This window comes from Pseudomonas sp. GV071, from assembly GCF_003050835.1.
Lineage (GTDB): Bacteria > Pseudomonadota > Gammaproteobacteria > Pseudomonadales > Pseudomonadaceae > Aquipseudomonas.
The window spans coordinates 114,520-171,515 of sequence record NZ_QAOJ01000002.1 but is presented as its reverse complement, the minus strand read 5'-3'; the positions used below and the strand labels follow the sequence as shown (position 1 = coordinate 171,515).

The 56,996-nt window shown below is 58.9% G+C and carries 52 protein-coding genes (2 of these 52 only partly in view); 27 read left to right on the top strand and 25 right to left on the bottom strand.

The annotated features are described in order from the left end of the window. A protein-coding gene (locus tag C8K61_RS04680) for a phosphorylcholine phosphatase (RefSeq protein WP_108095040.1) crosses the window boundary here: on the top strand, positions 1-181 show its 3' end. It extends 878 nt beyond the left edge of the window; only the last 181 of its 1,059 coding nucleotides appear in the window; its start codon lies beyond the left edge, outside the window; its stop codon occupies positions 179-181. 141 nt (positions 182-322) lie between these two features. Here C8K61_RS04680 and ilvD read toward each other — a convergent pair whose 3' ends face one another. The 3 genes from ilvD to C8K61_RS04665 all read right to left on the bottom strand — a co-directional run bounded on the left by ilvD (position 323) and on the right by C8K61_RS04665 (position 4,373). Then, positions 323-2,164, bottom strand: a complete 1,842-nt coding sequence (ilvD, locus tag C8K61_RS04675; RefSeq protein ID WP_108095039.1) for a dihydroxy-acid dehydratase — start codon at positions 2,162-2,164, stop codon at positions 323-325. 306 nt (positions 2,165-2,470) lie between these two features. Further along, positions 2,471-3,667 (bottom strand): class I SAM-dependent rRNA methyltransferase, encoded by a 1,197-nt coding sequence (locus C8K61_RS04670; protein ID WP_108095038.1) that lies wholly within the window; start codon positions 3,665-3,667, stop codon positions 2,471-2,473. A gap of 166 nt (positions 3,668-3,833) precedes the next feature. Then, positions 3,834-4,373 carry a type 1 glutamine amidotransferase domain-containing protein gene (locus C8K61_RS04665; protein ID WP_108095037.1) on the bottom strand — a complete coding sequence of 180 codons (540 nt, stop codon included), beginning with the start codon at positions 4,371-4,373 and terminating at the stop codon, positions 3,834-3,836. 306 nt (positions 4,374-4,679) lie between these two features. Here C8K61_RS04665 and C8K61_RS04660 point away from each other — a divergent pair, with 306 nt between their 5' ends. The 3 genes from C8K61_RS04660 to C8K61_RS04650 all read left to right on the top strand — a co-directional run bounded on the left by C8K61_RS04660 (position 4,680) and on the right by C8K61_RS04650 (position 6,935). Then, entirely contained in the window at positions 4,680-5,492 is an 813-nt protein-coding gene (locus C8K61_RS04660) for an HDOD domain-containing protein (RefSeq protein WP_178086429.1), read from the top strand. Between the two features lie 62 nt (positions 5,493-5,554). Beyond that, entirely contained in the window at positions 5,555-6,367 is an 813-nt protein-coding gene (gene mutM, locus C8K61_RS04655) for a bifunctional DNA-formamidopyrimidine glycosylase/DNA-(apurinic or apyrimidinic site) lyase (protein WP_108095035.1), read from the top strand. A gap of 205 nt (positions 6,368-6,572) precedes the next feature. Then, positions 6,573-6,935 carry a multidrug transporter gene (locus tag C8K61_RS04650; protein WP_108095034.1) on the top strand — a complete coding sequence of 121 codons (363 nt, stop codon included), beginning with the start codon at positions 6,573-6,575 and terminating at the stop codon, positions 6,933-6,935. A gap of 90 nt (positions 6,936-7,025) precedes the next feature. Here C8K61_RS04650 and ggt read toward each other — a convergent pair whose 3' ends face one another. From ggt to C8K61_RS04620, 6 genes are all read right to left on the bottom strand, one after another. Next, positions 7,026-8,720: a gamma-glutamyltransferase gene (ggt, locus tag C8K61_RS04645; RefSeq protein WP_108095033.1), complete on the bottom strand. Its 1,695-nt coding sequence runs from the start codon at positions 8,718-8,720 to the stop codon at positions 7,026-7,028. Positions 8,721-8,736: 16 nt separating this feature from the next. Beyond that, a complete protein-coding gene (locus C8K61_RS04640) occupies positions 8,737-8,988 on the bottom strand; it encodes a YfhL family 4Fe-4S dicluster ferredoxin (protein ID WP_108095032.1) in 252 nt (83 codons plus the stop codon). A gap of 163 nt (positions 8,989-9,151) precedes the next feature. Further along, a complete protein-coding gene (gene coaD, locus C8K61_RS04635; RefSeq protein WP_108095031.1) occupies positions 9,152-9,631 on the bottom strand; it encodes a pantetheine-phosphate adenylyltransferase in 480 nt (159 codons plus the stop codon). Between the two features lie 109 nt (positions 9,632-9,740). Next, positions 9,741-11,336 (bottom strand): GMC family oxidoreductase, encoded by a 1,596-nt coding sequence (locus C8K61_RS04630; protein WP_108095030.1) that lies wholly within the window; start codon positions 11,334-11,336, stop codon positions 9,741-9,743. Positions 11,337-11,391: 55 nt separating this feature from the next. Then, positions 11,392-11,937, bottom strand: coding sequence for a twin-arginine translocation pathway signal protein (locus C8K61_RS04625; protein ID WP_108095029.1), 546 nt, complete (start codon positions 11,935-11,937; stop codon positions 11,392-11,394). Between the two features lie 85 nt (positions 11,938-12,022). Next, positions 12,023-13,453, bottom strand: coding sequence for a coniferyl aldehyde dehydrogenase (locus C8K61_RS04620; protein WP_108095028.1), 1,431 nt, complete (start codon positions 13,451-13,453; stop codon positions 12,023-12,025). A 320-nt stretch (positions 13,454-13,773) separates the two neighbouring features. Here C8K61_RS04620 and C8K61_RS04615 point away from each other — a divergent pair, with 320 nt between their 5' ends. Then, positions 13,774-14,433: a TetR/AcrR family transcriptional regulator gene (locus tag C8K61_RS04615; protein WP_108095027.1), complete on the top strand. Its 660-nt coding sequence runs from the start codon at positions 13,774-13,776 to the stop codon at positions 14,431-14,433. Between the two features lie 3 nt (positions 14,434-14,436). On the opposite strand, the gene C8K61_RS04610 is transcribed toward C8K61_RS04615, so the two are convergent. Continuing rightward, positions 14,437-15,417 carry a hydrolase gene (locus C8K61_RS04610; protein WP_108095026.1) on the bottom strand — a complete coding sequence of 327 codons (981 nt, stop codon included), beginning with the start codon at positions 15,415-15,417 and terminating at the stop codon, positions 14,437-14,439. Positions 15,418-15,603: 186 nt separating this feature from the next. On the opposite strand from C8K61_RS04610, the gene C8K61_RS26925 reads away from it, so the two are divergent. The 3 genes from C8K61_RS26925 (at position 15,604) to C8K61_RS04595 (ending at position 17,201) form a co-directional block, all read left to right on the top strand. After that, positions 15,604-15,735 carry a hypothetical protein gene (locus tag C8K61_RS26925; RefSeq protein WP_256589364.1) on the top strand — a complete coding sequence of 44 codons (132 nt, stop codon included), beginning with the start codon at positions 15,604-15,606 and terminating at the stop codon, positions 15,733-15,735. 349 nt (positions 15,736-16,084) lie between these two features. Further along, positions 16,085-16,498 carry a GNAT family N-acetyltransferase gene (locus C8K61_RS04600; RefSeq protein WP_108095024.1) on the top strand — a complete coding sequence of 138 codons (414 nt, stop codon included), beginning with the start codon at positions 16,085-16,087 and terminating at the stop codon, positions 16,496-16,498. A 79-nt stretch (positions 16,499-16,577) separates the two neighbouring features. Further along, positions 16,578-17,201 carry a DUF4135 domain-containing protein gene (locus tag C8K61_RS04595; RefSeq protein ID WP_108095023.1) on the top strand — a complete coding sequence of 208 codons (624 nt, stop codon included), beginning with the start codon at positions 16,578-16,580 and terminating at the stop codon, positions 17,199-17,201. 13 nt (positions 17,202-17,214) lie between these two features. Here C8K61_RS04595 and rsmD read toward each other — a convergent pair whose 3' ends face one another. Genes rsmD through C8K61_RS04580 form a run of 3 tightly spaced genes read right to left on the bottom strand, consistent with a single transcriptional unit; the run spans position 17,215 to position 20,661 of the window. Then, positions 17,215-17,814 carry a 16S rRNA (guanine(966)-N(2))-methyltransferase RsmD gene (gene rsmD / locus C8K61_RS04590; protein ID WP_108095022.1) on the bottom strand — a complete coding sequence of 200 codons (600 nt, stop codon included), beginning with the start codon at positions 17,812-17,814 and terminating at the stop codon, positions 17,215-17,217. Further along, on the bottom strand, positions 17,814-19,313 hold the full coding sequence (locus tag C8K61_RS04585) for a pitrilysin family protein (protein ID WP_108095021.1): 1,500 nt from the start codon (positions 19,311-19,313) through the stop codon (positions 17,814-17,816). Before C8K61_RS04585 ends, rsmD begins: the two co-directional genes overlap by 1 nt. Beyond that, positions 19,306-20,661, bottom strand: coding sequence for a pitrilysin family protein (locus C8K61_RS04580; protein ID WP_108095020.1), 1,356 nt, complete (start codon positions 20,659-20,661; stop codon positions 19,306-19,308). Before C8K61_RS04580 ends, C8K61_RS04585 begins: the two co-directional genes overlap by 8 nt. A gap of 146 nt (positions 20,662-20,807) precedes the next feature. Between C8K61_RS04580 and ftsY the strand changes: the two genes are divergently transcribed. From ftsY to C8K61_RS04555, 5 genes are all read left to right on the top strand, one after another. Continuing rightward, positions 20,808-22,130, top strand: a complete 1,323-nt coding sequence (gene ftsY, locus C8K61_RS04575) for a signal recognition particle-docking protein FtsY (RefSeq protein WP_108095019.1) — start codon at positions 20,808-20,810, stop codon at positions 22,128-22,130. Then, entirely contained in the window at positions 22,127-22,795 is a 669-nt protein-coding gene (ftsE, locus tag C8K61_RS04570) for a cell division ATP-binding protein FtsE (RefSeq protein WP_108095018.1), read from the top strand. Before ftsY ends, ftsE begins: the two co-directional genes overlap by 4 nt. Further along, positions 22,795-23,817, top strand: coding sequence for a permease-like cell division protein FtsX (gene ftsX, locus C8K61_RS04565; RefSeq protein ID WP_108095017.1), 1,023 nt, complete (start codon positions 22,795-22,797; stop codon positions 23,815-23,817). Before ftsE ends, ftsX begins: the two co-directional genes overlap by 1 nt. Before the next feature lie 109 nt (positions 23,818-23,926). Continuing rightward, positions 23,927-24,781: an RNA polymerase sigma factor RpoH gene (gene rpoH / locus C8K61_RS04560; RefSeq protein WP_108095016.1), complete on the top strand. Its 855-nt coding sequence runs from the start codon at positions 23,927-23,929 to the stop codon at positions 24,779-24,781. A gap of 79 nt (positions 24,782-24,860) precedes the next feature. After that, a complete protein-coding gene (locus C8K61_RS04555) occupies positions 24,861-25,469 on the top strand; it encodes a hypothetical protein (RefSeq protein WP_108095015.1) in 609 nt (202 codons plus the stop codon). 3 nt (positions 25,470-25,472) lie between these two features. On the opposite strand, the gene mtgA is transcribed toward C8K61_RS04555, so the two are convergent. Next, positions 25,473-26,186: a monofunctional biosynthetic peptidoglycan transglycosylase gene (mtgA, locus tag C8K61_RS04550; protein WP_108095014.1), complete on the bottom strand. Its 714-nt coding sequence runs from the start codon at positions 26,184-26,186 to the stop codon at positions 25,473-25,475. A gap of 402 nt (positions 26,187-26,588) precedes the next feature. On the opposite strand from mtgA, the gene C8K61_RS04545 reads away from it, so the two are divergent. From C8K61_RS04545 to C8K61_RS04490, 12 genes are all read left to right on the top strand, one after another. Then, positions 26,589-28,385 (top strand): ShlB/FhaC/HecB family hemolysin secretion/activation protein, encoded by a 1,797-nt coding sequence (locus tag C8K61_RS04545; RefSeq protein ID WP_108095013.1) that lies wholly within the window; start codon positions 26,589-26,591, stop codon positions 28,383-28,385. Between the two features lie 46 nt (positions 28,386-28,431). Next, positions 28,432-37,017 carry a hemagglutinin repeat-containing protein gene (locus C8K61_RS04540; RefSeq protein ID WP_108095012.1) on the top strand — a complete coding sequence of 2,862 codons (8,586 nt, stop codon included), beginning with the start codon at positions 28,432-28,434 and terminating at the stop codon, positions 37,015-37,017. 287 nt (positions 37,018-37,304) lie between these two features. Next, the gene (locus C8K61_RS04535) at positions 37,305-37,898 is read left to right on the top strand and encodes a fimbrial protein (RefSeq protein ID WP_158272501.1); all 594 of its coding nucleotides are present in this window, start codon (positions 37,305-37,307) and stop codon (positions 37,896-37,898) included. Between the two features lie 49 nt (positions 37,899-37,947). Beyond that, positions 37,948-38,472 carry a fimbrial protein gene (locus tag C8K61_RS04530; protein ID WP_158272500.1) on the top strand — a complete coding sequence of 175 codons (525 nt, stop codon included), beginning with the start codon at positions 37,948-37,950 and terminating at the stop codon, positions 38,470-38,472. Positions 38,473-38,504: 32 nt separating this feature from the next. Next, entirely contained in the window at positions 38,505-38,918 is a 414-nt protein-coding gene (locus tag C8K61_RS04525) for a fimbria/pilus periplasmic chaperone (RefSeq protein ID WP_108095009.1), read from the top strand. Next, positions 38,863-40,815, top strand: coding sequence for a fimbria/pilus outer membrane usher protein (locus C8K61_RS04520; RefSeq protein ID WP_108095008.1), 1,953 nt, complete (start codon positions 38,863-38,865; stop codon positions 40,813-40,815). Before C8K61_RS04525 ends, C8K61_RS04520 begins: the two co-directional genes overlap by 56 nt. Positions 40,816-40,881: 66 nt before the next feature. Next, complete coding sequence (locus C8K61_RS04515; RefSeq protein ID WP_146174269.1) at positions 40,882-42,102, top strand: hypothetical protein; 1,221 nt, start codon at positions 40,882-40,884, stop codon at positions 42,100-42,102. Between the two features lie 178 nt (positions 42,103-42,280). Continuing rightward, entirely contained in the window at positions 42,281-42,655 is a 375-nt protein-coding gene (locus tag C8K61_RS04510; protein ID WP_108095389.1) for a DUF423 domain-containing protein, read from the top strand. 118 nt (positions 42,656-42,773) lie between these two features. Further along, positions 42,774-42,974 carry a sulfur carrier protein ThiS gene (thiS, locus tag C8K61_RS04505; RefSeq protein WP_108095006.1) on the top strand — a complete coding sequence of 67 codons (201 nt, stop codon included), beginning with the start codon at positions 42,774-42,776 and terminating at the stop codon, positions 42,972-42,974. A gap of 53 nt (positions 42,975-43,027) precedes the next feature. Next, complete coding sequence (locus C8K61_RS04500; RefSeq protein ID WP_108095005.1) at positions 43,028-43,822, top strand: thiazole synthase; 795 nt, start codon at positions 43,028-43,030, stop codon at positions 43,820-43,822. Positions 43,823-43,926: 104 nt separating this feature from the next. Then, complete coding sequence (gene trmB / locus C8K61_RS04495) at positions 43,927-44,574, top strand: tRNA (guanosine(46)-N7)-methyltransferase TrmB (protein ID WP_256589370.1); 648 nt, start codon at positions 43,927-43,929, stop codon at positions 44,572-44,574. A gap of 195 nt (positions 44,575-44,769) precedes the next feature. After that, positions 44,770-46,113, top strand: coding sequence for a DUF1329 domain-containing protein (locus C8K61_RS04490; protein WP_108095003.1), 1,344 nt, complete (start codon positions 44,770-44,772; stop codon positions 46,111-46,113). 89 nt (positions 46,114-46,202) lie between these two features. Here the strand turns inward: C8K61_RS04490 and C8K61_RS04485 are convergent, their stop codons facing one another. The 11 genes from C8K61_RS04485 to C8K61_RS04435 form a co-directional block, all read right to left on the bottom strand. Beyond that, positions 46,203-46,463, bottom strand: coding sequence for a hypothetical protein (locus tag C8K61_RS04485; RefSeq protein WP_108095002.1), 261 nt, complete (start codon positions 46,461-46,463; stop codon positions 46,203-46,205). A gap of 53 nt (positions 46,464-46,516) precedes the next feature. Continuing rightward, entirely contained in the window at positions 46,517-46,840 is a 324-nt protein-coding gene (locus C8K61_RS04480) for a DUF3392 domain-containing protein (protein WP_108095001.1), read from the bottom strand. 42 nt (positions 46,841-46,882) lie between these two features. After that, positions 46,883-48,076, bottom strand: coding sequence for a radical SAM family heme chaperone HemW (hemW, locus tag C8K61_RS04475; RefSeq protein ID WP_108095000.1), 1,194 nt, complete (start codon positions 48,074-48,076; stop codon positions 46,883-46,885). Further along, complete coding sequence (gene rdgB, locus C8K61_RS04470) at positions 48,073-48,669, bottom strand: RdgB/HAM1 family non-canonical purine NTP pyrophosphatase (protein ID WP_178086421.1); 597 nt, start codon at positions 48,667-48,669, stop codon at positions 48,073-48,075. Before rdgB ends, hemW begins: the two co-directional genes overlap by 4 nt. After that, a complete protein-coding gene (locus C8K61_RS04465; RefSeq protein ID WP_108094999.1) occupies positions 48,666-49,088 on the bottom strand; it encodes a DUF4426 domain-containing protein in 423 nt (140 codons plus the stop codon). Before C8K61_RS04465 ends, rdgB begins: the two co-directional genes overlap by 4 nt. A gap of 26 nt (positions 49,089-49,114) precedes the next feature. Continuing rightward, entirely contained in the window at positions 49,115-49,735 is a 621-nt protein-coding gene (gene metW / locus C8K61_RS04460; RefSeq protein ID WP_108094998.1) for a methionine biosynthesis protein MetW, read from the bottom strand. Between the two features lie 8 nt (positions 49,736-49,743). Next, entirely contained in the window at positions 49,744-50,883 is a 1,140-nt protein-coding gene (locus C8K61_RS04455) for a homoserine O-acetyltransferase (RefSeq protein ID WP_108094997.1), read from the bottom strand. A 202-nt stretch (positions 50,884-51,085) separates the two neighbouring features. After that, a complete protein-coding gene (locus C8K61_RS04450) occupies positions 51,086-53,068 on the bottom strand; it encodes a dynamin-like GTPase family protein (RefSeq protein WP_108094996.1) in 1,983 nt (660 codons plus the stop codon). Positions 53,069-53,305: 237 nt separating this feature from the next. Further along, positions 53,306-53,896 (bottom strand): YggT family protein, encoded by a 591-nt coding sequence (locus C8K61_RS04445; protein WP_108094995.1) that lies wholly within the window; start codon positions 53,894-53,896, stop codon positions 53,306-53,308. A gap of 10 nt (positions 53,897-53,906) precedes the next feature. Then, positions 53,907-54,740, bottom strand: coding sequence for a pyrroline-5-carboxylate reductase (proC, locus tag C8K61_RS04440; protein ID WP_108094994.1), 834 nt, complete (start codon positions 54,738-54,740; stop codon positions 53,907-53,909). A 37-nt stretch (positions 54,741-54,777) separates the two neighbouring features. Further along, complete coding sequence (locus tag C8K61_RS04435) at positions 54,778-55,488, bottom strand: YggS family pyridoxal phosphate-dependent enzyme (RefSeq protein ID WP_108094993.1); 711 nt, start codon at positions 55,486-55,488, stop codon at positions 54,778-54,780. Between the two features lie 77 nt (positions 55,489-55,565). Between C8K61_RS04435 and C8K61_RS04430 the strand changes: the two genes are divergently transcribed. Both C8K61_RS04430 and C8K61_RS04425 read left to right on the top strand, forming a co-directional pair. Then, positions 55,566-56,600 (top strand): type IV pilus twitching motility protein PilT, encoded by a 1,035-nt coding sequence (locus tag C8K61_RS04430; protein WP_108094992.1) that lies wholly within the window; start codon positions 55,566-55,568, stop codon positions 56,598-56,600. Between the two features lie 185 nt (positions 56,601-56,785). Then, positions 56,786-56,996, top strand: partial view of a PilT/PilU family type 4a pilus ATPase gene (locus C8K61_RS04425; protein WP_108094991.1) — the 5' end (the start) only. Its footprint extends 935 nt past the window's final position; 211 of the gene's 1,146 nt are visible here — the first part of the coding sequence; its start codon is at positions 56,786-56,788; its stop codon lies beyond the right edge, outside the window.

The following is a 56,996-nucleotide window of genomic DNA, read 5'->3' as shown; positions in this document are numbered from 1 at the left end:
GCTGTTTCACAGTGTGGATGTAGCCAAGGGTGGGATTCACCTGTGGGTGAACCGCAAAGACAAGTACATGGGCCAGATCACTGCGATGCAGGCCAAGCATGCAGCGGCGCAGGCCAAGGAAGGGTTGCCGGTGACGGCGGACAAGAATTGGGTGGTGGTGAAGCCGGAGGAGATTCAGTAGGGCGATGAATTTAAAAGCATCGCGGCTGAAGCCCCTCCCACAGGGATCGCGTTTTCTTGTGGGAGGGGCTTTAGCCGCGAGTTTTTGATCTATAAAAAAGCCCCGCACTAGGCGGGGCTTTTTTATTTCAGCTGCAAGCCATCAAAGCCCGTCAAGCATCGCCTTGTTGCGCACTGCGCCCTTGTCGGCGCTGGTGGCCAGCAGGGCGTAAGCCTTCAACGCGGTGGTCACTTTACGTGGGCGTTTTTCCACCGGCTTCCAGCCTTTCTTGTCCTGCTCGTGACGGCGATGGGCGATCTCTTCATCGGTCACCAGCAGGTTGATGCTGCGGTTGGGGATGTCGATCAGCACTTTGTCGCCGTCGCGCACCAGGCCAATGGCACCGCCCGCTGCCGCTTCCGGCGAGGCGTGGCCGATGGACAGGCCCGAAGTGCCGCCGGAGAAGCGGCCGTCGGTCAGCAGGGCGCAGGCTTTGCCCAGGCCTTTGGATTTCAGGTACGAAGTCGGGTAGAGCATTTCCTGCATGCCCGGGCCGCCTTTCGGACCTTCGTAGCGAATGATGACGATGTCGCCTTCTTTCACTTCGTCAGCGAGGATGCCGCGAACCGCGCTGTCCTGGCTTTCGAAGATCTTGGCGTTGCCTTCGAACACATGGATCGACTCATCGACGCCGGCGGTTTTCACCACGCAGCCGTCCAGGGCGATGTTGCCGTACAGCACGGCCAGGCCGCCTTCTTTCGAATAGGCGTGCTCGAAACTGCGGATGCAGCCGTTTTCACGGTCGTCGTCCAGGGTTTCCCAACGGGTCGACTGGCTGAACGCCGTCTGGGTCGGGATACCGGCCGGGCCGGCTTTGAAGAAGTGGTGCACGGCTTCGTCGTCAGTCTGGGTGATGTCCCATTTGGCGATGGCGTCGCCCATGGATTTACTGTGCACAGTCGGCAGGTCGGTGTGCAGCAAGCCGCCACGGGCCAGCGAACCGAGGATGCCAAATACGCCGCCAGCGCGGTGCACGTCTTCCATGTGGTACTTCTGGATGTTCGGCGCCACTTTGCACAGCTGCGGTACCAGGCGGGAAAGGCGGTCGATATCGCGCAGGTCGAAATCGATCTCGGCTTCCTGGGCGGCGGCCAGCAGGTGCAGGATGGTGTTGGTGGAACCGCCCATGGCGATGTCCAGCATCATGGCGTTTTCGAAGGCTTTGAAGTTGGCGATATTGCGCGGCAATACCGACTCGTCATTTTCGCCGTAGTAGCGCTTGCACAGTTCCACGATGGTGCGGCCAGCTTGCAGGAACAGCTCTTCGCGGTCGCTGTGGGTGGCCAAGGTGGAGCCGTTACCCGGCAGGGCCAGGCCCAGGGCTTCGGTCAGGCAGTTCATCGAGTTGGCGGTGAACATGCCGGAGCACGAGCCACACGTTGGGCAGGCGCTGCGCTCGTACTCGGCGACTTTCTCGTCCGAGGCGCTTTCGTCAGCGGCGATCACCATGGCGTCGACCAGGTCCAGGCCGTGGCTGGCCAGTTTGGTCTTGCCGGCTTCCATCGGGCCGCCGGAAACGAAGATCACCGGAACGTTCAGGCGCAGGGCGGCCATCAGCATGCCGGGGGTGATCTTGTCGCAGTTGGAGATGCACACGATGGCGTCGGCGCAGTGGGCGTTGACCATGTATTCCACGGAGTCGGCGATGATCTCGCGGCTTGGCAGCGAATAGAGCATGCCGTCGTGGCCCATGGCGATGCCGTCATCGACCGCGATGGTGTTGAACTCTTTGGCCACGCCGCCGGCTTTTTCGATCTCGCGGGCGACCAGCTGGCCGAGGTCCTTCAGGTGCACGTGGCCGGGCACGAACTGGGTGAAGGAGTTGGCGATGGCGATGATCGGCTTCTTGAAGTCTTCGTCCTTCATCCCGGTGGCGCGCCACAAGGCACGGGCGCCGGCCATGTTGCGGCCGTGGGTGGACGTTTTTGAACGGTAATCAGGCATGACGGTTTCCTGCGGCTAATCAGGTGTCTGTTTATGTACGTGTCTGAGCAGGGCCGGAGGCAACGGCAGATGGCCGTGCGTTCGGGGCAGGTCGCAAATTCGAAACGGGGTCACCGCTCGTGCGGCCGGGGCTCACAAGCCCGCCGGGGATGGTTGGCGAGGAATGGACCGATTCTACGCCCCCCAGGCTGGCCTAGGAAAGGTTGGCGGACTGGGATGGTTGTTTCCAGGAATCGCGGTTGAAGCCGCTCCTACGGGAACGCACAATCCGTAGGAGCGGCTTCAGCCGCGATGCTGTTCAAACAATCAAGCGTTCGGCAGCAACCGGCAGGTCAGGCTCTTGATGTAGCGGGTTTCGGCAATCGCCATGTGCACCGGGTGGTCCGGGCCCTGGGCGCCGCGCTCAAGCATGATGATGTTGCGGTCCAGGTGACGGGCGCTTTGCAGCAGGATGTTCTGCAGGTTGTCCTCCTCCAGGTGCATGGAGCACGAGGCGCTGACCAGGATGCCGTCCTTGCTCAGCAGGCGCATGGCCATTTCGTTCAGGCGGCGGTAGCCGGCTTCACCGTTCTTGATGTCTTTTTTGCGTTTGATGAAGGCGGGCGGGTCGCAGACCACCACGTCGAAACGCTCTTCCGAGGACTTCAATTCCTTCAGCGCGGCGAACACATCGCCTTCGATGCAGGTAACTTTCTCGGCCACGCCGTTGAGGGTGGCGTTGCGCTCTACACCGTCGAGGGCGAACGCTGAGGCGTCGACGCAGAACACTTCGCTGGCGCCGAACGCTGCCGCTTGCACGCCCCAGCCGCCGATGTAGCTGAACAGGTCGAGCACGCGTTTGCCTTTGACGTAGGGCGCCAGGCGCGCGCGGTTCATGCGGTGGTCGTAGAACCAGCCGGTTTTCTGCCCTTCGATGACCGGGGCTTCGAACTTCACCCCGTTCTCTTCCAGCGCCACCCACTCCGGCACTACGCCGAACGGGGTTTCCACATAACGGGGCAGGCCTTCGGCGTCACGCGCCGCGGAGTCGTTCTTGAGCAGCACGCCGCGCGGTTGCAGCACTTGCACGAGTGCGGCAAGCACGTCGTCCTTGTGGCGCTCCATGGTCGGCGAGGTGATTTGCACCACGAGAATGTCGAAGAAGCGATCGACCACCAGGCCCGGGAGCAAGTCGGAATCGCCATACACCAGGCGGTAGCACGGCTGGTCGAACAAGCGCTCACGCAGCGACAGCGCTACGTTGATGCGGTGCACCAGCAGGGATTTGTCCAGCTCGTGCTTGGTGTCGCGTGACAGCAAGCGCGCGCAGATCAGGTTGTTGGGGCTGATGCCGACCACGCCCAACGGCTTGCCGCCAGCTGCTTCGAGAATGGCCTGATCGCCGGCCTGGAAACCCGACAGCGGGGTGGCGGCGACGTCGATTTCGTTGCTGTACACCCACAGATGTCCGGCGCGCAGACGGCGATCGGCATTGGCTTTAAGGCGCAGGCTGGGCAGGGACATGGGGGGCGGTCTCCGAAAAAAGAGCGGGAGTATAGCGTAGGTTGGGTTGAGCCGGAGGCGAAGCCCAACAGCCCAGACCCGGTACGCAAAACGCCTTGTTGTTGGGCTTCGCTGCGCTCACCGAACGCGGACCGACCCAACCTACGTCCAACATTGCCCATGACCGTTAAGCCGCCAGCGTCTCGATCAGCTTCTTGTTAAACGCTGGAATGTCATCCGGGTTGCGGCTGCTGATAAAAGCGCCATCGGTCACCACTTCCTCATCCACCCACTTGCCGCCAGCATTGGTGATGTCGTCTTTCAACGAACTCCAACTGGTGATGGTGCGGCCCTTGACCAGGCCGGACGAGACCAGCAGCCAGGCGCCGTGGCAAATCACCGCAATCGGCGTTTGCTTCTGGGCCGCTTGCACCACCAGGCTTTGCGCCTCGGGAATGCTGCGGATGGTGTCGGAGTTCATCACCCCGCCCGGCAGCACGAGGGCGTCGTAATCTTCGATATTGGCAGCAGCGAAGGTTTTGCTCACGGTGAAGCTATCGCCCAGCTTGTCGTGGTGCCAGCCATTTACCTGGCCGGTTTTGCTCGAAAGGATATCGACGGCCGCGCCGAGTTTTTCCAGGGCGTCTTTCGGGCCGGTCAACTCGACTTGTTCAAAACCGTCGGTTACCAGCAGGGCGATGCGCTTGCCTTTCAGCGAAGTGGTCATGTCAGCTCCTTATTCCGTGGGGGGGTGTAAGGTTCCGAAAGTGCCGCACCCGGGAAAGTTCAGGCTGTTCGACAGCGCGCCTGTCACGCTGATCGGCTCGGTTCTGCTCCAGACGAGTGGTGGTCGCCGCATACCCGCGCCGTTGTTGAACTCTTTCCGTCTGTCGGTGAATTCCTGCGTTACCGAGGGTTACGTCTGTTAACCAGGCGGTTAGACTGTGGCATTCGTCACACCACCTTTGCTTGTGCAGTCATGGCCCCAGAACTTACCGCGGAACAAATTCAGAAAGTCCTGCAAGGCATCAGTGTGCCGCCGCAGCCTCAGATCATGGTCGACCTGCAGATGGAGCAGGTGATGCCGTTTCCGGATCTGAAGGCGATCGCCAAGCTGATCAGCCAGGACCCCGGCCTGTCAGGCGCGTTGTTGAAAATCGTCAACTCGCCGTTCTTTGGCTTGTCGAATCGCATCGCCTCGATTCAGCAGGCGGTCAATCTGCTGGGCTGCAATACGGTGATCAACCTGATCAACGCGCAGTCGATTAAGGGCGAGATGACCGATGAGGCTATCGTCACCCTCAACCGTTTCTGGGACACCGCGCAAGACGTCGCCATGACGTGTCTGACCCTGGCCAAGCGTATCGGCTATCAGTCGGCGGACGAAGCCTACACGCTGGGCCTGTTCCATAACTGCGGCATTCCGCTGATGATCAAGCGCTTCCCGGACTACATGACCGTGCTCGAGGAGGCCTATGCCAGCGCCACCGCCGAGCGGCGCGTGGTCGACACCGAGAACCGCGTGCTCAACACCAACCATGCAGTGGTGGGGTACTTCACCGCCAAGTCGTGGAACCTGCCGTTGCACCTGTGCGAGGCGATTGCCAACCACCACAACGCCTTGTCGATCTTTACCGATGACTCGGTACGTGATGCGCAGCTGAAAACCCTGCTGGCGATTCTGAAGATGTCCGAGCACATCTGCGAAAGCCACCGGGTGCTGGGCAACCAGACCGACGACTTCGAATGGCAGAGCATCGAGCAGCTGGTGCTGGAATATGTCGGGCTGTCGGAGTACGACTTCCAGACCCTGAAAGAAAGCATTCGCGACCTGAGCATGCACTGAGTCACCCCGGCCGCGGTTTCTGCCCGGGGCCGGGCGCCACCCCTCCTGTTGCGGGTCCTTTGATGCCTGAATTACCTGAAGTCGAAACCACGCGCCGCGGCATTGCGCCGTACCTCGAAGGCCAGCGGGTCAGCCGCGTGATCGTACGGGAACGCCGCCTGCGCTGGCCGATTCCGGAAGACCTTGATGTGCGCCTGTCCGGGCAGCGCATCGAAAGCGTCACCCGCCGCGCCAAGTACCTGCTGCTGACCGCCGAGGCGGGCACGTTGATCAGCCACCTCGGCATGTCCGGCAACCTGCGCCTGGTGCCTATCGATACGCCGGTGGCCAAGCATGAGCATGTCGACATCGAGCTGGAGTCCGGCCTGGCCTTGCGCTACACCGACCCACGGCGGTTCGGCGCCATGCTCTGGAGTACTGAGCCGCTGCTGCACGAGTTGCTGGTAAAGCTGGGGCCGGAGCCGCTGACTGAGCTGTTCGATGGTGACCGGCTGTTCAAACTGTCACGCGGCAAGAGCATTGCGGTGAAGCCCTTCATCATGGACAACGCGGTAGTGGTCGGGGTGGGTAACATCTACGCCACCGAAGCGCTGTTCGCCGCCGGCATCGATCCGCGCCGCGAAGCCGGGTCGATTTCACGGGCGCGTTATCTGGAGCTGTCGCTGCAGATCAAACGCATCCTCGCCCATGCCATCGAACGCGGCGGTACCACCTTGCGCGACTTCGTCGGTGGCGATGGCCAGCCCGGTTATTTCCAGCAGGAGCTGTTCGTCTACGGCCGCGGTGGCGAATTCTGCAAAACCTGCGGCAGCACCTTGCGTGAAGTGAAACTGGGGCAGCGTGCGAGCGTGTATTGCCCCACGTGTCAGCGCTGATACAGGGGCAAAAACCGCCGCGTAAAACCGCGCTGTTTTCAGGGCGTGTGTAAGCGCACAGTTACAGGCGGTTTTTTCCTCGCCAATCGCCCTGCAAAACCCGCAGAATGCGTTCTCCAGCGATTGACGGCCGTCACGCTGACAATTTCCGGAGCGCTGTTATAGTTACAGCCACCGCACTTTGAATCGATGAAGGACCGCACTCATGAACCTGTTTCGCTCAACCGCTGTTGTCCTGGCGCTGACCACTGGCCTCCTGGCGCTGCCGGTAATGGCGGATGGGTCGGTTAGCACCACCACCACCAACCAGAGCGGCGACCCAGCCTATGACGTTCAGGCTCCTGCTGCCTGGGCCATGATGGGTGATTTGATCGTTGCTCGCCCGCTGCTGATCGCCGCCACCATCATCGGTGCTGGTGCTTTCGTGATCAGCCTGCCGTTCACCGCCGCTGGCGGTAACGTCGGCGAAGCCGGCAAGGCGCTGGTGGTCGATCCGGGCCGTGAAGCCTTCGTACGTTGCCTGGGCTGCACCGAAAGCGGCTATCAACGTCCGCAGAATCAGCAGTAATTTTTCGCCTTCGGGCGAGTACAAAAAAGCCGGTCCATGTGACCGGCTTTTTTGTGCCTGCGAGGTAGGGGCAATACCTGCCTTACGGTTTTACGGTGGCGGCGGGAGCAACTTGGCCTGGCCGATGCCACGTGGATCGCTGGCCGCTTCGACGCTGTTGCTGTCCTTGTTCCACAGCAGCACCTGCTGATTGCCGTACGGCCGCGCCACTGGCTTCAGCGAGTAACCCCGTTGTTTCAGGGCATCGCGTTCGCTGGCAGTGAAGGTAGTCGGCTCGTACTCGACCACGTCGGGCAGGTACTGATGGTGATAGCGCGGCGCTGCCGGCCAACTCGCCACTGGCTGGCCGTCGAGGTACTGCAGCATCGCCAGCAACACCATGCTCGGAATGCGGCTGCCACCCGGCGTACCGAAGGCACTGAACTGGGTCGGGCTTTCGATAAAGCTCGGGCTCATGCTCGATAGGGGGCGTTTGCCGGCAGCAATGGCGTTGGCCTGGCTGCCGGTTAGCCCATAGGCATTGGCGCCCTGAACATTGGCGGCGAAGTCGTCCATCTCATCATTGAGCAGCACGCCGGTGCCCGGCGGGGTGAACGCGGCGCCGAAGGGCAGGTTCACCGAGAGGGTCGCCGACACCGCGTTGCCGGCCCCATCCAACACCACAAAATGGGTGGTGTGGTTGCCTTCTTTCCAGGCGGGCGAGGGCGGCAGGCTGCTGCTGGGTGTGGCTTTCTGTGGGTCGATGCCGGCTGCCAGTTGCTTCAGGTAACCGCCATCGAGCAGTTGGGCCACCGGGTTGGCAATGAAGTCCGGATCGCCGAGCAGGCCGCGATCACGGTAGGCGCGGCGCAGCACTTCGATCACATAGTGGGCGCGCTGCAGTTTGTCCGCTTCGCGCCACGGCAGCTGTTGCAGCATGGCCAGGCTTTGCGCCAGGGCGATGCCGCCAGCCGAGGGCGGCGGCGCGCTGATCAGTTCACGGCCATCGGCCAGTGGGTAGCGCAGCGGCTGGCGCTCCACCACCTGGTATTGCTCAAGGTCGGCGAGGGTCCAGATGCCGCCAGCGCGTTTGACTCCATCAACTAACAGCTTCGCCGTCTCACCGCTGTAGAAGCCCGGTTTGCCATAGCGGCCGAGGCGCTCGAGGGTGTTGGCCAGTTCCGGTTGGCGCATCAGGCTGAATTCGTCGGGAATCGCGCCTTTGTCAGCAAGAAAGATTCGTGCGGTTTCCGGGTCGTCGCGTAGCGATGCCAGGCGCCACTGCGCGCGTTCACGGTACACGTGGTCGATGGACACCCCGTCGCGGGCCAGGCGAATCGCCGGCCCGAGGGAATCAATCAGCGGCAGGCGACCGTACTTGCGCGCCAGTTCCACCAGCGCGGCCGGCAAGCCAGGAATGGCTGCGGCCAAGGCGCCGTCCAGGGAAAGCTGCGCCTGCACCTTGCCGCCCTGCTTGTACAGGTCGGCATGGGCGGCCAGCGGCGCGCGTTCACGGGCGTCGAGGAAGCGGTATTGCGGTTGCCCGCCGGCTTGGCGCAGCAGGAAAAAGCCGCCGCCACCGAGCCCGGAGCTGTAAGGCTCGACCACCGCCAGCGCAGCGCTGACAGCAATTGCTGCATCGAAGGCATTGCCGCCGGCAGCCAGGGTTTCCAGGCCGGCGATGGTGGCCGCCGGATGGGCACTGGAAATCGCTGCCTGTTTGGGCAGGGGGGCGGCCGTGGCGCTGAGTGCAACAAGGAGCAGCAAGGCACCGAACAGTGCCTTGCCAGGGTGGCTGCCACGCATCCGGCAGCCCACGTTTTTACGCTTTCCCAGTGATGATCAGGTACTTGTTCATCAGCTCATCCTTGCTTTCGACGTTGTTCTCGTCGAGGGGGATGCAATCGACCGGGCATACCTGTTGGCACTGCGGCTCGTTGTAGTGGCCGACACATTCGGTGCACAGGTTGGGATCGATAACGTAGATTTCTTCACCCTGCGAAATAGCGGCGTTCGGGCACTCAGGCTCGCAGACGTCACAGTTGATGCAGTCGTCGGTGATGATTAAAGACATGAAACACAACTCCTGCCGCAGCGCATCGCCACGGCATGTTCGGACAGCGGAGCGCAAATTGTGCCGGATTGTCGGGGGAGGCGCCAATCGGAGTGCGGCGCACGAATGGATTTGTGCGGCGTAGGGCGAATATCCGTTGCACGGATATTCGCCCTACACGGGCTTACTTCTTGAATCGCTCACGCAGCGCATCGGCTACTGCCGGGTGCACGAACTTGCTGATGTCACCGCCCAGGTTGGCGATTTCGCGCACCAGGGTGGAGGAGATGAACGAGTACTTTTCGGATGGGGTGAGGAACAGGCTTTCCACATCCGGCACCAGAATGCGGTTCATGTTCGCCAGTTGGAACTCGTATTCGAAGTCGGAGACCGCGCGCAGGCCGCGCAGGAAAATGTTGGCGCCCTGCTCCTTGGCGAAATGCGCCAGCAGGGTGGAAAAACCCACCACTTCCACATTGGGCAAGTGCTTGGTCACTTCGCGGGCCAGCTCGACGCGCTGCTCCAGCGGGAACAAGGGGTTTTTCTTCGGGCTGGCCGCGACGGCAATGACCACTTGATCGAACAGGCGCGAGGCGCGTTCAACGAGGTCACCGTGACCCTTGGTAATGGGGTCAAAGGTACCTGGGTACAACACTCGATTCATCGTGACGTCCTGGCGTGTGCCATCGGGGAACCGGATGGTAGCGCAGCATCCCCTGCGGGCCAAGTCATGGCGGCCGCCGAACCCCGCATGAGTCCGGCGGCGCCCAGTGTCACGCGGTTTTCAGTCGCTCTGCCAACTGGCTCGCCAACTGCGCGGTGAGGCCATACACCGACAACTGTGGGTTAGCGCCGATGCTGGTGGGGAACAGCGATCCGTCGTGGATCGACAGGTTGCTGAGCTGGTGATGACGACCGAGGCTATCGGTGACCGCCTGAGTTGGGTCCTCACCCATGGCGCAACCACCCATCACGTGGGCGCTGCCCAGCCGGGTGCGATAGATCTCCAGGCTCAGGCCATCGATCAGGCTTTTTGCTTCGCTCAAGGTCTTCACGTAGTCGGCATCGGCGTGCAGCGGCAACACGCTTTTCGCCCCGGCGGCGAACTGGATTTCGGCCATGGTGTGGAACGAGCGGCGAATGCCATCCCAGGTGTAATCGGTCATCTGGTAGTCGAGCACCGGGCTGCCGTCGCCGCGCAGTTCCACCGTGCCTTCGGCGCTGTCCGGGTGAAAACCGTCGCGCAGTAGGGCGAGCATCGCGTTGGTGTGCGGCAGCTGCTCCATGCGCATGGCGTTGTCGATGCCAAAACGGCCGAGCAGGGTGGCTGTCAGCGCCGGTTGCATGGGCGGCACTTCGAGCTTGAACGACATGCGCCCGGTGGTGCCGTCGTCCCACTGGAAGTGGTCGGAGTAGATCGACTGCGGCGCGCCATAAAACGGGTTCACCACCTGCTCGAACTGCGCTGCCGAGAAGTTCACCACGTGGATAAAGGTGCGCTTGCCGGCGCGCTGGTGCGGGTCCGGCGCTTTGGAGCGCATCAGGATAGCCGGGGTGTTGATGCCGCCGCCGGACAACACGTAATGCTTGGCCTTGACCGTGATGGTGCGGCCAGTAGGCGCCACGCAGCGCTCGTCCAGGGCCTGACACTGAATACCGGTGACCTTGTCGCCGTCGATCAGCAGCTTGTCGGCGCGCGCCAGGTACAAGAGCTCACCGCCCTTTTCCAGGGTGGCGGGAATGGTGGTGACCAGCATCGATTGTTTGGCGTTGGTCGGGCAGCCCATGCCGCAGTAGCCAAGGTTCCAGCAGCCACGGACGTTACGCGGGATGACTTTCCAGTGGTAACCCAGCTTGTCGCAGCCGACCCGGATCACGTCGTTGTTGAAGTTCGGCGGCATGATCCACGGCGCCACGCCCAGGCGCTGTTCCATCTTCTCGAACCAGGGCGCCATCTCGGCCACGCTGTGGCCTTTCACGTTGTGCTCTTTGGCCCAGTGCTCGAGGGTTGGCTCTGGCGTGCGAAAGCTCGAGGTCCAGTTCACCAGCGTGGTGCCGCCCACGGCGCGGCCCTGCATGATGGTGATGGCGCCGTCTTTGCTCATCCGCCCGATGCCTTCCTGGTACAGGCTGGGGTAGGCCTCGGCTTCCTGCATCTTGAAGTCGCTGCTGGTTTTCAGCGGGCCTTCCTCGATCAGCAGCACCTTGTAACCGGCGGCGCTGAGGATTTCCGCCGTGGTACCGCCGCCAGCGCCGGTGCCGACAATGGCCACGTCGGCTTCCAGGGTCAGGTCCTGTTCCAGGCGTGAGCCGTTATAGGTTTTCCAGCCGCGGCCAAGGCCTTCGGCAAACAGATCGGGTACGGGCATTCAGGCTGCTCTCGGTAAATTCTTATTAGGGGTGACGCAACGGCAACGCGGGTTCTCAGACCTTGGGCGGCCCGGGGTAACCGCAATGGGCCCAGGACTCCGGCCGGCCATACCAGGCCATCATCACCAGTTGCAGCAGCGAGGCATGGCCCATGCGCAGCAGGCTGAGCGAGCTGTTCTGCCAGCGGTCGAGGAAGTGCGTGACGTCTTCACTGCTGGCGTTTTCCCAGCTGCCCCAGATGCCGGTGAGCGGGCCACGGGTGACCGCCATTGCCAGCACGTCGAACAGCTGCACGGTGAGCTTGAGCATTTCCGGCGACAGGCGATTGAGGCTGTAGTCGAGACTTTGCAAGGTGCCGTCGATGGCCTGCGGCATCTGCTCAGGTTTCACCGCACCGGCCAGCATCACCGGGATCAGCGCTTTGAGAAATGGCAGGTCGGAGTCGCGCAGAATGGCGAAGCCGTTGGCTGGAGAGCTGGCCGAGCAACCGCTCAAGCTGGCGGTGAGCCCGGCGGTGGCGAGAAAGGCGGAGCCCATCAGGCCGACTTTGAGCAGGCCGCGTCGGGACAGGCCGGGGGCGTTGAGTACGGAGTCATTCATTATTGTTTTTAGACCTCGCTCTAGGGCGATTCAAAGGCGGCGCGCCAGCAGGCTAAGACCGGGCGCCGCAAGGTTCAGCTTGGGTTTAGCGGATGAACAGTTTCAGCACCAGTTTCTGCAGCGCTTTGCCATACGGCGGATAAATCACTTTCGAGGCGTTGAAGCGCTGTTTGATGAACACGCCCTTGGCCTTGGAGAAGGTCAGGAACCCTTCATGTCCGTGGTAGTGGCCCATGCCCGAGGGGCCGACGCCGCCGAAGGGCATGTCGTCCTGGGCCACGTGCAGCAAGGTGTCGTTCAGGCAAACGCCGCCGGCGTGGGTTTCATGCAACACGCGCTTTTGCTCGGCCTTGTTGTAGCCGAAGTAGTAGAGCGCCAGAGGACGGGGGCGGTCGTTGATGTAATTGAACGCATCTTCCAGGCGCTCATACGGCACGATTGGCAGCAGCGGGCCGAAGATTTCGTCCTGCATCAGCTTCATGTCGTCGTTCACGTTCAGCACCACGGTCTGCGCCATGCGCCGGCCCTGGCCCTCGGGGAACAGCGGAATCAGCGTGGCGCCTTTGCTCTCGGCATCGGTCAGCAAGCCTTTGAGGCGGTTCAGCTGACGGTCGTTGATTACGGCGGTGTAGTCGGGGTTATCTTTCAGGGTCGGGTAGAAGGTCTGCACGGTCTTGCGGTAGGCCTCGACAAACCCTTCGACGCGATCCTTGGGCACCAGCACATAGTCGGGAGCCACGCAGGTCTGCCCGGCGTTCATGGTTTTACCGAAGGCGATGCGTTCGGCGGCGTCGCTCAATGGCACGTCGGCAGAGACGATGGCCGGCGACTTGCCGCCCAGCTCCAGGGTCACCGGCACCAGGTTCTCGGCCGCGGCGCGCATCACGTGTTTGCCGATGCTGGTGGCACCGGTGAACAGCAGGTGGTCGAACGGCAGCTTGGAGAAGGCCATGCCCACTTCAGCCTCGCCCAACACCACGCAAACCAGGTCTTCCGGGAAAATTTTTGCCAGCAGGTCTTTGATCAACTGCGAGGTCACAGGCGTCGACTCGCTCATTTTGATCATCACCCGGTTACCGGCTGCCAACGCGCCTACCAAGGGGCCAATGGCGAGAAACAGTGGGTAGTTCCACGGCACGATCACGCCGACCACGCCCAGCGGCTGGTACACCACTTTGGCGCTGGCTGGCTGGAAGGCCGGGCCGACCGAGCGGCGCGAGGGCTTCATCCATTTCTTGATGCGTTTGGTCGCGTAGTGAATGCCGTGCACGCTGGGCATGATTTCCGCCAGCAGGGTTTCTTCGGCGGCGCGGTTGCTGAAGTCCTGGGAGATGGCGTTCACCAGGGTGTCTTTCTCGTTCAGCAACAGTTCGCACAGGCTTTTCAACCACTGAATGCGCTGCGCCGCCTCAGGCATGGGGTTGGCGCGGAACGCCTCACGTTGACGGCGTAGTAGTTCGTCCAACTGCTCGATTTGTTGTTGGTTGTGTTGCAGGTAAGCAATGTCGGCGACCATCGGAAGGCTCCTGGGCAGTCCAGTTAAGAGAACCCGGAACCGTCGGTACTTTTTATTGGGTACAGGGTCGGTCAAGGGTTGCGCAATACAGCGTGCTGGATTTTTAGAGCAATTACTCTAATGTGTCAAATAGGATGCCTGGCGCCTTTCAATGACGCAGCCCAACGAAAAGTTAGGTAGCTAGGTTTCTGTGGTGATGGGTAACAATTAGCGTGCTTGTGCGTGTACCTTTGGCGCAAGAAGGGGAGCTGACCCGCTGCGGCGCAGTGCAGTTGCTGGAGGCGGGTTGGGAAAGAAACAGTGTGTGAGGTACGAGCGCCATGGCAGCGCCAATGAAAACCCGTGAGCGGATCATCCAGGCCAGCCTGGAGCTGTTCAATCTGCAGGGCGAACGTAATGTGACCACCAACCACATTGCCGCGCACCTGGCGATTTCACCGGGCAATTTGTATTACTACTTTCGTAACAAGCAGGCGATCATTGCCGAGCTGTTCAACCAGTATGAGCAGCAGGTCGACACCTTCCTGCGCCCGCCTGAAGGCCGGGCGATGACCGTGGAAGACAAGACTTTCTACCTCGAAGCCCTGCTCGCCGCGATGTGGCACTACCGCTTTCTGCACCGCGATCTGGAGCATCTGCTGGAGACCGACGCCGGTCTGGCCACCCAGTACCAACACTTCGCCCAGCGCTCGATGGGCCGCGCCCAGTCGATTTACCAAGGCTTCGTCGATGCCGGGATTCTGGTGATGGGCGAACGGCAGATCGAGGCGCTAACCCTCAACAGCTGGATCGTGATGACCTCGTGGGTGCGCTTTCTGTGCACCTCGCGCGGCGATCCGGGCGACCTCAGCCAGGAGATGCTGCGCCGTGGCATCTACCAGGTGCTGGCGCTGGAGGGCGGCTACATCGCCCCAGAAGCACGCGAGGCGGTCGACGCGTTGCAGCAGCGTCTGTTCGTACCGCTCGACGCCGTTATCTAGGCCTTACTGCAGCGCCGTCAGCCACTCTGGAATGCGCCGTTCCAGGTAGTAATCCGGACGGCGCCAGGAACCTTGAACAAAACCGACATGACCACCATGGGCGTGCAGTTCGAACTGCACGCAGCTGGCCAGCTCGTGGGGCTCGGGCAGGCTATGGGGAAATACGAAGGGGTCGTCGGCCGCCTGGATCAGTAGGGTCGGCGTCTGGATACGGCCGAGAAAATAGCGGCTGGACGAGCGCTTGTAGTAATCGTCGGCATCGGCAAAACCATGCAGTGGCGCCGTGACGCGGCCATCGAAATCCCAAAAGGTGCGCATATTGGTCAGCGGCCCGAGCTTGTCCAGAGTCGACAGCCGATCAGCCTGGCCCTTGTGGGCGAAAAGACGCTGTTTGTCCTTCACATAGGCGAGCATTTCGCGCATGAAGTGCGCCTGGTAGACCTTGGAAAAGCCCATGCCGATACGGTCGGCACATTGGTCCAGACGAAACGGCACCGACACCGCCACCGCGCCCTGCAGCTGACTGTCGGCGCCACTTTCGCCGAGGTACTTGAGCAGCACATTGCCCCCCAGCGAATAACCCGCCGCATACAGCGGCGCCATCGGCCGCTTGGCGCGCAGGTGGCGGATGGTTTCGGCGAGGTCTTCGCTGGCACCGGAGTGATAACCGCGAGGCAGCAGGTTGGGCTCCCCCGAACAGCCACGCCAATTCAATGCCACGCTGGCCCAACCTTGCGCCGCCAGGCTCTGTTGAACACCCAGCACATACAGCGAGCTGGAAGAGCCGGTCAGCCCATGCAGCACCACCACCAGCGGTGCCTCGGCCTCGTGCGGGCCGTGCCAGTCCAGATCGAGAAAATCGCCATCCTCCAGCCACAAACGTTCGCGCTCACGCTCAAGCTTGGGTGCCTTGCGGCACAGGGAATTCCACAAGGTTTGCAGGTGCGGGTTGGGCAGCCACCAGGCGGGAGTAAAGGTGTTCATCGATCCAGTCACTTAAAAGAAAGGCGGCTACAGCCTGCGATAGTGCCATGGCGCAGGGCAGCATGTTGTGCCGCTTTTGCACGAACAAGGGTGAGGAAGTTTAAGCCGCCTCCTATGAAAGATGGCTGCGACCTGTTGTTACGGTCAGGCCTTACCTTTGGTGGCTTGGACCTAGTGGAGCGGATGATGATCTTTTTTCTAAGCGGAGTAATCGCGTTACTCGCGGTCGTGATGGCGTTGGCGATCTGTCGCTACCCGCTGGATATCCGGATTTTCGTCGGCCGCATGGAGTGCTACATCGTGCAGTTGTTGCCATAGGCACCAGGCTTAATCTCAGGCGCTGCATTCGCCAGCGCGCAATACACCTGCCCACCTTTCTGCTCTCGGTGCAAACGCCAGTTGGCTGGCATGTTGACGGTCGAGGACGGATTCTCTTTTGGGTGTAGACATGTGTGGGCGGCCAGCCTATTCGTCCAGAGTGCAATTATTAAGTTGATTGATTTTTGATGTTTAGGAACCGTACTACAAGTTAATGAGAGTCGTTTTTATTTGATTAAGGTTCGCTTTTGATAAGGTATGAAAACCGATTAATCAATGAAAGAGATTTGTCACGAACAAAAACAGCTGAAAAAGATACAGCCAATCAAGTAGGTTCTGGGGGTTGGAAATGAAAAATATAAAATTTGAGCTATTTGAGAGTAGCCCTGTCTCTGAGGCTGACTGTATACAAATAGGAAGGCTGTATTGTTCGGTAGGTTGGGGGAGGGAATATACGATATCCCAGCTTAAAGCTATTTTTGATGGTGCCCAATATCATGTATTGGCTCGATGTGGTGGCGAAGTAATTGGAGCGCTTAGAGCATTAAGTGATAGTTGTTTTAGTACTTGGATTGCAGATGTCGCAGTGGATCCAAAATACCAAGGCTGCGGGGTTGGCAGATCTATGATGGAAACGCTGATAAATAAATATAAGCACACCGCGATTTACTCGAGTGCGCTAATTGGTAGTGTTGAGTTTTTTAATAAATTAGGGGTCACCGAAAAAACCAAGCTGGTCGCATGCTCGCGTCGGCAAGATTGAGCGATGTTCATGGTTCCCCCGAGTGGCTTTCTTGTTGAAGTAAAAGCACTTGAGGAAGCGGGGCTTAGAGAAATATCCAATGATCGGGTTTTCTGCCGAGCAGAATGGATTGGCAGGGTGCAGGTTGGCTTATTCAAAGCCTAGAATTCATTCGCAGCATCTAGCTAAAACGGCTGAGGGGATTCGATATATAAATCAACATCGAGAAAGTTTTCTTGCGGGGGTTAAGGCCGGATATTCTGCGTTCACAAAAAATGAACAGATTATATTATCGATGTCTGGAAGAGTGTTAGCTGCTCCGTCTTATCGATCAAGGGCTCTTTTGCGGAACTCTTCGCTATATAGAATTTTGCAGTTGAGACTTTGGACTCCGGTGCCTCAGAATTTGTCGGCGCGTAAAGAAGAAATTTTTGATGTTCTAGGCAGAGGAGAGGCATTTTTGTTAAGAAATATAAGTGCGGCTATTTTACATAAAATAATTGAGGTCGAATTTTTCGATATGGAAGCGGGCGATATCCCTTTTTTCTGGACTGATGCTAGTTCAGAAGTGCTCTTTCACTCTCGCGAAATGTTTCCCCTAGTCAATGATGGCAAAACAGCAATGGACAGGCTGCGAGAGAATTTCCATCAATTTAAGATGCAAGGGGAAAATACGGTGTGCGCTAAGTTAGGTGTTGCGTTAGGGCGCCACTATTCCCCTTGAAATATTTAATGTCTCAGTTGTGTCGTTGCCACAACGCGTAATACACCTGCCCCGCCTTCTGCTCCCGATGCAGTCGCCAATTAGCCGGCATGTTCAGGCTCGATGGCGGGTTCTCGCTTTCGGTGTAGATCCAGGCTTCGTCCGCCAGCCAGCCTTTTTCTTCCAGCAGGGTGCAGGCGGGTTGCAGCAAGTTCTGGCTGAACGGCGGGTCGAGGAAGACCAGGTCAAAAGGCGCCGGGCTCTGGGTTTCCAGGTAGCGCAGGGTGTCGGTTTGCAGCAGTTGGCCGGTGGCGCATTTCAGCGTGTCGAGGGTCTGGCGCAGGCTGGCGATGGCGGCGCCGTTGAGGTCCAGGGCCAGGGCCAGGCTGGCGCCGCGCGACAAGGCTTCGAGGTACAGCGCGCCGCTGCCGGTAAACAGGTCCAGCACCCGGGCGCCTTGTACATACGGCGCCAGCCAGTTGAACAGGGTTTCCCGCACACGGTTGGGCGTGGGCCGCAGGCCGTGGGCCATGGGGAAGCTGAACTGGCGGCTGCGCCATTCGCCGGCAATGATGCGCAACTGGCCTTGGCCGCCATGGGCGGGCGCATTGCCGGGTTTTACGGGACGGGCCATTAGTGCTCCGGAACGCCAAGCGCAGGCTCGGCGGGGTGATCGGTAGGGGGCGGCAGGGGCTTTTGCGGCACGGTGGGGCCGGCGGTGACGATAACCAGGTTATCGGCATTCAGGTGCTTGGCCATGGCGGCTTTCACGTTGGCCACGTCGAGCGCCTGAACCTGCTGCATAAAGTCTTCAAGATAGCTCAGCGACAGGTCGTAGAAACCGATGGCGCCGAGTTGCGCAACTATATCGCCATTGCTGGCGGTGGACAGCGGAAAGCTGCCGGCCAGCTCGCGCTTGGCGTCGTCGACTTCTTTCTGCGTTGGGCCGTTGGCCAGGTAGTCGCGCAGAATGTCCTGCACCAGTTTCAGCGCCCCTTCGCTTTGCTCGGCGCGGGTTTGCAGGCTGATGGTGAAGGGGCCGCGGGCCTGCATGCTGGTGAAGCCGGAGGAGATGCCATACGTCAGCCCGCGTTTTTCCCGCACCTGGTCCATCAGGCGCGTACCAAAACCACCGCCACCGAGAATCTGGTTGCCGAGAAACAGCGCGGCGTAGTCCGGTTCGGCGCGATCGATGCCCAGTTGGGCGAGGAATAGGGTGGTCTGCTTGGACGGGAATTCGATATGGGTCAGGCCCGGCTTCGGTTCTTGCGGTTGCACCGTCTTCGGTAACGCCGGGCCTTTGGGCAGGGCCGCAGAAACCTGCGCCGCCATGGCTTCTGCTTCGGCACGCGACAGATCACCCACTAGGGCGATCACCGTGTTGCCTGCGGCATAGGCCTTGCGGTGAAACGCCTGCATCTGCGCAATGCTGATGCCCGGAATCGATTTGGCATCGCCATCGCTGGAGTGGCCGTAGGGGTGGTTGCCATACAGGCGCTCATTCAGCGCCAGGCTGGCAAGGCGGCCAGGGTTCTGCTTCTGGTACTCGAAGCCGGCGAGTACCTGGTTCTTTATCCGCACCAGGGAGTCGGCCGGGAAGGTCGGTTTGCCAATTACTTCGGCGAACAGTTTTAGGGCCGGCTCGCGTTTGTCGGCGGCAGTCAGGCTGCGCAGGCTGGCGACGCCCATGTCGCGGTAGGCGCCGTTACCGAAGTCGGCGCCGAGGTCTTCGAAGCCGGCGGCGATAGCGCTGACGTCCTTGCCGGCCACGCCTTCGTTGAGCATGGCGTTGGTCATCATCGCCAGGCCTGGCACGTCACCGTCCTGGCTGCTGCCGGCGGCGAAGGTCAGGCGCAAGTCGAAAATCGGCAGTTGGTGAGCTTCGACGAACAGCACCTTGGCGCCTTCAGCGGTTTTCCAGGTCTGGATGTCGATGCTGCGGTGGCTGGGCGCTTGCCCTTCAAGGGCGGCCAGCGACTCCAGGTGATCGGGCGCCTTGCTCGCGGTGGTGGGTGCCGGAGCCGGTTCGGTGGGGGCCTGGGCCGGGCGGCTGACGAAGAACACCAGCACTGCCAGCAGCACCAACAGGCTAAGGCCAAGCAGGCCATATCGCAGACCGTTGCGCTCACTCATGGGTTTTTTCCTTCGGCAGAACTTCGGCAACGCTGAGGCGCTCGCGGGTGAAATAGGTGCGCGCGGCTTGCTGGATATCCTCGGGGGTAACCGCTTCGATGGCGGCGAGGTCTTCATCCATCAACTTCCATGACAGCCCAACGCTTTCCAGTTGGCCGATGGTGCTGGCCTGGCTGCTAATGGAGTCGCGCTCATAAACCAGGCCGGCGATCACCTGGGCGCGCACGCGCTGCAGTTCGGCAGCGGTCGGGGCCGTGGTTTTCAGCGCCTCCAACTGACGCCACAGGCCGGCTTCGGCTTGCGCCAGGGTTTTGCCGGTTTGCACGTTGGGGGTAGCAGAAAGCATGAACAGGCTGTCGCCGCGGTTATAGGCGTCGTAACTGGCGGAGGCGCCGGACACCAACTCCTCGCCCCGCTCCAATTGACTGGGCAGACGCGCGCTGTAACCGCCGTCGAGCAGGGCCGAGATCAGGCGCAGGGCATGTACGTCACGCGCATTGGCGGCGGTGGCCAGGCTCGGCACGTTGAAGCCCATCATCAGGCTCGGCAATTGGGTTTGCAGGTACAGGCGAATACGCCGCTCGCCCGGCTCAGCCAGTTCCAAGGGGGCTTTGGCGGTGGGGATGGCACGGCTCGGTACCGGTCCGAAATAGCGCTCGGCGAGGGTTTTCACCTCGGCCACGGTGACGTCACCGACCACCACCAGGGTAGCGTTGTTAGGCGTGTACCAGGTTTCGTACCAGTGGCGCAGCTCTTCGACGCTCATACGCTGCAGGTCGGCCATCCAGCCGATGGTCGGGGTGCCGTAGCCACTGCCGGGGTAGGCCATGGCCTTGAAACGCTCAAAGGCCAGGGAGCTGGGTTTGTCATCGGTGCGCATGCGGCGCTCTTCCTTGATGACTTCGATCTCGCTGCGAAATTCTTCCGGCGGCAGGCGCAGGCTGGCCATGCGGTCGGCCTCCAGCTCGAAGGCCACCGGCAGCCGGTCGCGGGCCAGCACCTGGTAGTAAGCGGTGTAATCGTCGCTGGTGAAGGCATTTTCTTCGGCGCCCAGCTCGCGCAATACCAGTGAGGCCTCGCCAGGTTTCATCTTCGCGCTGCCCTTGAACATCATGTGTTCGAGGGCGTGGGAGAGGCCGGTCTGGCCCGGGGTTTCGTAGCTGGAGCCAACCCTGTACCAGACCTGTGAGACCACCACCGGCGCGCGGTGATCTTCACGCACAACCACCTTGAGGCCGTTGGCGAGGGTGAACTCCTGGGTGGGTTGGGCATCGGCAGCGAAGGAAGGCAGCGGCAGGCAAAGGGCCGCGAGCAGCAGCCCGGTGGCGCTGCGGGCAAGCATTTTCATGAAGTGAATGACCTGTCGAGGAGGCCCGCTTGGTCTTAGCGTCGGCGGGCGCGGAGGTGCTAGGATACTCATCCATTTTATTGGCGGCCACGGCTGTTGGGTTTTTACCCGGTTGGCGCGTCGCACCCTTGAGATAGCCGCTCTCCATGTTTGGTTCCAACGACGACAAGAAGACCCCAGCCCCGGCTGAGGCGACTACACCGGCCCCTTCTGACGAGAAGTCCGGCGAGAAAAAAAGCCTGTTCGGTTGGCTGCGCAAAAAGCCTCAGGAGCCTGTAGCGGCCCCTGAGCCAGCAGCTGAAACCGTGGCGCCTGCAGAACCTGCGGTGGTCGAAGCGCCGCCGGTGATCGAGGCCCCTGTGGTCGAGTTGCCTGCCCAGGAGCAGCCGCCGATTGCAGTGCCTGAGCCGATGGCGGTCGAACCCGCGCCTGCCCCCGTGGCAGTTGCGCCGGTACCCGAGCCCGTCGTGGTCACGCCTGCTGTGCTCGAACCGCCTGTGGCGGTTGCCCCGCCCCCTGCTGCCACCGCTGAAATCAAGGCCGGCTTCTTTGCCCGCCTCAAGCAGGGCCTGTCGAAGACCAGCGCCAGCCTGGGCGAGGGCATGGCCAGTCTGTTCCTCGGCAAGAAGGCCATCGACGACGACCTGCTGGATGAAATCGAAACCCGCTTGCTGACCGCCGACGTTGGCGTTGAGGCGACCACCGCGATCATCCAGAGCCTGACCCAGAAGGTCGCGCGCAAACAGCTGGTCGACAGTGGTGCGCTGTACAAGGCCCTGCAAGAAGAGCTGGCATCGCTGCTCAAACCGGTGGAGCAGCCGTTGCTGATTCCCTCCGCGAAAAAGCCCTTCGTGATTCTGGTGGTGGGCGTCAATGGCGCCGGCAAGACCACCACCATTGGCAAGCTGGCGAAGAAGCTGCAGCAGGAAGGCAAGAAAGTCATGCTGGCCGCTGGCGACACCTTCCGCGCTGCCGCCGTCGAGCAATTGCAGGTGTGGGGCGAGCGCAATCAGATCGCCGTGATCGCCCAGCACACGGGCGCCGACTCAGCCTCGGTGATCTTTGACGCCGTGCAAGCCGCCACCGCCCGCGGTATCGACGTGCTGATCGCGGACACCGCCGGCCGTCTGCACACCAAAGACAACCTGATGGAAGAATTGAAGAAGGTGCGTCGAGTGATCGGCAAACTGGACGACACCGCGCCGCACGAAGTGCTGCTGGTGCTGGACGCCGGCACCGGGCAGAACGCCATTAGCCAGGCCAAGCAGTTCAACCAGACCGTGAACCTTACCGGTCTGGCCCTGACCAAGCTGGATGGCACCGCCAAGGGCGGGGTGATCTTCGCCTTGGCCAAGCAGTTTGGCCTGCCGATCCGTTACATCGGGGTCGGTGAAGGCATTGATGACCTCCGTACTTTTGAAGCTGAAGCCTTTGTTCAGGCCTTGTTCGCCGAGCGGGAGCACGCATGATTCGCTTTGAGCAGGTGGGTAAACGTTACGCCAACGGCCACGTCGGCCTGCATGAGCTGAGTTTTCGCGTGCGTCGCGGCGAGTTTCTGTTCGTCACTGGCCACTCAGGCGCCGGCAAGAGCACCTTGCTGCGGCTGATTCTGGCCATGGAAAGACCCACCTCAGGCAAGCTGCTGTTGGCCGGGCAGGACCTGGCGCAGATCACCACCGCGCAAATTCCCTTCCTGCGCCGGCAAATCGGCGTGGTGTTTCAGAACCATCAGTTGCTGTTCGACCGTACCGTGTTCAACAACATTGCCTTGCCGCTGCAGATACTCGGTCTATCCAAGCCCGACATCGCCAAGCGCGTGGACGCAGCGTTGGAGCGCGTGGCACTGAGCGACAAACGCGACCTGTTCCCTGGAGACCTTTCCACTGGCCAACAGCAGCGCGTCGGCATTGCCCGCGCTGTGGTGCACCGCCCGGCTCTGCTGCTGGCGGACGAACCCACCGGTAACCTTGACCCGCGTCTGGCGGCAGAGATCATGGGCGTGTTCGAAGACATCAACCGAATGGGCACCAGCGTGCTGATCGCCAGCCACGACCTGGCCCTGATCGCCCGCATGCGCCACCGCATGCTGACCCTGCAACGCGGCCGTTTGATCGGCGATGGAGAGGCCGGTTAATGAGCGCCACACGCAACCCGCAGGAATCCTCGTCGGCCGCCGAACGCGTTGGCGCGGCGCCGAAGAAAAATGATCAGAAAAAGGACGACGGCAGTCCGGACTTCACCACCCTGTTGCACGCCTGGCTGGAAGCTCATCGCTCGAGCCTGGTCGACAGTTTGCGTCGTCTGGCCAAGCAGCCGATTGGTAGTTTCTTCACCTGCCTGGTGATGGCCGTGGCGCTGAGCCTGCCCATGGGCCTGTCGCTGCTGCTGAACAATATTGAACGCCTGGGCGGCTCCTGGCAGCGCGCGGCGCAGATTTCGCTGTTTATGAACATCGACGCCAGCGACGCCGAAGGGCAAAAGCTGCGCGCGCAAATTGCCGAGATGGACGACGTCGCCGAATCCGAATGGATCAGCCGCGATCAGGCCCTGGCCGAGTTCCAGCAACAGTCCGGGCTGGGCGAAGCGCTCAAAGAGCTGCCGCAGAACCCGCTGCCCGGGGTGATCCTGGTAACCCCGAAGGAAGTCGACAAACCTGGGCTGGAGGCCTTGCGCTTGCGTCTGGCCGAACTGCCCAAGGTGCAACAGGCGCAACTGGACCTGCTGTGGGTGGAGCGCCTGAGTGCGATCCTCAAGCTGGGTGAGCGGTTTGTCTTCGGCCTCACCCTGTTGCTGGTGATGGCGCTGCTGTTAGTGATCGGTAACACCATCCGCCTGCACATCGAGAACCGTCGCACCGAGATCGAAGTGATCAAGCTGGTCGGCGGCACCGACAGTTATGTGCGTCGGCCCTTCCTTTATATGGGCGCGCTGTATGGCCTGGGGGCGGGGGTGTTGTCCTGGGCTGTGCTGGCGTTTGGTCTGGACTGGCTGAATGGCGCCGTGGTTCGCCTGGCCGGGCTCTACGGCAGCGATTTCGCCCTGGGCGGGGTGCCCTTAGCCGATGGTCTATCCTTGCTGCTCGGCGCGGTATTGTTGGGGTATATTGGCGCCTGGCTTGCGGTGGCCCGTCACTTGAACGAACTGGCCCCGAAGTAGTAAGTTCTTGTTTCGTTGTGTGTTTTCGTGCTTTCTGAACTTTAGAGTCAACTGTTAGTCTTATACGCAGTGCTCAAGAGGCACGAGTTTCGTGAGTCGGAGGATTCGCATGAGCAATTCTTTGCAACCTGTCCATGCCCTAGTCCCAGGTGCGAACCTGGAGGCCTATGTGCATGCGGTCAACAGCATTCCGCTGCTGAGCGTTGAGCAGGAGCGCGAACTGGGCGAAAGTCTTTTCTACCATCAAGATCTTGAAGCCGCCCGGCAAATGGTGCTCGCGCACCTGCGTTTTGTAGTTCATATCGCAAGAAGTTATTCCGGTTATGGCCTGGCTCAGGCCGACCTGATCCAGGAAGGCAACGTGGGCCTGATGAAGGCCGTCAAACGCTTCAACCCGGAAATGGGTGTGCGTCTGGTGTCGTTTGCTGTGCACTGGATCAAAGCTGAAATTCACGAGTTCATCCTGCGCAACTGGCGCATCGTCAAAGTGGCCACCACCAAGGCGCAGCGCAAATTGTTCTTCAACCTGCGCAGCCAGAAAAAACGTCTGGCCTGGCTGAACAACGACGAAGTGCACGCCGTGGCCGAAAGCCTGGGCGTGGAGCCGCGTGAAGTGCGTGAGATGGAAAGTCGCCTGACCGGCCATGACATGGCCTTCGACCCCGCTGCCGAAGCGGATGACGAAAGCGCCTTTCAGTCTCCAGCCAATTACCTGGAAGACCATCGCTACGATCCAGCGCGTCAGCTGGAAGATTCCGACTGGACTGACAGCGCCACGGCGAACCTGCACGAAGCGTTGGAAGGCCTGGACGAACGTAGCCGTGACATCCTCTACCAGCGCTGGCTAGCCGAGGAGAAAGCGACCCTGCATGAGCTGGCCGCCAAGTACAACGTTTCAGCTGAGCGTATTCGTCAGTTGGAGAAAAACGCGATGAGCAAGCTCAAAGGCTCCATAGCCGCTTGAGCCCCGCGTATCGCGATGAAGCCGCACCCAGGTGCGGCTTTTTTCTGCCTGTCAGATTCTGAAAATCCGGAGAGTATCTATGTCCCTGCCGCCGCTACGTATGCAGCACTGGTTGCTGTTTGTGGTGATTGCCATCGCTTTTTTCGCCTGGGGCGGGTGGCTGATGCGTGGCCCCGACAAGGCTGAGCCGCTACCGGGCATGGCGCAGTGGCAACAGCAGATTTTGGCGCCGATGGCCGATGGCAAGTTGTCGCTGGCGCAATTGAATGCGTTGAAGGCCGGCGAGTTATGGCTGAAGCCGCGGTTGGATGGCCCACAGCTGGTATTTCGCAGTGAATTGGCGGCAGGTGGTCAACGTTGGAAGCTCGAAGCGGTGCTGGTGCTTAACGAGCGCGAGCACACCAGTTTGATGGCGGCCACAGGGTTGAAACCGACCGACCCCGAGCAGCCTCTGAGTGCAGCCATGCTCAGTGAAATGGGGCAGCACTCGTTGGTTACGCTGGCATTGCGGCCAGAGCAGCCGGTCAGTTCAGAGCAGGTGATTGCCAGTTTTGGCGCTCCGCGCTTGCGCTTGGAGCTGGACAGCGGCGAAGGCTGGGTCTATCCCCTGCAAGGGCTGACCGCGCACGTCGAGAATGAGCACCTGCTGTTACTTCATTTAGTGCCACGCAGTACCTTGGAAAAATAGGCCTTAAAAGAAGCGGCGATTCTTCTGCATTTGCACGATGTAATCACTGCCCCCTAACTGACGCATCTGCTGACGAATCCAGTTGGCCCGGCGGTTTATATAAGCGGTCGGTTTGCCAGCGCTCCATTTCAACGGATTGGGCAGTACCGCTGCCAGCAGGCTAGCCTGCCGTCCTGACAGATACGGCGCGCCCACGCCGAAGTGCGTGCGCGCCGCCGCTTCGGCACCGAACACGCCATCGCCCCATTCCACGCTGTTCAAATACACCTCAAGGATTCGCTGCTTGGGCCAGAGCAGCTCCAACAAACTGGTAAACCACACCTCCAGCCCCTTGCGAACCCAGCTACGACCCGGCCACAGAAACAGGTTCTTCGCCACCTGCTGACTGATGGTACTGGCGCCGCGTAGATTGCCGCCGCGCTCGTTGTGATCCAGTGCTGCCTGAATCGCATCGACGTCGAAGCCCCAATGCTCGGCAAACTTCTGATCTTCGCCGGCGATGACCGCGATCTTCAGATCATCCGAAAGCTCATTCCACGGCCGCCACGTGCGCTTAAGGTCAATCGGCTTTGCGTCTATCCACGATTCAATTTTGCGCTCCGCCATCAGCGCTGTTCCTGGCGGCGGCACCCAACGGAACAGCAACACTACCGCTACCGATGCGATGGCGAACCAGAGCAGAAATTTCAAGAGTCGACGAGTGAGTTTTCGAAGCATGCGCGGCGTGGCCTGGCAGGGTAGTGGGCCATTATAGCCAGTTGGACCGACCTGCCGGCAGTTATGGCGGCACTGCGCTTTGCCGTCAGCAAGTCGCGGGACCAAGAGATCTTCCGAATCAAAGAAATTTTTAAGTAAGGATGATCCTAAAGAAATTTCGCTCTGGCGCTCTTTAACTATCAAGATTTGTGAATAGTCAGTTGGTTTCCTCTTCAAGATTAACGATTGGGCATATACGACCGTTTCCATTGAATTGGCTTTACATGTCACGTGGAAGTATGAGCTCGTGTCAAGTAATGCGCTTATGGGATGCGTCCTACTTGCCTTGCAGACTTCGTTGATTCCCCTGAATGTTAGTAGTGATGGAGGATCTTACCTCCATTCGTGACAAAAAACCTGGTTATGAAAACCGAACTTTATGGTGTGTATCATTCACTAAACAACGTAGGGATTTTCGGCGCCCGGCGCCTAACATCTTATTCTTGCAGTGGGCGCCGCTTGTTACTCTTGTTGTGTGCGCTTGCGAATGTGGCCGTTTTCGCAGCAGAGCCACCTGCAAGTCACATACTTGATCGAGAGCTGGATCTGCAAGAAAAAATATTTAGAGAAGAGCAGATCAGGCGTGAGTTGGAAAGCAATAAAAAAGGCTCTGCCGCTCAAGAGATATTACAGGAGCAACCGGAAGATAATATATCTGCGGATAACGGGGTGAAATTTCTTATTTCGAAAATCGAGATAGACGCTGGCGAGCACTCTGATATTTCTGTTGATGTTTCAGATGTTGTTGTGCGCTATCAAAATAGAGAGCTAAGTGGTTCGGACATTTTTCAGCTACTGCGTGATGTTAGTAATCGCTACACCGAAAAAGGCTACTCAACTACTACTATCGGCTTGGTTCCCGGAAACCTTAAAAATGGAATAATTACTTTAAAAGTTCAGTGGGGGAAAGTCGAGGGTTGGTTGATTAATGGAGAAGCACCAGTTGCGCTTCGCGAAAAGATAATGATTTTTGGCGCAATGCCAGATGTCGCGGAAAAGCCGTTAAATATCTACGACGTCGACCAGGCAATCGAAAATCTGAACAATTCGGGAAAGTCCGCACGAATTGATATTCAACCCTCTCACCGTCTTGGTTATTCATTACTCAATATCATCACGCAGTCCAAGAGCCTGGCTGACGCCACTCTTAGGGCAGATAACTCGGGTAGGGAAAGCCCGAGTAATGGTCGTTACCGTTTTTCCTTGTCATCTAGCATTAGTGACTTTTTATTGGGTAATGACACGCTAGCGATAAATGGCTCCTCCCGGCGTTTTCAGATCGATGAAAAGAACTCAGAGTATTCTGCTGGGTTAAGTTACTCCTTGCCGGTTGGCTATTCAAAACTCGACCTTCGTTATAACGATTCTCAGTACTCGCGCAGTACCGCCAGTCAATACGGAACTTATGACACGCACGGTGATTCGAAACTGTATAGCGCGAAACTCAGTCGCGTAGTTATGCGTAATAAAACGGAAAAACTAACTGTTTCAGCTGCGTTGGAGCATAAGAAAAATTTCAACTATGTGAAAAGCCGTTTGATTGAAGTCAATAGCCGACCTTATACCAGCGCGACCTACAGCGTTGAGCACGTGACAAGACTTTTAGGCGGCTCTTTATATTCCGATATTTCATATATTCGCGGCCAGTCATACCTCGGCGGCCGACATGCAGCTTATAGCGATGAGAATCGCACTCCTATTCACTTCCAAAAGTTTGAAGCAAATGCCGCGTGGGCGCGTCCACTTGAACTTTGGGGGCGGAGTGTAATTCTCAACTCCCGAGTCGGTGCGGTTTATTCAAGAAAAAACATGCTTGAGTCCGAGCAGTTGGCAATAGGTGATGAATATACAGTTAGAGGCTTCCGTAATTCGCCTATGTTCGGGGATCAAGGCGTGTTTTCAACCAACACGTTAAATGTGCCGATTGCTGTTATGGGGGGGACGATAAGTCCCCTCGTAGGGCTGGACGCTGGGTACGTGAAAAATGTTACTTACGATGAACGAAATGGAAGCCTGGCTGGTTTCGCGGTTGGTGTGACGGGCAGTTGGAAGTACGGCGGTGGTTCGGTGGTTTTGGGCGTGCCGCTAATGGCTGAAGAAAGAGTCACCGATATAACAGATCCGGTCGCCGTTTATATAAGTACCTTCATAAACATTTAGCTAAAAACCTGCAAAAAAACTAATTAATTTGTAGAAGGTAAATGTCATGAATAAGCACTGTTTTCGCCTGATTTTTAGCAAAGTCCACGGTTTCCTGATACCTGTCGCCGAAACCAAGAATGCTCAGCGTAAGAGTGGCCAGGTTCAGCCGCAAGCAGTAGAGGGTCGCGTCCAGGAGCCCCATCACTGCACACTGAAAGCGCTGCCTGCGATTATTTCCTGGCTAAACCGTGCCTGGATGAGCGTGGTGCTTTGTGGGAATGGCTTTTCCCGAGGTGCCACCGCCGCGATGCTGTTGACCGTACCAGGTTATGTCGCCGCACAATTGGCGGTCGACCCGAGCTCAGCCGGTACCAGCATCACCGAGTCGATCAACAAGGTCCCAGTGATCAACATCACCAACCCTGGGAGTGATGGGCTGTCTCATAACCGGTTTACCGAGTTCAATGTTCATAAGCCGGGTTTGATTTTCAACAATAGTAAAGAAGACGGCATCAGCCAGATCGGCGGCGGTTTAATGAAAAACCCCGGTTTGACGCAGCACGCTACAGCCATTCTCAGCGAGGTGACGGGCAATAATCCCAGTTATCTCGAAGGCACCATGGAAGTTTTCGGCCAGCGGGCTGACATCATCATTGCCAACCCCAACGGCGTCAGCATCAATGGCGTCACGACCCTTAATAGCAACAGTTTGGCGGTCACCACTGGCTGGGTACAGAACAACAACGGCAACCTGCAGTTTGTTGTGGATGAGCGCAGTGGACGGGTGACGGTTGGCAGTGGGGGAGTGGACACCAGTGGCCTGAGTTATTTCGATATAGTCGCGCGTGCCGTTACCTTGAACGGGGCTGTGGGTTCGGCTGCAGCAGCCACCGACATCTCGGTGACCGCTGGCCTCAATACATACGATGCAAAGACTCGCACCCATATCAAAAATGCCGGCACGGGCGCCAATGCGCCGGTAGTGGCCATTCAGGGGGATCTGGCAGGAGCCATGTATGGCCGCATGATCTCGCTGGTCAGCACCGAGACGGGTGCCGGCGTTCGCCATGAAGGGCTGATCAAGGCTGCCAAAGACATCACCATTACTGCCGATGGCGATATTGTCCTGGCGTCGACCCTCGCTGAAGGAAACATTACGGTGGCCAGTTCCAGCCGGGGCGTTGTCATCGGTACTGAGGCCGGCGGTTCCGGTATGAGTGCGCAAGGCCATATTGATCTGGCCGCAAAGAACGGCATCGTCATTCGCAGTGACGTCAGCGGCAACACCTTTGCCGCAGCCGCTGAAAGCCTGCTGATTCAGGCCGCGACCTTGGCGGCCAAAGGCAACAATCTGGCAGGCAACATTAAAGCCGTGCGGATCAACGTAGGCACCTTCACCCTGTCGGGCGAAATTGAGGCCTACGCCTTGCGTGGTGGCCTCACCGTAAAAGTCGACCCTAGTTATCCGCTGGTGTTACGCGGTGGCAAGCTGATGATTCAAATGGCGCCGGGCGTATACGAGGAGGCCGTACTCAAGTCCACTGGTATGTTGCTCTCCGGTGGCGGCATAGACATAGCTGCCAATGCTTTTATAAATGATGAAGGCATTCTTAAAGACACCAGTACCCGAGGCATCAAAATCACCGCCGACACTCTGCGTAATACCGGACTGTCGCAAACCCAAGGTGATCTCGAACTGGTGGCTGAAGTACTAGACAACCTATGCACTGTTGGCATTGTGGCCGACGGTAAAGAACAGCATGTATGCGGCGGTTTTTTTGGAGCGGGTAACGCCAGCATCAAGGCTGGCAAGCTAAACAATGCAGGGGGGTTGTCGGTAGCCGGACACATGACGCTTGAGTTGGGCGATGGCGCGCACACCAATCAAAATGACGCTTCGATCACTGGCCTTGCCGGCCTGTTGCTGAAACAGGTGGCGGGCAAAAAAGCCCATCTTCAGAACTCGGGAGAAGTGCTTTCCGGCGGTGAGTTGTTGTTGATTCTCGACAGTTTGTCAGCCGCAGCCACATCGGGAATTTCCTCCTACGGCGATAGCACTATTCAGGTGACTTCTACCCTGATCAACGAGGGGCGTCTTACCAGCTCCAGCAACCTCACGGTCACTGCTCAAGACATGACCAGTGAAAGTACTGCAGTCATCTACTCCCGAGGTAAGGTCGACATCACCACCCAGGGCAGCCAGACCTACAAAGCCAAATCCACGCTGTTCAGCCAGGGCGACCTTCACATGCGTGCGGGCGGCAATATTACCCACCAGGCCTCTCAGGTGGATGTTCGAGGCGACCGCATAACGGTGCATGCTGATGGCGATCTAGTGAACGATGGTGGGGCGTTCTCCGGTGCTAAACAGATGTCCTTATCGGCGGGCAAAGAGCTGCGCAATGTGAACGGCAGCATTATTAGCGCCACTGAAAAGCTCACCCTGAAAAGCGGCGCAGACATGGTAAATAGCGGCCAGTCTTACGTGTATGTCGACGAGGGCGGGATTGCCGATATAACCGTCGGCGGCTCGCTCTATAACAGCGGGCTTGACTCGTTCTTCGACGCCTCGACGCTTACCTTTGATATAGGGAAGTCCTTTTTCAATACAGCCGGGGCGTGGGCCAACGGCAAAAACTCGCTCACTATTCGGGCAAAAGAGGACATGAGTAACAGTGGCGTAGGCTCAGCCTTGACCGGAACAAACGTAACTATCGCCGCACGAAGCGTGAGTAACGTGGACCAAGCGCGGATCAACGCCGAGAAAGCGATGAAGCTGGATGCGACGTCGTGGATAACCAACGACAGCTTCGCCAACATGATCGCCGAGCGGGTTGATATCAACGCCGGCTCAAGCTTTACCACCGGCACAGGTGGCATGCTCAAGGGTAAGAATGTGTGGGTAACCGCCGATAGCTTTATAGGTAACGGAGGCGCCATTCTCACCAGCGACCATCTTGAACTTACCACCTTCAATTACACCAACACTGCCAACCTTGCTTCTCAAAACACCGCCACGCTAAACGTAACGAACGGCTCCGACCGACTGCTCAAAATTACCAACGGTAACTTCACGCCTAAGGCCGCCAACCGGCTGACCTTGAACACTGACTATTTAGAGAACAACGGCTCAATTAACAACCCCGGTGAGATTCGCATCAACGCCTTGTTCAACGTGAAAAACAATGGCGAAATCATCACTGGTAAAAGCCTGAGCGTCTTAGCCGGCGGTTCTATCGACAATATGGAAGGCAAGCTGATTTGGGCGGCGGAAGACGTGGTGCTCGATTCGCGTACAGCGCTGACCAACTGGCGTAATGGCCTGATTATGGCCATGGGCAACGTAACCCTTGTGTCTGACACGGTCATTCGTAACAACGTAGGGCGTATAGAGGCAGGCAAGACACTGCGCGCTGATGCTCCATTGTTCGAAAATCTCAGTGAGGCCACCGGTGGTCCCGTAAAAGTGTCCGAGGCCAAGGAAGATACCTGGTATACCGAGGCAAGTGGCCTGGAGGTCGACTACTGGAACACCAAAATTACCTTGCCGGTATACACCTCGGATCTCACGGTCAAGCAAGGTGTGGTCAAGGCGGGTGGCGACATATTGTTCAATCAGGGTGAGGCCAAAAACACCAAGGCCACTGTGCGTAACGTGGGCGGGTTAATCGCGGCGGCTGGGAATTTGACGGTTAACGGCAATTTGGAAAATAAGGGTGTGTCGACTTCGAAAAACCTTACTCAGTTGCTGATTGAAGCACAAACCACCACACAATATATGACGTCGTCCTTTATTCACCACGATGGTGTTCCAGTTAACCAGGCTCTGTACGCCCTGATGGAGGGCCTGTTTGGCAGCACGTATTTGGGTTACGGCTACGAATGGGTGAACTCGTTCAAGGAGATCAAAACACCTGATGCGATGAAGCTTATAAGTGCGGTACTGGGCGCTGATTGGAAGGCGCTCAGTCAGGACGACCTGAAAACCCGTTGGGCCGCTCACAAGGCCAGCCCGAGAAAAACCATGCTGTTCTACGCCGATACGCAGGCTGAAATCTCTGCCGGTAAGGCCTTCACTGTTGATAAGGACAGTGGGGCATTCAGCAACGGTGATGGCGCCAAGTGGGCAGAAAACAAGGCAATCGACGTGAAGGTTGGCGACGAGACTGTGCAGACCATCGACGGCGATTTCAATACTGCCTACAACCCCGGCGACAGTTCTGCCATCGATAAGATTAAGCAGGACATCATGGATAACCCCATGTTCAAGCCCAACCCCATCCCACCGACTGGTGAGCTGCCAAACGTCGAAGGTGATATGCCCGGAGCCATTGTTCCTGGCGGTTTTTCGCCTATTTACCCACTGTATGAAACCCGCATCGAATACCTCGATCTCAGTAAGTTTTACGGTTCGCAGTACTTCTTTGACCGCATCGGTTACAACCCCAACAAAACTGTAACGGTGATGGGTGATGCCTATTTCGATCACGAGTTGATCGTACGCAGCGTGGAAAAGACGGTCGGTAATTTCTTTGCCGTAGCTAATCAGCTAAGTGGCACTGACCTGGTCAAAAAGCTGATGGATAACGCTGCCGGAGAAGCAAGCGGGCTCGGTCTGGTTCTTGGCCAGCCCCTGACGGCGGAACAAATCGGCAAGCTCACCAGCGATATTGTCTGGTACGAAACCACCGTCGTGAATGGGGTCAGTGTGCTGGCGCCACGGGTCTACATCAGCCCTAAAACCATGGCTGAGCGCAATAAAGATCAGGGCGCATCCGCGGTTGTGACCGCTCAGAACGTGTTGATTGATGCCACTTCGGTAAACAACATTAACGGGGTAATTCGGGGTCAGGAAAATACCCTGGTGTTCTCCAATACCGTCATTAATAACGTCTCCACCGGCGGCGCTAGCGCCGGGATTCACGGAGGTGACCAAGGTCGAGTCGTCGTGGCGGCGGAGGGCAGCGTGCTCAATCAGGGCGGCACCGTGGGCGGTTACCAGCAAACTATCGTCGGCGGCAATGGGGTGACCAGTACCACTACCACTGGCTACGACGAGAACGGCAACCTCGTCAGCCGCAACAATGGAGTGATGGGCGCCGGTACCACTGCAGAAGGCAGCGCCAACAAAGCTGCGGCTCTGAAGAAGCAACGTGAAGATAAGTTGGCCGCTGAGAAAGCTGTTGCAGCCAATCCGCCATCCACGACGCCTGAAACCGCTGCGTCACAGGGCCCCATTGCGGAAAAACCCAAGCTGGTGGTGGAAAAGCCGGATGTGCGGGCCATCTTCGAGGAACTGAAGGCTGCCGCTCCGGTAGCGGTAGGCGCAGGCTCCTCCGTGACGGTGATATCCGGCGGAAACATCAACCTGATCGGCGCCAACACTGTTGCAGACAACGTCAAGCTGCAGTCCACGGGCGACCTCAACATGAAGGACGTACACGAGGTTAAATCGAACTTCGAAAACTCCGTCGAGTCAGGCTTCCTGGCGATCCAGCAAACCAACGTCACCACTTCGGAGGCGATATCTAAAGGCAATCAGGTGAAGGCCAACGATCTCACCATCGTTACGGGCGGCAATTGGAATGTCACGGGCAGTGACGTCAATACCCAAAGCAGCGATGTGAAGGTGGCCGGAGATACCACCGTTGCCGCTGGCAAAGACTTGGCGTTCTACGAAAAAGAGCAAAAAACGACTCAACTCGTTTTTGGGGCGGCAGCAGGCTCCAACGGCCATGAAGCCTCTACAGAAAAAAGCAGGTTCGACACCCAGCAATCGGCTTCCGGCACCAAAGCTTCTGAATACTCAGATATGGACCTTAACGAAGATGCGGGTGCAATAGCCGGCGCCAACAAGAACCGCGGCGATACAGTGGGCACACGCTATCGCTACGGCATTGAGGTGATCGAAACCAAAGAGACCAAGCAGGAAAAAAATCATCACAACTCCCAGCTCAATCTGGGCAGCGGCACTATGGATGTGGGCGGCACTTTTGACCTTGGTGGCGCTGATATCAACAAACAGCATCAGCTGAGCCCCCAAGAACGGGCGAAAATGACCGCCGAGGAAAAGGCAAAAGCCGTGGCGCAAATGCCTACCTTGGATATCACCGCTGGCGACATCACTTCTACCAAGTTTGTTGACACCAGCAAACATACCTTCAGTCGTGAAGAAACCTTCATTGGTGCTTCCCACGAAACCCACTCATCAGTGGCCAACGTTGTTAGCAACGTGAATAAAACGGCAGACAAGGCTGCTGACGGCATGGAGGTTGATGGCGCGCTGACCGCAGGCGCTCAGGTGGGGAATATCACTCAGGTGGTGTTTGGGGATCTGGCCGGCACATCAATGAACTTTGGAGTGAAAAACACCCAGTCCAAAAGCGAGTCCAGCACCACCGCTGAAAACATCAACCAGATTGGCGGAAACATCAGCCTGAAAACCACCAAGGGTGACATCGTCCTGAATGGTGTGAATATCCAGGGCGGAAAAGTCGAGTTGGATTCAGCCGGAAAAATCCATCAGCAGGCCGCGCAATCGAGCAGTAACTCCAGTTCGAGCACCGACATGCATAACGCGGGAGTTGGTGTTAGCGGCAGTGTTTCTCCAATCGGTGCTGGCATAGGTTTATCTGCGGGGGCCGATGGTAATTATGATCGCACCACCGAAAGCTCGACCAGCCACACCAACGGTTTGATCTCGGGGGCTGAGGTCAGCATCAAAGCCAAGGGCGACCACAATATGGAGGGCGCCAACATCAAGGCTGACCAGTTGGCCTATGACATCGGCGGCAACCAGACCATCACCAGCAAGCAAGACAGCGTCAACATGAAGCATGAGCGGGGTAGCTGGAGCGCGTCTGCTGGTGTAGCACTTTCCACTGCCGGCGGGGTGATTCCTACCGGTGGAGCCTCGGCTTCGGGCGGTAAAGATTACGACAACAGCAAGCTCACCACGGAGCAGTCGGGTATTAGTGCCGGCTCCATGAACTTCCATGTTGGCGGAAATCAGAGCCTTACAGGTGCCCATATCATCAACAGCTCAGGCCAGGGATCCTATCGAGTAGACGGCACAACCACAGCCGCTACCCTCACTGACTCACGCGACAAGGACGGAGGCTACGGCGGTGGTGGCGGCGGTATCAGTAAAAGCGGTTTGCCCACCGTGGTTGTAGAGGCCGGTCGTGTTGATCAGGTGAAGTACGAGGCCAATCAGAAAGCCACTGTCGACCTGGGTGGCATGGAAATGAACGTCGGCCAGGGTGTGATCGGCGATCTGAACAAAGATGCCGACAAAACCCTTGAGGTGATAACCGACAAGAAGGTCGCGGGTACCGATATCAAAATCGAAATCTCCCTAGGCGACCTCAAGAAGAAGAAAAAGCCAACAAATGCAACGCCTCCGGTTGATGGCGATAACCATGCGCCGTCGAACCCTCCACCAATTACCTCACGCCCTGATCCAGGCTCAATGCCTGTGCAGGACGGTCCAACGGTGACACCACCAGCTGGTCAACCGAAGCCCCCATCTGCCCTGCCACCGGTGGATGGTGGAATCAAGCCGGCTGTTCAACCGCCCACTATCACCAAGCCGAACCCAGTCAGCGGAGCGAAACCCCCGGTGGATGGCAATACCATGCCTGCCGCTCAGCCGCCCACAATCACCCGTCCGGGCACATCGAACTCGACCGTGGCAAACGGCCCAACCACGATTATCGACACGCCAGATGGCGTTGGTATCAAGCCATCAACACCTGACACAACGACCGTTACCCGCCCGTCAGGCCCATCAAACACGACGATAGTGACTGGCCCAAGCACGAGTATTGATACGCCAGATGGCGTTGGTATCAAGCCGTCAACACCTGACACAACGACCGTTACCCGCCCGTCAGGCCCATCAAACACGACGATAGTGACTGGCCCAAGCACGAATATTGATACGCCAGATGGCGTTGGTATCAAGCCGTCAACACCTGACACAACGACCGTTACCCGCCCGTCAGGCCCATCAAACACGACGATAGTGACTGGCCCAAGCACGAATATTGATACGCCAGATGGCGTTGGTATCAAGCCGTCAACACCTGACACAACGACGGTTACCCGCCCGTCAGGCCCATCAGACACGACGATAGCGACTGGCCCAACCCCGAATATTGACACGCCAGATGGCGTGGCCATCAACCCGCCAGCACCTGGCTCGACGGTTGTATCAAAACCAGAAAATTCGTCGATCACGACTCTCCCAAATGGAGTGACCACGACTAAGCCGACTCCGCCTACGCATTGGGAGGTGCATATTCCAACTCATGTGCAAACGTCCGTGGGTTCTTCGACGGGAGATACATCCCATTCATCTACGCCAAGAGAGCCGAGCAAGCCGCACAACTTTGGCGATACCCAGCCTAGTCCTAACAAGGCGCCCGAAAATATCGGCTCAAAAACCGAATCGGTGAAACATTGGGACATCAAGGGGAGTAGGCCAGTGCGAACCTCAATTGGGTCTTCAACAGGGGATACGTCATTTACAGCCCCGCCAACTAATCACCTCATTCCGCATAACTTTGGTAATACCCGTAATAGTGATTCGAGTAGTACGCCTAAGAGCAAGTCGGACAATAATTTAAAAGGCCAGCGGCAGCAGTGATTACTGCATTACCTTCTTAGTTCGAAGTTTTCTTTAGATCGGTGCACCACCCATGAAGTTTGAGTGGTGGTGCTCAGGTCAATTAATTTTTACGAGAATTTAATGCTAATTCGAGTTTTCGTCGAATAAGTCAGTGTGCTTTCTGCTGGCCTCTCGCTAGCTATAAGCTGGTTTTTTTTGGAGAAATGGATAGGAGTTTTCGTACGCGGATTTTCTCTTTTACTTGCATCGGCAGGTTTTTAATCTTGGTTAAGCTCACTGCCTCCCAAACTAGTAGGATACTTTTTATGATTATTTTAGATAAGCGCGTTGCCACCCTGGCGTCAGCTATTGCGATGAGTCTTATCGTTCAAGGTGCCTTCGCTGTCGATAGCGGCAAAGTCACCTTTGAAGGGGGGGTTAGCGATACGACCTGCGATGTAAGTGTTAACGATCAAACCAATAATGCAACTGTCAAGCTACCCATCGTTTCCAAAAAGCTTCTAACAGCAGCGGGTTCAAGCGCGGGTAGAACGTTCCTTACATTCGAGCTTAAAAACTGCGTAGTGGATAATGCTGCTGGCCAGCCGTCTCAGCCTGGTGCTGTGGTCGCGCCCAAAGCCCATGTTTACTTTGTCGCCGGCCCGACCATCAATACCGACGGCCGCCTTGATAACAAAGCACTAACTGGTGCTGCCCAAAATGTCGATATACAAATTCTCAATAAAGATGCTGCAGCCATGAACCTCGCTTTGGGTGACGGTGCTCAATTGGCTATTGGCGAGAATGTGGTCGGCGGCAGTGCGATCTTGAGACATTACGCTCAATATTTCACCAAGGCGGGTAATGCAACTGCCGGTGCGGTTACCACCACTGTCGACTACGAAATTAGTTACCAGTAATACCTATACGCCCGCCAACTGTTTGGCGGGCCTTTTGGAAGGGGGAAAGATGAAACGCCTGTCAGCGCTTCTATTTTCTTTGTTAATGGTGGACCAATCTTTTTCGGCGGAAGGTACAAAATTTTTCGCTGAAGGCGTCATCCGAGATGTGCCCTGCGCGGTAGATCCGAGCGGGGCCACCGTGAAACTGCCTTTTCAACGTAAAAGTAGTTTGGCAAAGCCTAATGATGTAGCAGGGAGAACCCCCTTTCGGCTGACAGTCAAAGGTTGCGCTACTGCGCAAGAAAAGGACGTTTACATCTATTTCAACTCCGAACCATCTGACGTCAATCGCAATGGCCGCTTAGATAACACCGCAAGTGGGGGGGCGAAATTTGTTGAGCTCCAGTTATTGAACGCCAAAGGCGAGGTTATTGATTTGAACGGGGAAAAAGGTGCACAGAACGCCGGGCCAGCGAAGCCTGGCACTACAACCGGCGCGAACTTTGATTTCTTCGTTGAATACTTTGCAACTGGGCAGTCCACCATTGGTCCAGTGAGAAGCACGCTTACTTTTATGGTTGAAACATTTTAAGTGGAACTTTTTAAGTTGACGAGGTTTATTGAATGTTGCGCTTTTCGGAAAAAAAGTGGCTTTCACTGTTTTTTGTGCTGTTTTGGTTAAGCCCTTTTTCGATTAAGGCATATGCCTCGATTGTTATTGACGGTACCCGCGTTATTTACCCAGTAAATAAAGCAGAGGTTTCTGTGCGTATGACCAATGAAGGCGGAGAGCCAAAGTTGGTTCAAGTATGGGTAGACGACGGCGACTCAAAAGCAAGGCCGGAAACTATTCATGTGCCATTTGCAGTAATGACTCCTATTTTTCGCCTGGATCCAAAAAAGGGACAGGTAGCTAGAATTCAATACACTCGAAATAAAACGCTGCCTATGGACAGGGAGTCGGTATTTTGGCTGAACGTGCTTGAGGTTCCACCCAAGCCATCGCAATATCTCGTCACTTTCCAAGAACAAACTTAAAACGGATTTCCAGTCCCAGCGCACGTACGCAGAAACCGATATCCAGACGCTGAATAGCACATTGATGCTTGGCCAGTCGTACACCGATGGTCAACTGTTCAACGCCTACGGTATGCAAGGTGCGTTTCTAGCTACCGATATGCGTATGTTGCCTGGCTCGATGCGCTCATACGCGCCCTTGGTTCAGGGCGTGGCTGACTCGAATGCCAAGGTGACCATTCGCCAGGGCGGCATCGTTATCTACGAGCGTGCCGTTCCGCCAGGACCTTTTGAAATCAATAATCTGACCGTCGTCGGCTACGGCAACGACCTCAACGTAATGGTCTCCGAGGCTGACGGCTCAACCAAGGAATTTACTGTCCCCTATTCGCCTCTGGTTCAACTGCTGCGACCCGGTCAGTTCAAGTACGCCACTAATATCGGTCAGGCCTGGTCACCCAGCGTTAACAAGTACACCCCGCGGGTAGGCCAGTTCACCGCACAGTTGGGGGTGAATAACTACCTGACCGCTTATGGCGGCGGCCTGCTCAGTGAGGATTACAATGCCGTGGCGCTGGGTGGGGCCATCAGTACGTACTTGGGCGGTATTTCTGTCGACTACACCCGTTCCCATGTTGCCCTCAACAGCACCGGGCAGGTTGATGGGGATAGCCTGCGCTTTATCTATTCCACGCTGATCGAACCGACCAATACCAATATCACCTTGTCCAGCTACCGCTATTCCAGTCGGGGTTTTTGGTCGTTCAATGAGGCGGTCGCTGCTGAAAATTACGCCGCCAGAGGCGACCTCTCTGACGCCAGCTATCGGCAGATCAATACCTACAGGGACAAGCAGAAAGGCCGGTTCGATATCAGCCTGCGGCAGTATTTGGCACCTGGGCTGGGCAATGTTTTTGTCAGCGGTTCGATGCGTAATTTCTGGAACCGCAGAGGGTCGCAAACCCAGTACCAGATCTCCTACGGCAACAGTTTCAATAAATTGGATTACGAGCTGGCCGCCAATCGCGTGAAGGACCACTACGGTCAGGCTTACAACGAGTACCGCTTGAGTTTCAGTTTGCCGATCTTTGGCGCTGACCGAGGAAACCGTACCTATCTGTCCTCCAGTGCCTGGAGGCACAGCGACAACGGCAGTCAGGGCCAAGTGCAGTTGAGCGGCATCACCGGCAGCGATCAACAGCTCACCTATGGGGTGAGTACCAATCAAGGGCTTGACAGCCAAAACACACAGGAAAGTTACGGCTTGAACGGCAGTTACCAAGGGCCTGGCGCGTTAGTCAGCGGCGGCATCAGTAGAGGTCAGGGTTACCAGTCCGCTGCACTTGGTATTGCCGGATCCGTTGTCGCCCACGAAGGGGGCATCAATTTTGGTCAAACGCTGGGAGACACCGTAGGTCTCGTTGAGGCCCCACACGCCGACGGAGCCCGAATTACAAGCGTGTTCGGTGCCAAGGTCGATAGCAACGGGTTCGGTGTCGTGCCGTATCTGTCGGCTTACTCAAAAAATCGTATTGAGCTCGACCCTGAAGGGCTCTCGAACGACGTGCAGTTGAACGAGACCAGCATTGAAACCGTTCCGGTAGTCGGCTCGATTGTGCGGGTGCAGTTTCAGACGACGAACGAAAAAATGGTACTGATCAACTCTGCGTTTACCGACGGTACTCCTCTGCCATTTGGTGCCGAAGTTCTGGACTACACAACCCGTAACTCGGTTGGTTTTGTGGGCCAGGGCGGGAGCATTTTCGCCCGTGGCGTCGCGGCGCAGGGGCGGCTGTTGGTGCGATTGTCCGAGAGGGAGTGCGTGATTGACTACAGCTTCGACCTGCAAGCGTTCGACGCACGGTTGCCCTCCCTTCCTGGCGCGATGATCAGCACCAGTGCCCCCTGCAAATTGTGAGTGTGAGCGATGTTTGATTTGATACCGCTTAAATCTTTTGCGTGCCGTTCCCTAGGGATAGTTGCCTTGGGTTTATTGGCAGCGGCGTATTCCACATTGAGTACCGCCGCGGGCTGTGGCTGGTCGATAGCCGGGGTCCAGTTTCCCGCCTCTGGCGCAACTGCACCAAGTATGGTGTTTGATGTTCAAGGCAAAAAAATGCTGTTCTCGCGCACGTGGTACAACGATGATCGCTATCCCGTGGGTTCGCTGATGGGGATCGACTCATCCACCGCTACGCAGTACCAGTTGTGCAATCAACTCAACGGTGCTCAGGCTCAGACGCTGGTTTTGGTTTACGAGCCGCCTCCCGGTGCTATGGCATACAGCGACGGGCATGGGCCAGGCTTTCGGATTCCCACCAGTGTAGCCGGGGTGGCCATGGGTGTTCAGTTTCCTAGTGCTGTACCGTACCCGCCGGGCCTTCGTGTCAGTATGGGCTCAGCGCCGGTCTTCGGCACGACGCTGCCTCCAAATTCGATGGCGCCTTTCACAATTACCCTCTCCGTTGTCAAAACAGGGAGTTTCACTGCGCAGCATACCGGGTCGCATATTTCTGTCCCGGGTGGGTTAGGCAGACTTCGCTACGCCACGGGTAATGGGTTCTTATCCTTTGATCATGCGTTGAGCATGCCTACCATTTATTCCGGCTACGAGGATGGTCGACAAATAGGTTCTGCGTCGGCCCCTTACTGCGCTTTCACATCGCTGGGCAACCGCCCTTTCAGCGGTGTGGCACCCACCATTACCTTGGGCAGCGTTCGCAGTCTGGACTTCACTGCCCCCGGCTCTATCGACTTAGGGTCCAGAGCCGCTCCGCTCATCTTTTCTTGCCGTAGTTCTGGAGGTAACAACCGTACAACGGTCACCTTTCAGGCCGACTTTCCCGGCGGTGCCGATGGCGTGGGGCTACCAAAGGCCGATAGCGAGGTGGGCATTCAATTGCTGATCAACGATGTTCCTGCGGTATTTGGCCGACCCTTGGCCGTGGCCTGGATACGCACACCTTTTACGCCGACAACCGATAACCTTGGCAATACGCTGGCCAACCAAGGCCGCTACTGCACCCAGCTAACCAACTGCAGCACAGATACCACGTCGCCCGACTGGGTGTTAGCTGACTCTGGCGTGGGGAGCAACTCAAGTACACCGGTACCCGTTACCCTGAAGTACTTTCAAACTGGCAACCAGCGGCCGGCACCAGGCCGCATTCGCGTGCCATTCACTGTCACCATCGATATTCAGTAATCCCTTGCGCTGATCTGTTCAGCAACGCTGTCAACGACCGTGTCGTGGCGTGGTGGGTCTACAACGTAGCTGTCTTGTGCCGCTTTAACCTAGCCAGGTACGTAGCGTTTTTTGCCGCTAGCCGGTTTTTGCGGGCATGATTGCCGCCTGATTTCTAGCTTGCTTGGGGGCTGTGTTCATGCTGCGTGTCTTTATTCTTTTGGCTGCGTTCTTTGGCTTTACCGGCGTTGCGCTCGGCGCCTTTGCTGCCCATGGATTGAAAAGCAAACTCAGCACCGAGTATCTAGCGGTGTTTCAAACCGGCACCCATTACCAACTCATCCACGCCCTTGCGCTGTTAGCGGTGGCCTTGCTGTCGTTGAACTTGCCTGGCCGTTTGCTGACCACTGCGGGCTGGATGTTCACCCTCGGCATCGTGTTGTTCTCCGGCAGCCTGTACCTGCTCACGCTCACCGGCGTCAGCAAGTTGGGCATCATCACGCCCTTTGGCGGCCTATCCTTTTTGGCCGGCTGGTTGTGCCTGGGCCTGGCGGCGTGGCGCATGCAGGGCTGAGGAAATTGGCGACAACCTGACCGCGGCGTCAATTGTGAGACGAATGGCGCGCCTTTGCCTTGGTCAACGCTTGCGATGGGGCTAGAATGCCGGCCCCCTCACATTGTGATTGCCTGTCATGCGCATTCAGTTGAACGGTGAATCTTTCGAGCTCGCCGATGGCCAGACCGTCGCCGACCTGCTGGTCCGCCTGGACCTCACCGGCCGCCGTGTCGCCGTCGAGCTCAATCTGGACATCGTGCCACGCAGCCAGCACGGCGAAACCGTGCTTCGCGAAGGCGATACGCTGGAAGTCGTGCACGCCATCGGCGGCGGCTAGACCGTCCGCGACTCCTGCCCCCGAATTAGCGCTATAGCCGAAGAGGATTTCAGATGAGCCAATCTCGTACCGACAAGCCCTTTACCCTGGCCGGCCGTACTTACCAGTCGCGCCTGCTGGTGGGCACGGGCAAGTACCAGGACCTGGACGAAACCCGTCGTGCCATCGAGGCCTCGGGTGCCGAGATCGTCACCGTAGCCGTGCGCCGCACCAACATCGGCCAGAACCCTGACGAGCCAAACCTGCTGGACGTGATTCCGCCGGACCGCTACACCATTCTGCCCAACACCGCCGGCTGCTATGACGCCGTCGAAGCCGTGCGCACCTGCCGCCTGGCCCGTGAGCTGCTGGATGGCCACAAGCTGGTGAAGCTGGAAGTGCTGGCCGACCAGAAGACACTGTTCCCTAACGTGATAGAAACCCTCAAGGCCGCCGAAGTGCTGGTCAAGGACGGCTTCGACGTGATGGTGTACACCAGCGACGACCCCATCATTGCCCGCCAACTGGCCGAGATGGGCTGCATCGCGGTGATGCCGCTGGCCGGCCTGATCGGTACCGGGCTGGGCATCTGCAACCCGTATAACCTGCGCATCATCCTCGAAGAGGCCAAGGTGCCCGTGTTGGTGGATGCCGGTGTCGGTACTGCTTCCGACGCTACTATCGCCATGGAGCTGGGCTGCGAAGCCGTGCTGATGAACAGCGCCATTGCCCATGCGCAAAATCCGGTGCTGATGGCCGAAGCCATGAAGCACGCCATTGTGGCCGGGCGCATGGCCTACCTCGCGGGCCGTATGCCGAAGAAACTCTATGCCAGCGCGTCTTCGCCGCTGGATGGTCTGATCAAGTAAGAGCTGCCATGACTGAACCGCAAGATATTCCTGGCCCAGACCAGGCTGACGAACTGCCGGCCGAGCAGGGCGAGCGCAAGCACCGCGCGATCAAAAGTTTCGTGATGCGTGCCGGGCGTATGACCGAAGGCCAGCAACGCGGCCTGGATATCGGCAAGCCGCTTTTTGTGCTGCCGCTCACGGACGACTTCGTCGACTTCGATGCAGTCTTTGGGCGTTCCGCGCCTCGGACCCTGGAAATCGGTTTTGGCATGGGTCACTCCTTGCTGGAGATGGCGGCCGCTGCTCCCGAGCAGGACTTCATCGGCGTTGAAGTGCATCGCCCGGGTGTCGGCGCGCTGCTCAATGGCGTGCTGACCCAGGAGCTGAAGAACCTGCGGGTATATGACTGCGACGCCATCGAAGTGCTTAAGCGCTGCGTGGCCGATGCCAGCCTTGACCGCCTGCTGCTGTTCTTCCCGGACCCGTGGCACAAGTCGCGCCACCACAAGCGTCGGATCGTGCAGCCGGAGTTCGCCGAGTTGGTGCGGCAGAAGCTGAAAGTTGGCGGTGTGCTGCACATGGCCACCGACTGGCAGCCGTATGCCGAAGTCATGCTGGAAGTCATGCAGGCCGCGCCCGGCTACCGCAACCAGGCCGCCGATGGTGCCTATGTGCCACGCCCTGAAGAGCGTCCGATCACCAAGTTCGAACGCCGTGGCGAGCGCCTCGGGCATGGTGTGTGGGACCTGAAATTCGAACGCCTGGACTGATTCTGCTGTAACGCTTCTGTTGTACCTGGGCGGTGGCGTTTACAGGCCACCGCCGCCTTGCTGCCATAACGTTGTTGCACCGCTGTTAAAACAGACCAGCCAAAGCTGGCTAACCTCACCACAGCAACACCCAAGACTGGCTGGATTAATAAAAAAATGGTGGCGTGTCTATGAGGCGCCCCAAGGAGAAAGTCTGTGTTGAGAAGTATCGGAGTACTGCTACTCACGGTGTGCGCATTTAATGCGTATGCCAAGGTCGACGCGGTGCAGGCCAACCGCCTGGACGGTGACCTCACGCCGCTGGGCGGCGAGCGTAAAGGCAACGCCGCCGGCACCATTCCGGATTGGACCGGTGGCCTGGCGCAACCGATCCCCAGCTACAAGCCCGGCATGCACCACCCCGACCCTTACGCCAACGAGTCGGCTCAGTACGTGGTCAACAGCAAGAACGTGGCCCAGTACCAGGCGCAACTGCCGGTCGGCCTCAAAACCCTGCTGGAAACCAATCCCGACTACTACCTGCGCGTGTTCCCCACCCACCGTAGTGCAGCTGCCCCGCAGCGCATCTACGATGCCACCCGCTACAACGCCACCAACGCCGAGCTGATTTCCGGCGGTAACGGTGTGCAAGGCGCGGCGGCGGGTATTCCGTTCCCTGAGCCGCAGAATGGCCAGGAAGCGATCTGGAACCACGTGATGCGTTATCGCGGTGAGCAGATCCACTTTGTCACCAACCAGGCAGCGGTGCTCTCCAACGGCGCCTACAACCTGCTCAAGCTGGACCGTGACATCTACTTCAAGTACGGCCGTGAAGGCATGACCCCGGCGGCACTGGATAACACCCTGTTCTTCTACAAGTACAGTGTGGTGGCTCCGGCCAAACTGTCCGGTTCTGCCCTGGTGGTGCAGGAGACCCTCGACCAGGTCGAGGCAATCCGTAAGGCCTGGCGCTTCAACCGTGGCGAGCGTCGCGTGCGTCGTCTGCCGATGCTGGCCTTCGACACGCTGCAGCCAGACACCAACGGCATGGCCACCGCCGATATGGTCGACTCCTACAACGGCGCGCCAGATCGTTACGAGTGGAAGCTCGAGGGCAAGAAAGAAATGCTGGTGCCGTACAACAGCTATGCCGTGCACCAGAAAGGCATTCCGTACGACACCATTCTGCAGCCCAAGAGCGTTAACCCCGAGCTGCTGCGTTACGAGTTGCACCGTGTGTGGGTCGTCGAAGCATCGCTGCGTAAAGGCTTCAGCCACCCCTACGCCAAACGTCGTTTCTACCTCGACGAAGACAGCTGGCAGATCCTCGCGGTAGACCTGTATGACAAGGACGACAAACTCATCGGCCTGCAGGAAAGCCACCCGATCAGCTACTACGACGTACCGATGTTCGGCAGCACGCTGGAAACCATCTATGACTTCGCCGGCAAGCGCTATTTCGCCGACGGCATGGATAACAACGAGATCATGTACGACTTCAACGCCAAGCTGGGACCAGGTGATTTCACCCCCCAGGCGCTGCGCCGCGAAGGCAACTGATTCGGTTTGTGTGAAAAAGGCGCCCCTCGGGGCGCCTTTTTTGTGGGCGTGACCTTTTCCAGGAATCGAGGTTGAAGCCTCGATGCTTTTTAATCCACCAACACCGCACCCACAATCGTCGGCTCCGGTAACGCCGCCGGCGAGGGTGCCGGGCTGATCTGCAGGTATTTGATGCTTTCGCGCGGGATCAACAGCAGGTCACCATTAACCTCGATGCTGAGAAACGGTGAGTCCAGCTGTTTGCGGATGCCGCGGGCAATCGCCACCGGGTCTTCGCTTTGCTGGGGAAAGCGCATGATCAGCCGCTGTCCGTCCTGGAAGTGCAGATAAAGGTGCTTGAGAGCTTTCATGGCCTTACTCCTGTCCTGGCAGCCGCCCGGCCGCCAGAGGAGTAGCAGCGGCCCTAGTTGCGGTCGGCGATCACGCCGATGAGGAAGAAGACTAGTAGCAGAACTGGCGCGAGGGTGTAGTTATTGAAATAGCCCAGGCCCTTGGCCACCCAGGGGGTGAGGAAGATCATCGCCAAACCGTAGCCGATGGCGCAGATCAGCACGAACAGCAGGGTGCGGAAGATGAAGTTGAGGCCGCCGATGCGCTGCTGAATCCAGGTGTTGATGCCCGGGCCGAACAGCACCAGCACGGTGGCCATGATCGCCAGGGAAATGTCGTAGAGGTGGCCGCGGGTCCAGCGTGAAACGGTGGCGATCAGGTCGAGAAGCAGGTCCATCCGGTGTCCTTAGCCGCCTTGGGCGTGCAGAGCGAAGCAAAGTCAGGGCAGAAAATACTGCAGCAGGTCATTGAGAAACAACTGGCCCTCGGGCGTGGCAACCAAGCGCTCGGGATCGGCCACCAGCAGCCCGCGTTTTTGCGCCTGTTCACGCGCCTTGGCGAAGTCGGCCAGGGGTAAGCCGGTGCGCTGACTGAACAGCTCGGCCGGCACGCCCTCGGTCAGGCGCAGGGCGTTCATCAGAAACTCGAAAGGCAGCTCGTCGACGGTCAGCGCCTTGGCGCCGGCCTGAAAGCTTTTTTTCGGGTCCAGGTAGTCCTTGGGCAGGCGGGTTTTCCAGCTGCGCAGAATCTGCCCGTCCGGGCTGCTCAGCTTGGCGTGAGCACCGGCACCGATGCCAAGGAAATCACCAAAGCTCCAGTAGTTGAGGTTATGCCGCGCGCGCCGGCCTTCCTGGGCGTAGGCCGAGACTTCGTACTGCCCGTAGCCATGCTCGGCGAGCAGCGCCTGCCCGGCTTCCTGGATGTCCCACAGGGTGTCGTCTTCGGGCAGCACCGGCGGCTGGTTCCAGAACACCGTGTTCGGTTCCAGGGTCAGTTGGTACCAGGACAGGTGCGTCGGCGCCAGGGCGATGGCCTGGCGCAGGTCGCCGAGGGCATCGTCGAGTGACTGGTCGGGCAAGCCGTGCATCAAGTCGAGGTTGAAGTTATCGAAGCCGGCGTTGCGCGCCATGTCAGCGGCGCGCATAGCTTCGTCGCCATTGTGGATGCGCCCGAGCGCCTCCAGCTTGGCCTGCTGAAAGCTCTGCACACCAATCGACAGGCGATTGATGCCCAGCTGCCGATAAGCGCGAAACTTGTTCTGCTCGAAGGTGCCGGGGTTGGCTTCCAGGGTGATTTCGATGTCGCTGGCAAAGCGGATGCGCTGTTGCACACCCTCGAGCAAGCGGCCCAACGCCTCGGCGCTGAACAGGCTCGGGGTACCGCCGCCAAAGAAGATCGAGGTCAGCTCGCGGCCATGGGCCAGCGGCAAGTCCCGTTCTAGGTCGGCCAGCAGCGCATCGACGTATTCAGTCTCTGGCAACTCCGGGCTGGCGGTGTGGGAGTTGAAGTCGCAGTACGGGCATTTGCGCACGCACCAGGGAATGTGGATATACAGCGCCAGCGGCGGCAACTGCAGCAGGCTGTGGCCCACTGCGGCGGGCGGAAAGATCAGCCCGCGGTCGGTGTCGTTCATTGCAGGCCCAGACGCTCGCGCAGCAAGGCCATGGCTCGCGCCCGGTGGCTCAGCTGGTTCTTCTCGGCGGGGCTGAGCACGGCGCTTGAGCAGTTGCGCTCCGGCACCCAGAAAAGCGGGTCATACCCAAAGCCATGCTCGCCTTCGGCCTGTTCGAGAATGCGCCCATGCCACAGACCTTCGCAGATGATCGGCAGCGGGTCATCGGCATGCCGCACCAGCGCCAGGCAGCAGACGAACTGGGCGCCGCGCTGTTCGGCCGGCAAACCTTGCAGGGCGATCAGCAGCTTGGCGTTGTTGGCGGCATCGCCCTGGCCGTCGGCATAACGCGCCGAATAGATGCCGGGGGCGCCGCCGAGGGCGTCCACTGCCAGGCCGGAGTCGTCAGCCAGTGCCGGCAAGCCGGACACACGGGCGGCGTTACGGGCCTTGAGAATGGCATTTTCGATAAAGGACAAGCCGGTTTCTTCCGGCTCGATCTGGCTGAACTCACCCACCGAGCGCACCTGCACGGCGTCTCCGAGCATGGCCTGGAGTTCTTTCAGCTTGCCGGCGTTATGGCTGGCCAGTACCAGTTGGCTGAGGTCGATCATTTGTCGTCCGGGAAAAATTCTTGGTTGAAGTCGATGCTGTTCTCGCTGCCTTCACCGACCTTCACGACGAGCTTGAAGCGCAATACTTCGCGCTGCTCGAAGGGGAACTGCGCCAGGTAATAGATGGCGCCGCTTTCAGTGACTTGCTTGAACTCCAATGGGCGCGCCTTGCCGAGCAGGTCGGTGACGGTACCGGTAACGGTCGCCGGGCTGGCTTTGCCGGCCTTGAGCACGGCCACGTTGAGCACGCCCAGGGTCTTGCTGCGGGTCAGGCCGGCGGCGGCGGCGATGTCCGGTTGCAGAAAGCCGGAGTTGAAGGCGTTGTAGTGCACATCCAGCTCACCGAAGCTGGCCTTGCGCTCAGCCATGGCCGGCAGTGCCAGGCACAGGGTGAGGATCAATAGGGCGAGGCGACGCATGTTAGCTCTCCTGAAACGGTGGCGGGTCAGACGGCGAAGCGGTGTTCCAGCACACCGGGGCCGCTGACGCGGTAAATGCCGATCTCACCCAACAGATTAGGCCACATCCGGCTTAGCCAGCTGTGGCGATGCAGGTGGTCGACCGCCAGACGGTCAAGGACTTTCACGCTGCGCTCCACGCACAGGGCTTCGAAGTCCTTGAAGGTGCAGAAGTGGATGTTCGGCGTGTTGTACCAGGTGTATGGCATGAAGTCCGACACCGGCATGCGGCCGTTGCGCGCCAGGTAGTAGCGGCAGCGCCAGTGGCCGAAGTTGGGCACGCTGATGATGCATTGGCGGCCGACGCGCAGCATTTCTTCGAGGATCTTGTCCGGGTACTGCACGGCTTGCAGGGCCTGGGTCATCACCACCACGTCGAAGCTGTTGCTGGCGAAATTGCCCAGGCCCAGGTCGAGGTCTTGCTCGATGACGTTGACGCCCTTGGTCACGCAGGCGGCGATATTGTCCGCGTCGATTTCCAGGCCGTAGCCGGTCACCTGTTTGTTATCGCGCAGCCAGGCGAGCAGCTCGCCATTGCCGCAACCCAGGTCCAGCACGCGGCTGCCAGCGGGTATCCAGTCTTGGATGATTTCCAGATCGGCTCTCACGGCAATCCTCAGAGGCTGATGCGGTTCATGTAACCGCTGAATGCTTGCAGATAGCGCGGGATCGGCATCAGGAAGGCGTCATGGCCCTGGGGCGCATCCACTTCCAGGTAGCAGACGTTTTTCCGCGCGGCCATCAGGGCGTCGACGATTTCCCGCGAGCGAGCTGGCGAGAAGCGCCAGTCGGTGGTGAAGGAAATCACGCAGAAGTCGGCTTTGACGTTGGCCAGGGTTTTCGCCAGGTCGCCGTCAAAGGCGGCGGCCGGGTCGAAGTAGTCCAGTGCCTTGGTCATCAGCAGGTAGGTGTTGGCATCGAAGCGCCCGGAGAACTCTTCACCCTGGTAGCGCAGGTAGCTTTCCACCTGGAATTCGACGCTGTGGAAGTCGTAATTGAGCTTCTCGCTTTTCAGCCCGCGGCCGAATTTTTCGCCCATGGCGTCATCGGACAGGTAGGTGATGTGGCCGACCATGCGCGCCAGCATCAGGCCGCGTTTGGGTATCACGCTGTGTTCCTGGAAATGCCCGCCGTGGAATTCCGGGTCGGACAGAATCGCCTGGCGCGCCACTTCGTTGAAGGCGATGTTCTGCGCCGACAGCTTGGGTGCCGAGGCGATGGCCAGGCAGTGACGAATGCGTTCGGGGTAGCTGATGGCCCATTGCATCGCCTGCATGCCCCCCAGGCTGCCGCCCACTACGGCGGCCCACTGGGCGATGCCGAGGCGATCGGCCAACAGCGCCTGGCTGTTGACCCAGTCTTCCACGGTCAGTACCGGGAAGTCGGCGCCATAGGGTTTGCCGGTGCTGGCGTTGACGCTGGAAGGACCGGTGGAACCATTGCAGCCGCCAAGGTTGTTCAGGCTGACGACAAAAAAACGCGTGGTATCGATGGCCTTGCCCGGGCCGATGCAGCTGTCCCACCAACCAGGCTTGCGCTCTTCGGTACTGTGGTAGCCGGCGGCGTGGTGATGCCCCGACAGCGCGTGGCAGATCAGCACCGCGTTCGTGCGCGCCGCGTTCAGTTCGCCATAGGTCTCGTACACCAATTGGTAGTCGCCCAGGCTGCGGCCACAGGCCAGCGCCAACGGCTCGGCAAAGTGCTCGACCTGTGGCGTGACCAGACCAACGGAGTCTTCGGGAAAGGCGGTGGGCATCGACCCTGCTCTCGCAAAAAGGAGGCGCCAGTCTAAAGAGCACCGCCCCCTGCGGCAAGCACAGGGGGCGGTGGGCTAAAGCAGCGAATTCTGCTTCTGTCTTTTCCAGGAGTCGCGGCTAAAGCCCCTCCCACAGGAGACCTCGATCCGTGTGGGAGGGGCTTTAGCCGCGATGCTTTTCAGGGCGATTCCAGGGGCACTGTTACTCGCTGGCGTGCGCCTGGCGATTGGACACCGGCAGCGTCACCACTTTCGCCTGACGCGAGATCGGTGCCGGGCGGCGCAGGGTGCGCAGCATGTCGTTGGCCTGGCTCAACTGCAGCTCCAGATCCTTCATATAACGCAGCATCTGCTGGCTACGCAGGCGCGCCTGCTGAGTGTTCTGCGCCAGCGACTTGAGCCGCAGCATATGGGTTTCCAGCAGTTGCTTGTGTTCCAGGGTGTGCTGCATCAGCGGCATCAGCGCATCGGCGGCCCACTGCTCGACTTCACGGCGCAGGCGCTGGTGCAGGCCGATCACTTCCTGCACCAGGGTGGCGAAGAAGCGGCGGGTCAGGGTGCGCTGTTCGGTGAGCAGGGTTTTCAGGTGCAGGCGGAACTGGTCCGCCTTGCCCTGTTGGGCTTTGAGCTCACGCTGGTAACGCTTGATGTTGAACTGTGGCGCGTCGACGCCATGCAGCGGGTTTTCTTCGTTGTGGCGGCGGTAGATGGCCGAGACCATCTTGTTGGCCATTTCCACTTCCTGGCCGAGGTTGGCCATGTCGTGTTCGACGCTGCGGAAGAAGTGCAGGATCGCCTGGTTGATGCCCAGGGTGGTCCAGCTGCCGGTGAGGTTGGCGCGCACCTTGTTCAGGTGGTCTTCCAGGCGTTCGGAGCGCGCCGCGTGGCGCAGCAGGTCACCCTGACGCTTGAGCAGGCGCTGGTTGGTCTTCAGCCCGAGCAGGCGGCGGTGGTGCTGGCTGTGATCGTCTTTGGTCTTGGCGGTCAGCTCGAACAGCAACTGGCCGTTGTCCTGTTGGTGGGTGGTCAACAGGGTCTGTTGTTCGCGGACTTTTTCCAGGCGCAGGTTGAGCACGTGCTGGCTGTTCTGCAGCAGGCTCAGCACCTGATTGACCACACGGTCTTCGAGCAGGCGTTCTTTCTGCGCGACGATGCGCTCGCAGAGCAGGCTTTCCAGGTGGCCGAGCTGGCTGCGTTCGAGCAGTGGCAGGTCCTTGCGCACCTTAGCCAGCAGCGCCTGCTTGGCCGACAGCGGCAGTACGTCTTCGATGCCGATGCCCAATTGCTTGGCGGTGGCATGCTGGATCTGGCTGATGGCGTTCTGCACAAAAGTTTCGCCGGCGAGGTCGTCCCACAGCACGTCGATCTTGTTCAGCACGGCGAACAGGCTGGTCTGGGTCTCTTCGTCGAGCTGGCGGATATGGGTTTGCCACACGGCCATGTCGCTGGCAGTCACGCCGGTATCGGCCGACAGCAGAAAGATGATCGCCTGGGCGCTGGGCAGCATCGACAGGGTCAGTTCCGGCTCGCTACCCAGGGCGTTGAGGCCGGGGGTGTCGAGAATACGCAGGCCCTGGCGCAGCAGCGGGTGGTCGAAGTTGACGATGGCGTGGCGCCAGGCCGGCACCAACACCTGGCCGGGTTTGCCGGCGCTTTCCAGCATGTCCGGGTGGAAGCCCAGTTGGATCGCTTGCTCGACTGCCATCGGTTTGGTCTTCGCCACCTGGGTGAAGGCCTGCACCATGTTGTCGGGGTCGCTGACATCCAGGGGAATGTTTACCCAGTGCCGCGGAATACGTTTGAACTGCGCGACGCTGGCATCGGTCATGCGCGTTTCGATGGGCAGCAGGCGAATGTAAGAGCGTTCGGAGCGCGGATCGAAGAACAGTTCGGTCGGGCACATGGTGGTGCGCCCGGCGTGGGAGGGCAGCATGCGCTGGCCGTACTCGGAGAAAAACAGACTGTTGATCAACTCGGTCTTGCCGCGCGAGAACTCGCCGACAAAGGCCAGGGTGATGTGATCGGTACGCAGGGTGCGCAGGGCGCGGTCGAGCTTGGCTTCGACGGCTTCGGTGGTCAGGCGGTTGGTGGCCAGCCAGCTGCGATAGCGGGTGATTTCGCGCATCAACTCGCGCTTCCAGCCTACGTATGCACTTACCTGTTGGCTGAGACGTTCCATGCTCATTCCTGCACTCCTGTCGGCAACGCATCCTGCGACTGATTTTGAAAGATCATCGGCTTGGCTATCGGCCGCTGCAAGCGGCGGCGCGGCACTCTGTGACGGGTGCACGCTAGGGATGGCAGCTTGCCATTGGTCGGCATTATGCGGGAAGCATCCTACGCGTCAATCAGGCTTTCTGAAGCGCCCGCCTTAAGGTCGGCGGGCGTGACCGAGTGGTCGTTAGCGGGGCCAGAACAGCCGTTACAGCAGCATGCGCAGCACGTCCGGCATGCCGCTCATGACCATCAGGTTCTGGATCACCAGCATGTCGATCAGCTTCAGCGCCAGGAAGGCGAAGATCGGCGACAGGTCCAGGCCACCCATGGCCGGCAGAATGCGGCGGATCGGTGCCAGCACCGGCTCGCAGATCTGGTTGACCAGTTCCACACCGGGGTTGTGGCTGCCCTGGGCGACCCAGGAGAGGATCACGCTGACGATCAAGGCAAAGAAGAACACCTTGAGGAACAGCGCGGTGATCCCGATCAGCGACCAGATCAGCATCTGCACCGGGTTGGCGAAGATGCCATAGGTGAGCAGCAGGGTCAGGGCGATGAGGATGAACTGCAGCACGATTGCCAGCACCAGGGAGGCGATATCCAGACCGCCAAAACCGGGGATGATCTTGCGCAGCGGTTTCAGCAGCGGCTGGGTGGCGCGCACGATGAACTGGCACAGCGGGTTGTAGAAGTTGGCCCGCACCAGTTGCAGGATGAAGCGCAACAGCACGATCAACAGGTACAGGCTGCCGAGAGTTTGCAGGATATAGACGGCAGCGGTGTTCAATCCAATCATCATCAGCTCCTTATTGGCCCAATTGCTCGGCCAGTTCCGCCGAGCGATGCGCTGCGGCGTTGAGTGCCTGTTCGACCAGGGCTTCGAAGCCGCCGGCCTGGAACGTTTTGATCGCCGCTTCGGTGGTGCCGGCCGGCGAGGTCACGCGGCGGCGCAGTTCGGCGGCATCCACGTCGCTGGCCACGGCCATGCGCGCGGCGCCGAGGGCAGTGTGCAGGGTCAGTTGGGCGGCGGTGGCAGCCGGCAGGCCGAGTTTTTCGCCGGCAGCGGTCATCGCTTCAATCAGCAGGAAGAAGTACGCCGGGCCGCTACCGGACACGGCCGTAACCGCATCGATCAGGTGTTCTTCGTCCAGCCACAAGGCCAGGCCGACGGCCGACAGCAGTTGCTCGGCTTGCTGGCGCTGGGCCTCGGACACATCGGCATTGGCGAACAGGCCGCTCACGCCCTGGCGCAGCAGCGCCGGCGTGTTGGGCATGCAGCGCACCAGCGGGCGGGTTGGCGCCTCGGCGGTGCTCAGCCAGGTTTGCAGGCTGGCGCAGGTGATGCCAGCGGCAATCGAGACGATCAACTGGTTGCTCTTGAGCACTGGCGCCAGGGCCAGGCACACACCTTTCATGGCTTGCGGTTTGATCGCCAGCACGATGACGTCAGCGCCATTGACGGCGTCGGCGTTGTCGGCAAACACGCTGATGCCATGCTCAGCGGAGATTTTGCTGCGCTGCTCGGCGCCGGGGTCGCTGGCGCTGATCAGTTTGCTGTCCATGCCCTGGGCGCGCAGGCCGCCGATCAGACTGGCGGCCATGTTGCCGGCGCCAATAAAGGCAATACGGGGGTTGCTCATAAAACGCTTCCTTTAATAAGGCAGGGGTGGCGGTTGTTCATGGGGCGCTTTGGCCGTTTTCAGGTTCACCGGCCTTGCGGGCACCGAACAGCGCGGTGCCGATGCGGACCCAGGTGGCACCTTCGGCGATAGCGGCTTCCAGGTCGTGGCTCATGCCCATCGACAGGGTGTCGAGGGTGGGCAAATCGAGGCTGGCTTGCAGGGTGCGCACGGTGGCGAACGCCTGGTGTTGGGCGTCGACATCGTCGGTCGGTTCGGGAATCGCCATCAAGCCGCGCAGGTGCAGGCGCGGCAGCTGGGCGACGGCGGCCGCCAGTGCGGGCAACTCTTGCGGGCTGCAGCCGGACTTGCTCGCCTCACCACTGACATTCACCTGCAAACAGATGTTCAGCGGCGGCAAATGCGCGGGGCGTTGTTCAGACAGGCGTTGGGCGATTTTCAGGCGGTCCACCGAATGTACCCAGTCGAAATGCTCGGCTATGGCTTTGGTCTTGTTCGATTGGATGGGGCCGATGAAGTGCCAAATCAAGGGCAGGTCGGTGAGTTCGGCCTGTTTGCCCAGGGCTTCTTGCAGGTAGTTTTCACCGAAATCGCGCAGGCCCGCCGCATGGGCTTGGCGAATCGCTGTGCTGGGTTTGGTTTTGCTCACGGCCAACAGGCCAACCTGGGTGAAATCTCGCTGCGAGGCTTGCGCCGCCTCACGGATACGCTCACCGAGCTTTGCAATATTCTCTGCTATCGTGGACATTACCTAACCCAGCCGCCTTGGTTCAGCGGCATTCTACCTGCTTGCTTGCCATTAGATGCTCGTCTTTAAGGAGTTCCATGGATATCACTGAGCTGCTCGCCTTCAGCGCGAAACAGGGCGCTTCGGACCTGCACCTCTCGGCGGGTTTGCCGCCGATGATCCGGGTCGACGGCGATGTCCGCCGGATCAACCTGCCGGCACTGGACCACAAGCAAGTGCATGCGCTGATCTACGACATCATGAACGACAAGCAGCGCAAGGATTACGAAGAGTTCCTGGAGACTGACTTCTCCTTCGAAGTCCCCGGCGTCGCGCGTTTCCGGGTCAACGCCTTCAACCAGAACCGTGGTGCCGGTGCGGTATTCCGGACCATTCCCTCCAAGGTTCTGTCCATGGAAGACCTCGGCATGGGCGAGATCTTCAAGAAGATTTCCGATGTGCCGCGCGGCCTGGTGCTGGTCACCGGCCCGACTGGTTCGGGCAAGTCGACCACCCTGGCGGCCATGCTCGACTACATCAACAGCAACAAATATCACCACATCCTCACCGTCGAAGACCCGATCGAATTCGTTCACGAATCGAAAAAGTGCCTGATCAACCAGCGTGAAGTGCACCGCGACACCCTCGGTTTCAGCGAAGCACTGCGTTCGGCACTGCGGGAAGACCCGGACATCATCCTGGTGGGCGAGATGCGTGACCTGGAAACCATCCGCCTGGCGCTGACCGCTGCGGAAACCGGTCACCTGGTATTCGGCACACTGCACACCACCTCCGCGGCGAAAACCATCGACCGGGTGGTCGACGTATTCCCCGCCGAAGAGAAGTCCATGGTCCGTTCCATGCTCTCGGAATCCTTGCAGTCGGTTATCTCCCAGACCCTGCTGAAGAAGATCGGCGGCGGTCGGGTGGCAGCCCACGAAATCATGATCGGCACCCCGGCGATCCGTAACCTGATCCGTGAAGACAAAGTGGCGCAGATGTATTCGGCCATCCAGACCGGCGGCTCGCTGGGCATGCAGACCCTCGACTCGTGCCTCAAGGGCCTGGTCGCCAAAGGCCTGGTTTCGCGCGATGCGGCCAAGGAAAAAGCGAAAACCCCGGAAAATTTCTGACGCATATCCCATCCTGCAGGTCTGCCGGCTTGGAAGTGAGCGGCAGACAGCAGAATATGCACAGCTTCTGTTCGGCTAGTTTCTATAACGACAGGTTGCGCTACACGCGCGCAGCCGGTTGCCCCTATGGGGTGGCGGTAGCCTCCGGTTGCCGTGGCAAGGTTGCGTGATAGGCGAGAACTTCGATGGAATTTGAAAAGCTGCTGCGTTTGATGGTCGAGAAGGGCGGTTCTGACCTGTTTATCACCGCCGGCGTGCCGCCGTCGATGAAGGTCAACGGCAAGATCATGCCGATCACCAAGACCCCGATGTCGCCCGAGCAGGCTCGCGAAACCGTGCACGCGGTAATGAACGAACAGCAGCGTCGCGACTTCGCCGAAAACCACGAATGCAACT

What these genes read in the sequence shown, in the direction of transcription:
- C8K61_RS04610 (WP_108095026.1), bottom strand. Translation starts at nt 15,417, where the DNA reads ATGAACACCTTTACTCCCGCCTGGTGGCTGCCCAACCCGCACCTGCAA.
- C8K61_RS04640 (WP_108095032.1), bottom strand. Translation starts at nt 8,988, where the DNA reads ATGTCTTTAATCATCACCGACGACTGCATCAACTGTGACGTCTGCGAG.
- mtgA (WP_108095014.1), bottom strand. Translation starts at nt 26,186, where the DNA reads ATGCTTCGAAAACTCACTCGTCGACTCTTGAAATTTCTGCTCTGGTTC.
- ftsX (WP_108095017.1), top strand. Translation starts at nt 22,795, where the DNA reads ATGAGCGCCACACGCAACCCGCAGGAATCCTCGTCGGCCGCCGAACGC.
- C8K61_RS04630 (WP_108095030.1), bottom strand. Translation starts at nt 11,336, where the DNA reads ATGCCCGTACCCGATCTGTTTGCCGAAGGCCTTGGCCGCGGCTGGAAA.
- proC (WP_108094994.1), bottom strand. Translation starts at nt 54,740, where the DNA reads ATGAGCAACCCCCGTATTGCCTTTATTGGCGCCGGCAACATGGCCGCC.
- C8K61_RS04595 (WP_108095023.1), top strand. Translation starts at nt 16,578, where the DNA reads ATGATCGGGTTTTCTGCCGAGCAGAATGGATTGGCAGGGTGCAGGTTG.
- C8K61_RS04670 (WP_108095038.1), bottom strand. Translation starts at nt 3,667, where the DNA reads ATGTCCCTGCCCAGCCTGCGCCTTAAAGCCAATGCCGATCGCCGTCTG.
- C8K61_RS04540 (WP_108095012.1), top strand. Translation starts at nt 28,432, where the DNA reads ATGAATAAGCACTGTTTTCGCCTGATTTTTAGCAAAGTCCACGGTTTC.
- C8K61_RS04555 (WP_108095015.1), top strand. Translation starts at nt 24,861, where the DNA reads ATGTCCCTGCCGCCGCTACGTATGCAGCACTGGTTGCTGTTTGTGGTG.
- C8K61_RS04600 (WP_108095024.1), top strand. Translation starts at nt 16,085, where the DNA reads ATGAAAAATATAAAATTTGAGCTATTTGAGAGTAGCCCTGTCTCTGAG.
- thiS (WP_108095006.1), top strand. Translation starts at nt 42,774, where the DNA reads ATGCGCATTCAGTTGAACGGTGAATCTTTCGAGCTCGCCGATGGCCAG.
- trmB (WP_256589370.1), top strand. Translation starts at nt 43,927, where the DNA reads ATGCGTGCCGGGCGTATGACCGAAGGCCAGCAACGCGGCCTGGATATC.
- mutM (WP_108095035.1), top strand. Translation starts at nt 5,555, where the DNA reads ATGCCTGAATTACCTGAAGTCGAAACCACGCGCCGCGGCATTGCGCCG.
- C8K61_RS04525 (WP_108095009.1), top strand. Translation starts at nt 38,505, where the DNA reads ATGTTGCGCTTTTCGGAAAAAAAGTGGCTTTCACTGTTTTTTGTGCTG.
- C8K61_RS04620 (WP_108095028.1), bottom strand. Translation starts at nt 13,453, where the DNA reads ATGGTCGCCGACATTGCTTACCTGCAACACAACCAACAACAAATCGAG.
- C8K61_RS26925 (WP_256589364.1), top strand. Translation starts at nt 15,604, where the DNA reads ATGATCTTTTTTCTAAGCGGAGTAATCGCGTTACTCGCGGTCGTGATG.
- C8K61_RS04580 (WP_108095020.1), bottom strand. Translation starts at nt 20,661, where the DNA reads ATGAAAATGCTTGCCCGCAGCGCCACCGGGCTGCTGCTCGCGGCCCTT.
- C8K61_RS04450 (WP_108094996.1), bottom strand. Translation starts at nt 53,068, where the DNA reads ATGAGCATGGAACGTCTCAGCCAACAGGTAAGTGCATACGTAGGCTGG.
- C8K61_RS04545 (WP_108095013.1), top strand. Translation starts at nt 26,589, where the DNA reads ATGAAAACCGAACTTTATGGTGTGTATCATTCACTAAACAACGTAGGG.
- ftsE (WP_108095018.1), top strand. Translation starts at nt 22,127, where the DNA reads ATGATTCGCTTTGAGCAGGTGGGTAAACGTTACGCCAACGGCCACGTC.
- rpoH (WP_108095016.1), top strand. Translation starts at nt 23,927, where the DNA reads ATGAGCAATTCTTTGCAACCTGTCCATGCCCTAGTCCCAGGTGCGAAC.
- C8K61_RS04500 (WP_108095005.1), top strand. Translation starts at nt 43,028, where the DNA reads ATGAGCCAATCTCGTACCGACAAGCCCTTTACCCTGGCCGGCCGTACT.
- C8K61_RS04430 (WP_108094992.1), top strand. Translation starts at nt 55,566, where the DNA reads ATGGATATCACTGAGCTGCTCGCCTTCAGCGCGAAACAGGGCGCTTCG.
- C8K61_RS04455 (WP_108094997.1), bottom strand. Translation starts at nt 50,883, where the DNA reads ATGCCCACCGCCTTTCCCGAAGACTCCGTTGGTCTGGTCACGCCACAG.
- C8K61_RS04445 (WP_108094995.1), bottom strand. Translation starts at nt 53,896, where the DNA reads ATGATTGGATTGAACACCGCTGCCGTCTATATCCTGCAAACTCTCGGC.
- C8K61_RS04530 (WP_158272500.1), top strand. Translation starts at nt 37,948, where the DNA reads ATGAAACGCCTGTCAGCGCTTCTATTTTCTTTGTTAATGGTGGACCAA.
- C8K61_RS04585 (WP_108095021.1), bottom strand. Translation starts at nt 19,313, where the DNA reads ATGAGTGAGCGCAACGGTCTGCGATATGGCCTGCTTGGCCTTAGCCTG.
- C8K61_RS04535 (WP_158272501.1), top strand. Translation starts at nt 37,305, where the DNA reads ATGATTATTTTAGATAAGCGCGTTGCCACCCTGGCGTCAGCTATTGCG.
- C8K61_RS04485 (WP_108095002.1), bottom strand. Translation starts at nt 46,463, where the DNA reads ATGAAAGCTCTCAAGCACCTTTATCTGCACTTCCAGGACGGACAGCGG.
- ftsY (WP_108095019.1), top strand. Translation starts at nt 20,808, where the DNA reads ATGTTTGGTTCCAACGACGACAAGAAGACCCCAGCCCCGGCTGAGGCG.
- ilvD (WP_108095039.1), bottom strand. Translation starts at nt 2,164, where the DNA reads ATGCCTGATTACCGTTCAAAAACGTCCACCCACGGCCGCAACATGGCC.
- C8K61_RS04650 (WP_108095034.1), top strand. Translation starts at nt 6,573, where the DNA reads ATGAACCTGTTTCGCTCAACCGCTGTTGTCCTGGCGCTGACCACTGGC.
- C8K61_RS04625 (WP_108095029.1), bottom strand. Translation starts at nt 11,937, where the DNA reads ATGAATGACTCCGTACTCAACGCCCCCGGCCTGTCCCGACGCGGCCTG.
- C8K61_RS04465 (WP_108094999.1), bottom strand. Translation starts at nt 49,088, where the DNA reads ATGCGTCGCCTCGCCCTATTGATCCTCACCCTGTGCCTGGCACTGCCG.
- hemW (WP_108095000.1), bottom strand. Translation starts at nt 48,076, where the DNA reads ATGAACGACACCGACCGCGGGCTGATCTTTCCGCCCGCCGCAGTGGGC.
- C8K61_RS04665 (WP_108095037.1), bottom strand. Translation starts at nt 4,373, where the DNA reads ATGACCACTTCGCTGAAAGGCAAGCGCATCGCCCTGCTGGTAACCGAC.
- C8K61_RS04510 (WP_108095389.1), top strand. Translation starts at nt 42,281, where the DNA reads ATGCTGCGTGTCTTTATTCTTTTGGCTGCGTTCTTTGGCTTTACCGGC.
- C8K61_RS04435 (WP_108094993.1), bottom strand. Translation starts at nt 55,488, where the DNA reads ATGTCCACGATAGCAGAGAATATTGCAAAGCTCGGTGAGCGTATCCGT.
- rdgB (WP_178086421.1), bottom strand. Translation starts at nt 48,669, where the DNA reads ATGATCGACCTCAGCCAACTGGTACTGGCCAGCCATAACGCCGGCAAG.
- rsmD (WP_108095022.1), bottom strand. Translation starts at nt 17,814, where the DNA reads ATGGCCCGTCCCGTAAAACCCGGCAATGCGCCCGCCCATGGCGGCCAA.
- C8K61_RS04615 (WP_108095027.1), top strand. Translation starts at nt 13,774, where the DNA reads ATGGCAGCGCCAATGAAAACCCGTGAGCGGATCATCCAGGCCAGCCTG.
- C8K61_RS04480 (WP_108095001.1), bottom strand. Translation starts at nt 46,840, where the DNA reads ATGGACCTGCTTCTCGACCTGATCGCCACCGTTTCACGCTGGACCCGC.
- coaD (WP_108095031.1), bottom strand. Translation starts at nt 9,631, where the DNA reads ATGAATCGAGTGTTGTACCCAGGTACCTTTGACCCCATTACCAAGGGT.
- ggt (WP_108095033.1), bottom strand. Translation starts at nt 8,720, where the DNA reads ATGCGTGGCAGCCACCCTGGCAAGGCACTGTTCGGTGCCTTGCTGCTC.